Consider the following 56974-nt stretch of genomic DNA (forward strand, 5'->3'; position numbering starts at 1 on the left):
CTGACATCGAAAGTGCGGATCGTCACCAAGGCGGCGGAGTGAGCCTGCGACGCAAGGGCACGCTGCCAAAATATCGAAAACAACCCCATGCAAAGTAGCCGGCCACCGCCGGCGTTCGACTTGACACGTCGGGCAACTCGGCAATATTATTCTAGTATTCCGAAATCCCTCGCTACCTACCCACGCGCCGCACGCTTGCCGGTCAGGACGTTCGCCATGATACGGACCGCGGCGCCGATCTCGCTTTCGCGCCAGGCGGCAAAGCCGAGCAACAGGCCATGGTCGCGCGGCCGCTCCAGCGCCAAGCTCGACAGCGCGCGCACCTCGACGCCGGCCGCGACCAAGCGCGTCGCGGCATCGCTATCCATCGCACCGTTCGTGAAGCGGGCAATCAATTGCATGCCACCCGGTGGGATCTCGGCCACAAGGACATCGCCGAGGTGTCGCACGAGCGCCGCCGCAAGGTGATCGCGGCGTGAGCGGTAGACGCGCCGCATGCGCCTGATATGCGCCAGGAAATGCCCGTCGGTCATGAAATCGGACAGCGCCTCCTGGACATGCACGGACGCGATCAGCCCGAGATGCCGCTGCGCGATCTCCATCGTCCTCGCGAGCGCAGGCGGCACGACAAGATAGCCGAGGCGGATATCCGCGGTCATCGCCTTGGCGAAGGTGCCGACATAGAGCACACGCCCTTCCCGATCGAGCCCCTGCAGCGCCGGCATCGGTCGGCTGTCATAGTGAAACTCGCCGTCGTAGTCGTCCTCGACGATCCAGCTCTTGCCTGGTGCGGCAGCCGCAAGAAGCTCGGTGCGTCGCGCGATCGGCATCACCCGCCCCGTCGGGTGCTGATGAGACGGCGTCGCGAAGATCAGCTTGGGCGCCCTTGCCTCGCGCCCGCGCGTCATGCCCCATTCGTCCAGCTTCACGCCCACGACCTCGGCGCCGGCCGCGCGGAACGCCGCCGCGGCGCCGGGATATCCGGGGTCCTCGGTCCAGACCACCTCCCCCGGCACGATTGCGGCTGCCGCGATCAGCGTTAGCGCCGCCTGCGCCGTCGGCAGGATCAGGATCTGATCCGCCTCGGCATGCACGCCTCTGTTGACCTCGAGATAGTCGCGCAATGCCTCGCGCAGGCTGGGCCGGTTGATCACCGTCTGCTCGTTGAAGCGGCGGCGCAGGGCGACGCGCCGCAAGCAGCGCGCCCAGATCTCGTGCGGAAACTCGCGTGCATCCGCAAGCCCCGGCCGAAGCGGCCGGAAGCCCGCCTGGTATGACAGCGGCCAATCGACATCCTTGAGCCGTAACGCCCAGGGCGACAGCAATGGATTGCGGGCTGCCTCCCGCTTCGGCGCCGGCGCGGCCTTGGCAGACCGCTGCTCGATATCACCGGTTACGACCGGACGCCGCCGCTCGGCAGCGCGCAGATATCCCTCGGCCGCGAGCTGCTCGTAGGCATGGGTCACGGTGTTGCGCGAGACGTCGAGCTCGGCCGCGAGTTGGCGGCTCGACGGCAGCACCGCGCCGCTCCTGATGCGGCCGCTCGAAATCAGCACGCGAAGCTGATGCGTCAACTGTGCCACCAGCCCGGCGGCGTCCTGTCGGCTCAGCGTGACCAGTTCGGCGAGGATCAATCTGGCTGGCTCCTATAATCTTCGATATCTGGCTCTTTTAAAGGAGCCAGATCGATCTTATTCGCGACGGGTCTCGCCCACAAGGATACGGCCGTGAACCAAGCGCTCTCGCCCGCCAAAGCCGCCGTGCTGTTCGTCGTCGTGGTGCTGGGCTGGGGGATCAACTGGTCGGTCACCAAGTCGCTGGTGCTGGAGGTGCCGCCGCTGTGGACCGCCGCGATCCGGAGCTGGATCGCCCTGATCGCCCTGCTTGCGATCCTGCGCGCCACCGGAAACCTGATCATTCCCAAAATGGCCGATGTTCCGGTCGTGCTGAGCGTGTCGCTCCTGCACATGACGCTGTTCTCGACCCTGGTCGCCGCGGGTCTGCGGTATCTCCCGGCGAGCAAGGGAGTCGTGCTTGGCTACACCACGCCGCTGTGGGTCGCGCTTGCGGCCAGCGTCGCCGGGACGGAGCGGCTCGGCGTGCTCAAGCTGGTCGGCGTCGCGGCGGGCCTGCTCGGTCTCTGCGTGATCCTCAATCCCGCCTCGCTCGACTGGGGCAATCTGCACGTCATTGCCGGCGCCGGCATGATCATCCTCGCCGCGATCTGCTGGGCTGCGAACATCATCTACATCCGCTCGCATCGTTGGATCGCGACGCCGCTGCAGCTTCTGCTGTGGCAGGTGCTGGTGGCCACCGTCGTGCTGACCGCGATGGCGCTGGCATCGGATGGCGTTCCCCGCGTGACGTGGTCGCCGCACCTTGCGCTGCTGTTCCTCTATTCCGGTTTCATCGGCACGGCGCTGGCCTACTGGGCGATGTCGATGGTCAACAAGAGCCTGCCGGCGCTGACGACCTCGCTCGGCACGACCGCGACGCCGATCATCGGCATCGTCAGCGCGGCGCTTCTGCTCGGCGAGCCGGTCGACCTGTCGCTGGCATTTGCGGCGGCCCTGATCGTTGGCGGCATCGCCCTGAGCACGCTTGCGGACGCGCCGTCGCGCGCCTGATGTCAGGCTGGCGCCAGCGGCCTCACCCGCAGCGCGCCGCGCAGGCCAGCACCGGTGCCGAGCAGGATGCCGGCGATCGCAATGAGGGACGACAGCGACAACGTCGACAGGCCCGTCAGTCCCTGTCCGACCGAGCAGCCGAATGCCATCACGCCGCCCGTTCCCATCAATGCGGCGCCGCAAGCCGAACGCAGCATGTGCTGCGGCGACTGATAGCCCTCGAATTGGAACCGGCCCGTGACGAGCGCCGTAAGCAAGCTGCCGGCGAACACGCCGAACACGGTGACGATGCCGAAATTGAGCGTCGAGCCGGTCGACAGCATGACATATTGCAGGGCGTCCGCGATCGGCGCGATGAAGGTGAGCGAGGTCACCGGTGCCGGGTTGAAGTCGTCGGCGCCGAGATGACCGGTGGCGTACCAGCCGGCGGCGACGAGCCCGCCGACGATCAAGCCGGCAATGATCTGGCCGAAAGACCTCCGGAACGCCGCATGCGCGAACGCGAAGATGATCAATGCAGCGGCAAGCACCGAGGCCGCAATCATTCGCGCTTGCGGGGCCGCGAGGCCGAAGTCCGTCAGGACCGCGGGCACCGAGTTGATTGCGACCGTCATCTGTGACGCCTGCACCATCGCGATCCGTGCCGGCGCGATCAGGCCCTTCAAGGTGATTTCTGCGAAGATGCCGAGCACGACCACGACCAGGAAGGAGCGCAGATTGCCGCGGCCGAGCAGCACCAGTGCGCGCGAACCGCAGCCGTTCGACAGCACCATGCCGTAGCCGAACAGGAGGCCGCCGAAGAACATCACCGGTGCCGAGAACGACGGCTGCAAATAGATCGACTTGCCGAGATCGACGAGGCCTGCGGCGACGAGGAGCTGCGAGGCCGCAATCGCGACGCCCATGGCCAGCGCGTAAGTGCGGACCAGCCGCCCATCGCCTTGCGCCCACCAGCCACGCAGGCTGCTCATCATGCAGAAGCCGCTGACGAGCCCGACCGAACCGTAGATCAGGCCGATGATCAGGGCGGAGAGGATGACAACCGTTGTGGGATCCATGTGAAGTCCTCGAGAATTCCCGTCATTGCGAGCGAAGCGACTTGTCCGCCGAAGCCTTGGCGAAGGCGGAAGCAATCCGTATCACCGCAGCGGGAGAGAATGGATTGCTTCGTCGCTTTGCTCCTCGCAATGACGGCGGAAACTACGGCCGCAAGATCACGCGGTTGCGCGACGAGCCGGCGACCGCGGCGAACGCCGCCTTCGCCTGTTCCAGCGGATAGACAGCGCGCGGCTCGATCGGGAACGGCTTCAGATGCCCGCTCGCGAAACCCGGTGAGAGCTCGCGCAGCACCGCCCCTGTCGCAACCGACGACAGCGCGAGCGTATCGATGCCGACATAGGTATGCTGACCGCGATAGAATTCGAGGATGTTGAACTGAACGATGCGATCGACCGCCGCGATCAGGATCTGGCGACCGCGTAGTGCCAGCGATTTGTGCGCCGCCTGGAAATAGGGATCGCCGACCGTGTTGTAGACGATGTCGGCGCCCTTCCCGCCCGTCAGGTCACGCACCAGGGCAGCGACATCGGTTGTGGAGGCGTCGATCACCTCGACCGGCGAATTGGTGTGCCCCGCATAGGGCTCGCTCTTGCGCACGACGCCGATCACGCGCGCGCCGTACCAGCTCGCGATTTGCACCGCCGCCTGGCCGACCTTGCCGTTGACGCCCGTGACGAGCACAGTGTCGCCCTTCTGCGGCAACCCGGCGCGGCGCAGGCCTTCCATCGCGGTCACAAACGGCACGCCGATCCCGGCCGCCTGTTCCCAGGAAATGTCGGCCGGCTTCTCCACGACCGCATCGGCCTCGACCACGAGATGCGTGGCGTGGGTGCCGTCACGGCGGATGCCGAGGTCGCCGGACGAGCCGAACACCTCGCGCCCGATCCAGCCCGCCGGACCGTCGACCACGATGCCCGCATAATCGCGCCCCGTCGTACGCGGGAACACGGCATAAGGCATCAGCCCGGTCGCCGCCTTGACGTCGGATGGATTGACTGCGGCCGCCTTCACCTCGATCAGGAGGTCGGCGGCACCGCGCGACAGCACATGCGTTTCGACCACCGGCGCAACCGCCGCCGCGCTTTCCGCCTTGGCCAGAACCCGGACGCAGCGTGCGTCGACCGAGAAGGCGTCTAGCTGAGAGGAAACCGGCATTGAGGGCAGTCCTGCTTAATTTCAGAGCAGGAGTTACCCTTTCGGCCGCTTGTCGTAAACACGTTTTGCCTTGCCGAGCGACCGTTCCAGGGTCTCGGGGGCGACGGCGCGGACGCGGGCGGTGATGCCGATCGTGTTCTTGATGAAGGCCGCGACCTTGTCGGCATGGACGACAAGACCGGCGCCGTCCCAGCTATCAGGACGAGCCTCGGCGAGCACCGTCATCTCGTCCATCCGGCCCTCGCGGGTCAGCTCGATGACGAAGTGGCCGCCGCACCAGTCGGTCGCCAGCAGAGCCTCCTCGATCTGGGTCGGGAACACGTTGACGCCGCGCAAGATGATCATGTCGTCGGAACGGCCGGTGACCTTCTCCATCCGCCGCATGCCGGGCCGGGCCGTACCCGGCAACAGCCGCGTCAAGTCGCGGGTGCGGTAGCGGATGATCGGAAAGCCCTCCTTGGTCAGCGAGGTGAACACCAGCTCGCCCTTCTCGCCGTCGGGGAGCACCTTGCCGGTCTGGGGGTCGATCACCTCGGGATAGAAGTGATCCTCCCAGATGTGCAGGCCGTCCTTGGTCTCCACGCATTCCTGCGCGACGCCGGGGCCGATCACCTCGGAGAGCCCGTAGATGTCGGTGGCGTCCATATCGAAGGCCTGCTCGATCTCCGCACGCATCGCGTTGGTCCACGGCTCGGCGCCGAAGATACCGAACTTCAGCGACGATTTGCGCGGGTCGAGTCCCTGCCTCTTGAACTCGTCAAGGATCGCCAGCATGTAGCTCGGCGTCACTGTGATGATGTCGGGCCGGAAATCGTTGATGAGCTGCACCTGCCGTTCGGTCATGCCGCCGGAGATCGGCACCACCGTGCACCCGAGCCGCTCGGCGCCGTAATGCGCGCCGAGGCCGCCGGTGAACAGGCCGTAGCCATAAGCGTTGTGCATCAGCATGCCGGTGCGGCCGCCGGCAGCGCGGATCGAGCGCGCCATCACCTCCGACCAGATGTCGATGTCGCCCCGGGTATAGCCGACCACGATCGGCTTGCCGGTCGTGCCCGAGGAGGCGTGGACCCGCACCAGCTTCTCGCGCGGCACGGCGAACATATTGAATGGATAGTTGTCGCGCAGGTCGGTCTTCACCGTGAACGGAAACTTCGCAAGGTCGGAGAGCTGCCTGAAATCGGCCGGATGAACGCCGGCCGCATCGAACGCCTTCCTGTAATGCGCGACATTGTCATAGGCGTGCTTGAGCGACCAGGCGAGCCGCTTGGTCTGCAGGCCCATGATTTCGTCCCGCGAGGCGCGCTCGGCCTCATCGAGCTCCGGGCGGTAGCCGCTCTCCCTCACCTTCAGCTTTGCCGTCACCATCGCATTCCCCCCGAGATCGATCGTCATGTCGTGCTGTCCGTCTCCGGCAGCCACGTGCCTGATATCACGCGCGAGTGGCCGCGAAATTCGGCGATCACGGCATCGCCGGCGGTGACGTGCACGTCGTAGATTCCGGAACGACCGCTGCGCGAGATCTCGCGCGCGGTGGCGACCAGGCGGTCGCCGAGCTTGCCGGGCCGGATGAAGGTGATGTTGCCCTGCGCTGCCACAACGCGCTCATTGTGGCTGTTGCAGGCAAAGGCGAAGGCAGAATCGGCCAGCGTGAAGATGTAGCCGCCGTGGCAGATGCGCTGGCCGTTGACCATGTTCGGCTGCACCGTCATCGCCATCACAGCGAGACCCGGCTTGATCTCGACGAGCTCCATGCCGAGCCCCTTGCTGGCGTCGTCCTCCTTCCACATCGCATCCGCGCAGGCGCGGGCGATGTCTTCGGGCGATAGCCTGGCCTTGACGTTCACATCGAACTCCCTGTCAGTGGGCCCGTTGCAGCGGGCTCTTGGTGTCAAACATCAATTTCGAGCGCAACGCATACCGCGTCAACGCTACTTCCGTCATTCCGGGGCGATGCGCGGCATCGAACGCAAGTGCGCATCTCTGGTCTGGTCCTTCGCACCATCCCGGAATGACGATCAAGGTCAGACGTGATCGTAATCGACCACGACCTTCTCAGAGCACGGCTTAGCCTGACAGGTGAGGATGAACCCCGCCTTCAGCTCCCACGGCTCCAGCGAATAGTTCAGATCCATCGCGGCATCGCCCTCGACCAGCTTGGCGCGGCAGGTCGAGCACATGCCGCCCTTGCAGGCGAATGGCAGATCCATACCGGCGCGCAAGGCGGCATCAAGGATCGACTCGCCATCGGCCACCGGGACCTCGCGGCGCTTGCCGTCGATGATCAGGTTCGCCATCGCCTTCGGCGGCGCGCCGGCGGGGACAACGGCCTTCGGCCGCGGCTTGCCGCCGAACTCCGAGACGAAGCGCTCGACATGGATGCGCTCGTCGGCGATCCCGATCTCGCGGCAAGCCGCCTCGATCGCTTCGCTCATCCCGGTCGGACCACAGATGAAGACGTGGTCGATGCTCTCCGCCGGCACCAGCGAGCGCAACAGCACCCGCACCTTCTCGCCGTCGAGCCGTCCGTGCAGGATCGGGATGTCCTGCTCCTCGCCGGAGATGACGTGGAACAGCGACAGCCGCTGCATGAAGCGGTCCTTCAATTCCTCCAGCGCCTCGCGAAACAGCATGCCCTCGGTCGAGCGGTTGCCGTAGAACAGGAAGAACCGGCTGTCCGGCTCGCGCGCCAGCACGCCCTTGATGATTGAGAGGATCGGCGTGATGCCGCTGCCGGCGGCAAAGCCGGCGTAGGTCCGCGTCTGCTCCGGCGCGTGCGCGATGCCGAAGCGCCCGGTCGGCGTCATCACATCGAGCTCGTCGCCGGCTTTCAAATCGTCAGCCGCCCAGTTCGAGAATGCACCGCCATCGACCTTCTTCACGGCGATGCGCAGCTCGCCGTCGTCGGGACCCGAGCAGATCGAATAGGAACGCCGGACTTCCTCGCCGTCCATCGTGGTTCGCAGCGTCAGGTACTGGCCCGGAGTAAAGTCGTAGTCGCCGCGGAGTTCATCGGGAATCGCAAACGTCATGGAGACCGCGTCCGACGCCTCGCGGCGCAGATCGTTGACGGCCAGACGGTGGAAGCGCGGGGTCGACATGGTCAATGACACTTGAAGTAATCGAAGGGTTCACGGCAGCTCTTGCAGCGCCACAGCGCCTTGCAGGAGGTCGAGCCGAACTCGGACAGCAGCTCGGTCTCGGCGGAGCCGCATTGCGGGCATGCGACCACCTGCTCGCCGAACAGAGCCCGGCGCGACGAGCCCGGCAGCGGCGGCGCGATGCCGTATTCCCTGAGCTTGCGGCGGCCGTCCTCGCTCATCCAGTCGGTGGTCCAGGCCGGCGATAGCACGGTCCGCACCAAGGGCCGGCGAATGCCTTCGCGCTCCAGTGCAAGCTCGATCTCCAGCGCAATCATGTTCATGGCGGGACAGCCGGAATAGGTCGGCGTGATTGCGACCTCGACCTGGCCGTCGTGGACCGCGACGTCCCGCAGCACGCCGAGATCGGCGATCGTCAGCACCGGAATCTCCGGATCGACCACCTGCGCCGCCACAGTCCAGGCGCGCTGGCGCAGGTCGGCGTCGCTGATCGTTGATGTCACCATGTCGCACCCGGGAAGGTTCGCTGCAGAGATTGCAGTTCGCTCAGGAGATGACCGAGATGCTCGCTGTGCCGGCCACTGCGGCCGCCCTGCTGCATCCAGTTGTTCGCAGGCAGCGTCAGCGTCGCCTCGTTGACAACGCCGGTGACCGTCTTCAACCAGCGCGGCTGCAGCGTCGCGGGATCGATCGCGATGCCGGCGTCGATCAGGGCACGCTCGCTGTCGTCGACCGCAAACATCTCGCCGGTATAGGCCCAGAGGTGATCGACCGCCTCCTGCGCGCGGCGGTGGCTCTCTTCGGTGCCGTCGCCGAGACGGACGATCCATTCCGAGGAATGTCGCAGATGATAGGCGCTTTCCTTCTCCGACTTCGCCGCGATCGCGGCGAGCGTGGGGTCGGAAGACTTCATCGTCGCGCGCCAGTAGAGATCGGCGAACGCCGCATAGAAGAACTGCCGCACCATGGTGCGGGCGAAGTCCCCGTTCGGCTGCTCGACCAGCAGGAGATTACGGTACTGCCGGACGTCGCGCAGATAGGCGAACTTGTCTTCGTCATTGTCCCGGCCTTCGACCTTGGCGGCATAGCTGTAGAGCTCGCGGGCCTGGCCAAGCAGGTCGAGGCCCATATTGGCGAGCGCCATGTCCTCTTCCAACGCCGGCGCGTGGCCGCACCATTCGGACAGCCGATGGCCGAGGATCAGCGCGTCGTCGGCGCGGCGCAGTGCGTAGAGTACCAGCGGCGTTTCGGAGACCTCGATGTTGGCGACTGCCATTCTACTGTTCCCACCTGCATCCACTTGCTCAGACCTCACCCTGAGGAGCGCGGAAACGCGCGTCTCGAAGGATGGGCCGCGGACCTCATGGTTCGAGACGCGCTCCGCGCTCCCCACCATGAGGGGAGAGAGAAGTCTGAGTTACATATGCCCGACTTCGTCGGGTACGTCGTAGAACGTCGGATGGCGATAAATCTTGGATTCCGCCGGCTCGAACATCATGCCTTTCTCGGACGGATCGGACGCGGTGATCGCACTCGACGGCACCACCCAGATCGAGAGCCCTTCGCCACGACGGGTATAGACGTCGCGCGCGGCCTGCAGCGCAAGCGTGGGGTCCGCCGCATGCAGCGAGCCAACATGCTTGTGCGCGAGCCCGTTGCGACTGCGGATGAAGACTTCCCAGAGCGGAGTATTCGGCGTGGCCATGTCGGCGCTTCCTTATTCGGCGGCTTGCGCGAGTTGGCGGTTCCTGCGCTTCTCGGCATAGGCCATCGCGGCCTCGCGCACCCAGGCGCCCTCCTCATGCGCCTTGCGGCGCGCGGCGAGCCGATCGCGGTTGCAGGGGCCGTTGCCTGATAGCACCTGCTTGAACTCCTCCCAGTCGATCGGGCTGTATTCCCAATTGCCGTTCGCGTTCTGCTTCATGCCGGGATCGGGAATCGTCAGTCCCAGGAACTGGGCCTGCGGCACGGTGGCGTCGACGAATTTCTGGCGTAGCTCGTCGTTGGAGAAGCGCTTGATCTTCCACTTGGTGGAAGTGTCGCTGTGCTGGCTCACCTGGTCGGGCGGGCCGAACATCATCAGCACCGGCCACCACCAGCGATCGAGCGCGTTCTGCGCCATTGCCTTCTGCTCCGCGGTGCCACGGCACAGCGTGAGCATGATCTCAAAACCCTGGCGCTGGTGGAACGACTCCTCCTTGCAGACGCGGATCATCGCGCGCGCATAGGGACCATAGGAGCAGCGGCACAGCGGGATCTGGTTCATGATCGCCGCGCCGTCGACCAGCCAGCCGATGGTGCCGATATCGGCCCAGGTCAGCGTCGGATAGTTGAAGATCGAGGAATATTTGGCCTTGCCGGCCAGCATCGCGTCGACGAGTTCTTCGCGCGAGGTGCCGAGCGTTTCGGCAGCGGCGTAGAGATAGAGCCCGTGACCGCACTCGTCCTGCACCTTGGCGAGCAGCGCGGCCTTGCGGCGCAGCGAGGGTGCGCGGGTGATCCAATTGCCCTCCGGCAGCATGCCGACGATCTCGGAGTGGGCGTGTTGGGAAATCTGCCGGGTCAGCGTCTTGCGGTAGGCGGCAGGCATCCAGTCGTTCGGCTCGATGCGCTCGTCGGCATCGATGCGCGCCTGAAACTGCGCGGCACGGGCAGCATCCTCGATGGCGCGGTCATCGCCATCGGATGCGTTGAGCGCCTGCGTATACATGGCCGACCTCCCGGAATGTTATTAAGGCCAATATATAACACAATTTTAACAATGCAATATATTTTTGTAATATATTTACACCCCCTCGAAGCGGCGCGCCACGGCTCCATTGGGCTTCGGCAGCGGGCCGTCTTCATTGGTGGCATGGTCATCAAGCCATTGTTCCGACGGCGAAAGCAGCCCTCGATAGATCTCGCCGCAGAGCTTTCGCGCTGCCCTGCCGGGCCAGTCGCCAGGCAAGAGCTGAGCCGGCAGCAGCGGATCACGCAGCACAACGCGGCGGTAGTAGTGGATCAGCAGGATTCGCGCGGTGAAGGCATCGGCGTCATCAAGCGTTTCGCCGCGGGCGATCCAGCCGTGCAGCGGCTCGAAGGTCTTGATGAACTTCAGATAGGCATCCGCGGTGCGATCGAGCGGCCAGCTCTCGCTGAGCAGCCGACGCCCACTGTCGTCTTCGGCGGAGACTTCAAGACGGATCGCGCGCGATGCTTCGGCGGGGATCGGAGCGCCCGACGGCGCGATCCAAACACCCGGCAGCGGACTGCCGAAGCCGGCATTCTTCAGCGCCTCGCGCGCGGCATCGCGATCCTCACCGTTGCCGATCAACAACAGCTCGAAACGGCCGGTCCAGTCCGACGGCGGCGGATCGTAGATGTGCTTGGTCGCGGTATCGAAGGTCTGCCGTCCCTTGGCGTTGAGCCGATAGAAGCTGTTGCGGCCGACCTTGTTGCGTTCGAGCCAGCCGTCGGCGGCGAGCCTCGACATCGCGGTGCGCACCACGTTCCCGTCGATATCCAGCGACTGGAAGAATTCGAGCAGCGTGCCAAGCCACACCGACCCGCCGCGCGGCACAATGGCATCGCCGAACACGGTGATGACGATCGAACCCGTGCGCGACGGCTCACGCTTCAACTGGTCGACGATGCGGGCAAGCGGCTGCGGCATGCGTCAACGCATAGCGCGTTTTGTCGATTCACGACAAATGCGGGGTGCGGTGCCTTTGCTCCCTCGCCCCGCTCTTGCGGGGAGAGGGTTGGGGTGAGGGGCTGATTCCGCCAACTGGACAGATGAGAGTACGTGGAGAGTCCCCTCACCCGGATTGCTTCGCAATCCGACCTCTCCCCGCAAGAGCGGGGCGAGGTAAGGAAGTCAGCGGTTCGGATCCGGATAGACGATGCCGCGCCAGCCGCCGCGGTCGAAGGGGGCCCATTCGCCCTCCTGCTGCGCGAGGCGATCGGCGACCGCGTAAACCGCGGCCGGATGATGGCCCATGCCGCAATGGCTGCTTTCGACCTCGATGCTCTCGGACATCGGCGAGGTCTGCTCTCGGCAGCCCTGCCAGGCGCAGACGCCGTCGGTTCGGCTGAAGATCGCGGTGGTCGGCACCGGAGGCGCGCCGGCAAGTGAGCTGCCGAAGCGGGCATCTTCGTCCTCGGCACGGCGGCCACTGGCCATCTCATAGACGCGCCATGCGTTGGTCGATTTCGGTCCCGAGGCAAACGGGCTGCCGAGCGTGATCACCTGGCGCACGCGCTCCGGCATCATCTTGGCAAGCTGTCGTGCATAGAGGCCGCCGAGGCTCCAGCCGACCAGCGATACCTTGCGGCCACTCGTGTCGTTCATCTCCTGCAGCAGGTCGATCATCGCATCCTGCACGCCGGCGCGGAGCCCGAGATTGCGGCCCTGCCGCCAGCCGCTAACGGCGTAGCCCTTACTCCTGAGGAAGTGGCGCAGCGGCCGGGTTGAGATGTCTGATGCGATCAAACCGGGCAACACCAGCACCGGATGGCCATCACCGCGCGGGGCGAGGCTCAATAACGGCAATGCACCAAGGAAGGCGCCAAGCTCATGAAAGGCGCGGCCTTCCAGCAACATCAGCGCCCTGGACGGCGGGCTCAGCGTCTGCGCAGCAAACGACATTTCAGCTCCTCTTCCCGGCTCGGCTTCTCGCATCACCGCGGCCGGCGATATCGACAGGATGGGTCAGCAGACCTGACACTTGCCAACGGAATCATTTCACGACGCAAATCCGTTCTGAAAGCTAGGGAACCGGCCAGTTCCGCGCAAGCCGCGCGGATCACACTTGCCACAACTAACTTGCCACAACCAAAAGGGCCGCAGCCCAATCGGTCACAGCAGGCGCAACGCATATTCCAGCGTGTAGAGCGCGAGCCCGGCCAGCCCGCCGATCAGCGAGCCGTTGAAGCGGATGTACTGCAGGTCCTTGCCGACATTGACCTCGATCAGGGAGATCAATTGCTCCATGTCCCAGGTTTTCATCTGGTCGGCGATGAAGGTCGAGACCCCGCTCTTCTGCTCGGCAATCACGGTGCGCAGGATGGCGACAAGGCCCTGGTTGATCTCGCCGCGCAGCTCGACATCGCCGGCCAGCGCATCGCCGGCCTCGACGAACATTCTCGCAAGCTGATGCTGCAACACCTGCGACTCGCCCGAGGCGCTGCGCTGGATGAAATCCTTGACATTGGCCCAGACAGTGCGCCCGAGATTGGCGAGCTCCGGCCGCGCCATCAGGTCGCGCTTGAGGCCATCGACGCGATCCGCAAATGCCTTGTCGCTGCCGAGCCGGTCGACGAAGGATAGCAGCATCCGGTCGAACTCGCCGCGGAACGGATGCTTCGGATCGTTGCGCACCTCCTCGAAGAACTTCGTCGCCGATGCGATGATCCGGTTCACGACGAACTTGTCGGCACGATAGAGCCTGAGCAACGTGGGCATCTCCGCACGCACCTTGTCGCGGATCACGGCCATGGTTTCCTTCTGCGTCAGCGTCTGGTGCATCACGCGCAGAATATCGTCGAGCAGGCCCTCATGCTTGCCCTCCTGCACGAAGCCGCGCAGCGCGCCCGCGGCAAGCGGCGCGAGATCGATCGAGAGCAACTGCGTCGTGACGCGGCGACTGATGAACTGCATCAGGCCCGACGTCTCGGTCGCCGCAAACGCCTCAGGCAGCATCCGCAGCACGAAGCGCGCAAGGTCCTCGCTGCGCTTGCGGTCGCGCAGCCAGTCGGCGATGAACGCTCCGAAATCGATCTCGCGCAGCTTGGCCTCGACCGGCCCTACCTCCAAAAAATTGTTCTCGATGAATTCGCCGAGCTTCTCGGCGATGCGCGCCTGATTGCTTTGGATGATCGCGGTATGCGGGATCGGCAATCCCAGCGGACGCTTGAACAGGGCAACGACGGCATACCAGTCGGCGAGCCCGCCGATGGTCGCGGCCTCCGCGAACGCGGCGATGAAGCCGAAGGCCGGGTGCATCGGCAACAGCGCCTTCGAGGTGATGAAGATGATGAAGGTCGTCGCCAGCACTCCCGTCGCCAGCCACTTCACGCGCCGCAGCTCCGCGGCGCGTTCGACGTCGATGGGAGTGGCGACGAGGGTGGCGGGAAGGGTCATGGAGACTTTCGATCGAACGACACGACGACCCTCATCCGAGGAGCGCGAAGCGCGTCTCGAAGGATGAGGCCCGTATGGTGGCCTCATGGTTCGAGACGGCGCAAGAGCGCCTCCTCACCATGAGGGGATGTATTGGAGCCCGCCCAAAAAAAGAAGGCCCGCAGAATGGCGGGCCTTCGAATTGGGCAGTTGGTCAGCGCGATCAGGCGGTCTTGCCGTAGACCTTGGCGAAGTTGTCCTGAGCAGTCTTGGCGCTGTCGGCGACAAGCTTGCCGAGATATTCGGTGGTGGCCTTCGCCCGCGAGACGAATACCTCGCCGTTGGCACGGACCAGATCCGACTGGATCTGGGCGGCTTCGCTCAGCGACTTCGCGGACGCGAGCTTGTCGATGCCGGTGAAGAACGCCTCGGCGTCCTGGTAGATCACCTGCTGAATGGTGCGGCTGATCTTGGCGGCCTCGGTCACCGAACCGGCAACAGCGGACTCGATCACGGCGGTCACCTTCTCCGACCCAGCATAGGCATCGGCGGCGCGGGTCTTGGCGGCCTCGGCCTGCTTCTTGACGAACTCACGGGCGGCTTCCGGAACTTCCAGGTTCTGGAGCTTGGTGAATGCCTCGGTCACGGGTGCGAAGGCTTCCTTGACGCTGTTCAGCACGGAATTGGTTTCGGTGGTCATTGCGGTCTCTCCATCCTCAGGTTTGAGCTATGGGCTCACCCCGTCCGCTATGGCCCAGGGCGAGGATGTTGTGCCATAGTTAATGCTGCGACGCAACATCGATATTGCATCGCAATATCACGAACCCGTGATCTGCTCAGATATGCAACGGGTTGCTCGCGGAACCGGCAGATAAAGGTGCCTAATTACTACTGAACGGCATCCGGTAGTCCATAAGCCTCCATCTGCGCCCGGACCAGCGCCACATTATGCCCGAGCACCACAATGTCGTGGGTCTTGCCCTCGGCATCGCGAACGTGGTCACGGAGCAGCGCCTCCGCCTTGAAGCCGAGGCCCTCGAACAACGCGATCGCCGCCCGCTGGTCGACCGTCATTTGCACCGAGAACTTCTCCAGCCCGGCGCCGAGCGCGATAGCGAAGGTCTCCTGCGACAGCGCCCGGCCGACGCCCTGCCCGCGCACGTCGAGCGACACCACCATCCTGATTTCGCCGACATGCGGCGACCAGGAGTGCGGGTCGCGCACCAGCGTGCCGCAGCCGACCACCTTGCCGTCCTTGATCGCGAGCAGGCTCGTGATGTCGCCACGCTCGATCTCGTTGATCCAAGCCGACAGCACCTTCGGCTGACTGATGTTGCGCGGCAGGAACAGGAGATCATGCGTCGGCAGCTTTTGCGCGAAGGCCAGCACCGCAGCCTCGTCGGCGCGCGTCATCAGGCGAAACTCGATGTCGCCGGCATCCAGCTTGACGTGGCGCGGATAGGAACGTTGTTCGGTCATATCGATCTCTTGCCCAACCAGGAGTCCAGTTTCGGCCATAGCCGCTTGATTGCATTGGCGCCGGCGACGAGCGAGACGTGACCGCCTTTCAGCATCACCTCCTCCTTGTCCTCGGAGCCGATCTTGGTGATCAGGTGTTTGGCCGCATCATACGGCACGATGTGATCGTGCTCTGCGACCGCGTGCAGGATCGGCACCTTGATGTCGGCAAGCTTCGCATCGCGGCCGCCGACCGTCATGGTGTCATTGTAGAGCTTGTTGTCCCACATCAGGTCCTTGGTGATGGCGCGGAAATATTCACCCGCGAGCGGCAGCGTGTCGGTCGCCCAGCGGTCGAACATCCGGTACGACTTCACGAACTCGTCGTTCCAGATGTTCTCCCAGAGCTGCACCTGGCTCGCCACGCGCGAGGCCGGCCGCAGCATCTCGAACGATTGCAGGATCAGTTCGGGCGGCATATTGCCGGCGCTCTCGAGCAGGCGATCGACGTCGAAATAGCGGCGGTCGGCGAAGTTGGAGAACAGCTTCATCTCGCGGAAGTCGATCGGCGTCGTGAAGCAGATCAGATTCTTCATCGGCCCATCCTTGAAGATCGAGCCGTAGAGCAGCGACAGCACGCCGCCGAAGCAATAGCCGATGACAGAGACATCCTTCTCGCCGGAATCCTGCTGGATACGGCGGATGGAATCCGGAATGAAGTCGAGGACATAGTCCTCCATGCGGAGCGATTTCTCCTCCGGCTTCGGTGCGGTCCAATCCAGCATGTAGACGTCGTAGCCGTGCTTGAGCAGGAATTCGATGAAGCTCTGCCCCGGCACCAGATCGAGGATATAGCCGCGATTGGTGGTCGCCATCACGATCAGCACCGGCACCCGATACACTTCATCTGCCAGGGGGCGGTAGTGATAGAGGTTCATGGTGCCGCGCGAATGCAGCACGTCCTTTGGCGTCGAGCCGAGCGACGGACCCGCGGTCGAGAAATATTCGACACCCTTGATGCTGCGCTGGATCGCGCGTTGCACCTCGGATTGAACGCGCTCGGAGATCGAGGCGAAATCAAAGCCGGTGGGAGCGTTCATTACGGCTCCCCCTCCGACGGCGGACGTTTGGTACGCGGCGGCCGCGGCGCAGCACCGTAGTCGCCCTCGGGCGTCAGCGAGTGATGGTGTACCTGCTGCAGCAGCGACTTGATTTCGTTGAGCTGCCCCTCGATCGATTGCAGCCGCTCGGCCATGCCGACGAGCTGGGCACGGCTCGGCAGGTTCATCGCCAGCAGATATTTCTCCATCAGCTCGGAAAGCTGCTTCTGTGCGCCCGCCGCGACGCCGCCGGCCTGATTCATCATTTTGGAGAACTCAGGCGACGACATCGCCTGGTTGGCGAAAGAGTTGAAGCCCTTCTCCATCTCGCCCATCATCGTCTGCCAGATCACGGCAGGGTCGTTGCCCTTGTCGGCCATTCGGCGCTCCTCCACACCAACTCCGAGCGCTTGGCGCGCTTTCGCTTGTTTCGAGCATACGACACCGTTGTCGCAGGCCGGTCAACTCCACGCCGTCGTCAACCACATCGAAAGCCTTCTGCGCTGCGTCAAATCGTGGCATAGAGTTTCCTGATCGCGATAACAGCAGGGGGATGCCCGTGACTTCGCTCGCCCATCAGCCGCCGCAGCTCGTCCGCGCCAATGGCATCGACATCTGCTACGAGATCTTCGGCCATGCGGACGCTGAACCGTTGCTCTTGATCATGGGTCTCGGCGCCCAGATGATCCACTGGGACGACGAATTCTGCCGGCAGCTCGCCGCGCGCGGCTTCCGAGTCATCCGCTTCGACAACCGGGATATCGGAAAGTCCTCGCATCTGAGCGGCGGCAAGCGCCTGACGGCGCTCGAGCTGCTCAAGCTGCGCTTCCTCAAGATTCCGGTCGCGGCGTCGTACAGGCTGATCGACATGGCACGAGACACGATCGGGCTGATGGACGCGCTCGGCATCAGGAAGGCGCATCTGGTCGGGGCCTCGATGGGCGGCATGATCGCACAGGAAGTCGCGATCACGTTTCCGGAGCGCGTGCTCTCGTTGACCTCGATCATGTCGACCACTGGCAATCCCAGGGTGCCGGGGCCGAGCCGCGAGGCGGCCGCGGTGTTGATGGCGCCGCCACCCGCCACCAAGGATGAGTATTTCGCGCGCTATGCGCAGACCTGGAAGGTGCTGCGCAACGGCTCGTTTCCGGAGGATGAAGCACTGGACCGCTCGCGCGCGGAACGCACTTATGCACGCGGGCTCAATCCGGCCGGCGTCAGCCGCCAGCTTCGCGCGGTGCTGGCCTCCGGCAGCCGCAAGGAGCGCTTGCGCAGCGTCAAGGCGCCGACATTGGTGATCCATGGCACGGTCGATCCGCTGGTCCACCCCGAAGGCGGCAAGGACACCGCCGCCTCGATCCCCGGCGCAAAGCTCGTGATGATCGACGGCATGGGTCACGCGCTGCCGATCCCGATGTGGCCACAGATCATCGACGCCATCGACCAGCATGCTCGCGGCGCAGCCGCCAAGGCGGCCTGAACAAGGTTTCTCCCGGTAACCATGTGAGCCCGGGGTGCGCTCTTTCGGGCGCAGGCGCAGAGCCTATAGACTGCCTGCCGCGGCGCATTGGCCGCTTGCAATCCGTCACCGGGAGCCTCCAGATGAACAGCCTGTTCCGGCCGCGAGCAGCGATCGCCGCTGCCGTCCTCGTTGCGCTCGCCTCCCCCGCCGCGATGGCGGCGACCAGCGAGGCCCAGCAGGAAGCCAACCGCAAGGCCGTGCTGGCCTTTTACGAGAAGGGACTGAACCAGAAGGATGCCGACGCAGCACTCGCCTATGTCGGCGACCGCTATGTGCAGCACAATCCGAACGCCGCCGACGGGCCGGAAGGCTTCCGCAAATTCATCGCTTTCCTGCGCGACAAATTTCCGAGCTCGCACAGCGAGATCAAGCGCTCCTTCGTCGATGGCGATTATGTGATCCTCCACGTCCACGCGGTGCGCGAGCCCAGCACCCGCGGCAACGCCATCATCGACATCTTCAAGCTGGAAAATGGCAAGATCGTCGAGCACTGGGACGCGGTGCAGCCGATCCCGGAGAACTCGGCCAACGACAACACGATGTTCTAGCGAGTAGCCCGGATGGAGCGCAGCGAAATCCGGGAAGGCTTCGCCCGCGGAGCGACGCGACCCGGATTTCGCTTCGCTCCATCCAGGCTACGCATCTATCTCTACCCGCCCGCCCAGACGTCCAGTACGTAGCGGTTGTTCGCGCCCATCTCCTCGATCCAGCGCGACGCCATGTCGGCATCTGCACTGGCCCGCTCGCGATAAATCGACATCAGCGTCGTCTTGACGTCGGGCTCCATCTTGCCGCCATCGCCGCAGACATAGATGATCGCATCCTGCTGGATCAGGGAGTAGCCCGGATGGAGCGCAGCGAAATCCGGGAAGGGTTCGCCCGCGGAGCGACGTGACCCGGATTTCGCTTCGCTCCATCCAGGCTACGCATCTATCTCTACCCGCCCGCCCAGACGTCCAGCACGTAGCGGTTGTTCGCGCCCATCTCCTCGATCCAGCGCGACGCCATGTCGGCATCTGCACTGGCACGCTCGCGATAAATCGACATCAGTGTCGCCTTGACGTCGGGCTCCATCTTGCCGCCGTCGCCGCAGACATAGATGATCGCACCCTGCTGGATCAGGTCCCAGACCCGATCCTTCTGCGCTGCGATGAGATGCTGCACGTAGGTCTTCGGCCCGTCAGCGCGCGAGAACGCGGTATGCAGCTCCGAGACGCCATCGGCCGCGAAGGCCTTCAGCTCGTCCGCATAGATGAAATCCTGCTCCGGATGACGGCAGCCGAAGAACAGCATCGCTGGCCCCAGCGTTGCGCCCCGTGCTTTGCAGGCCGCGCGCTCCTGCAGGAAGCCGCGAAACGGCGCCAGACCGGTGCCCGGTCCGATCATGATGATCGGCACCGCGTTGTCGTCGGGCAGTCGGAAGCCCGCCTTGGTTTCCTTCACGATGGCGTGGACTGTGTCGCCGGCGCGGCGGCGTGCCAGATAGTTCGAGCATGCGCCCCGGTAGATGCCGCGGCCAGAGCTCGCCGGCGCCGCGACCACGCCGACCGTGACGCTGCAGCGCTGCGCCTCGCCTGCCGGTGACGAGGAGATCGAGTAGTAGCGCGGCGCGAGCAGCGAAAGCATCTCGAGATAAAGGTGGAAAGGCAGCTCGCAGGCCGGATATTCCTCGAGCAGGTCGAACACCGACTTGCGCCTTGCCAGCACCTCGGTGCGGTAGCGTTCGGCGGAGGCGTCGTCATCGCCGGCATAGGCCATCAGCCTCGGCTTGGTCACCGGGCAGCGGGTGTGCTCGGCCATGATCTGGATCTGCTTGCGGGTCGCGACCTGCTGCAGCTCGACAAATTCGGTGAGCAGGCGTCCGACCGACACCGCGTTGCCGACGGGCAGTTGCGCACGGCGGCCGTCGGCGACCTGCAGCTTGATCTGGTCGGCCGGCAGGAAGCCGAAGCGGCGGGCGACGGAATCGACCAGCGTCGGATCATTGCGCGGCACGATGCTGAGGTGGTCGCCGACGCGGTACTTGAGGTTCGCCGGCAACTCGATTTCGATATGGCGCGTCGAGCGCTCGGAGGGATTGGCACCATCCTTGTTCTGCAGCTCGTTGTTGACCAACACCTTCATCGGCACCGCGCCGCCTTGCGTGAGGATGGTGTTCACAGCCGCTTGCGCCACTGGCTCGATCGCATAGAGCGGCTCGTCCTCGGCAGTGCGGGTGAAATTCCAGTCGATGCCGAACTCTTTGGTCGCGACCTTCGCGGCCTCCGGAAACCATTTCTGGAACTGGCCGTCGAGATCGCCGCGCGCATCGCCCTCCCCGCGCGGATAGACGGCGCGCGCGCCGTGCGCGGCGAGCTGCTCGTCGATGAAGCGCGGCACCGATTGATAGGTCGCGGCCCAATCACTGTTGCCGCAGCCGAACACCGCATAGCGCACCTTGGCGAAGGCATCCTTCGGCAGCTCGCCGCCGAGCCATTTGACAAACTGCGTGGCGTTGTCCGGTGGCGCGCCATTGTAGGAGGCACAGATGATCAGCACACCGCCCTCCTCCGGCAACTTGCCGACATAGTCGTCGAGCGGACCAAGCCGGGTGGCAAAGCCGTTGATCTCGGCGAGATCGGCCATGCGTGTGGCGAGCTCCTCGGCCGAGCCGAGATTGGAGCCGTAGAGCACCAGCATCGGCGTGTTGTGGCCCGGACGCGTGGTCGGCGCACGTGCCGCCTTCGGCGCGGCAGCAACCGCGCTCGCGCTGCCGGCGAACGCGCCGCGCTCCCTGTCGTCGCGCGGCCGTACCTTGATCTTGAAGCCTTCTGGCTTGATCGTCAGCGTCTCCTTCAGATGCATCTGGTAGCGGTGCACGTCGATCAACTTGAAGCGCTGCAAGATCATGCCGATCGCGAGCGCCGCTTCATGCATCGCGAAGCCGCGGCCGATGCAGGCTCGCTGGCCGTTGCCGAACGGCTTCCAGGCATTGATCGGGCGCTTGGCCTCGGCCTCGTGGCTGAAATTCTCGGGGTTGAATACGTCGGGGTTCGGCCCCCAGACGCTGGGATCGCGATGCAGCGCCATCACCAGCACGGTGATGAAGGTGTTCTTCTTCAGCTTGTACTTGCCGCCGATGGTCTCGTCGTTGAGCGGCGCGATGCCGTAGGCGGGCGCCGGCGGCCACATCCTCAACGCCTCCTTCAGGCATTGCGTGATGTAGGTGAGCTGCGTCACCTGCTGATAGGTCGGCCTTGCATTGATGTCGGGGCCGAGGACTCGGTCGACTTCCTCATAGGCCTTCTTCAAGACCTCGGGATGCTTGAGCAGCGCGTAGATTGCGCATGACAACAGGCCGCTCGTGGTCTCGTGGCCAGCAATCAGAAAGGTATTGATCTGGTAGCGGATGTTGACGTCGTCGAGCTGTTCGCCGGTGCCGCGATCGACGCCGGTCATCATCGCCGCCAGCATGTCCTTCTTGTCGTCGGTGGCGGCCGTGCTGGCACGCCGCTCGGCGATGATCTCGTCGACCATCCTGTTCATGAAGGCAACGTCTTCAGCGAGCGTCCTGCGCCGCTTCTGCATCCATAGCCCTTCGAGCGGCAGGCCGCGGGTCATCATGATGGTCTCGAGCGAGCGCACCAGCGATTCCACGAAGGGATGGTAGTCGCGGCGGTAGAACGAGTTGAAGCGATAGTCGAAACCGCAGAGGCCGATGGTGTCGAGAGTGAGCGCCGTCATGTCGTGGACGACGTCGATCTCCTCGTCGGCGTTGAGCCGCTCCCATTTCTTGACGAGCTGCTCGGCGATGTCGACCATGCTCGGATGGTACGACTGCATGGCGCGGTTGCCGAACGGCTGCATCAAGATATTGTGCGCCTTGCTCCAGTTCGGCTCCTTGGTATCTGCCGTAAACAGGCCGTCGCCGCCGACCGCGCGCACCCGACGCAACGAGCCGCGCACTGCTTTGTCGAAGCGCTTCTCGTCGGAGAGCTCATCGACGAGGTCGTGGCCGGAGACGATCACGATCGGCGCGCCCATCATGTCGAGCCAGAAGATCGGGCCGAGCTCTCTGGAGAGCCGCACCAGATGCTGCACCGGCGCGGTGGAATCCAGCGACAGCATGTTGCCGACCACCGGCTTCGTCGGCGGATGCGGGATCGGACTCAGCCTGTTGCCGGACGCCATCTTTGAAACTGCCCCCTCGCTACGCGCCGTCATCCCTGCATAACGGCTTCGCCGTTATTGCCTGAGGAGCGCGCAACGCGCGCGTCTCGAAGGATGGCTGCTTGCTCCAGTCCCTCTCATCCTTCGAGGCGCGCCGAAGACGGCGCGCACCTCAGGATGACGTCTAGCCGAATTTCTTTCTACGCCACTCGATCAGCTTGGCGCTGACTTCTTCGGGCTTTTCCTGCTGCGTCCAATGGCCGCTGTCGTGGACCAGGTATTTCTCGAGGTCCGGCACCAGCCTCTCCATGCCGTCAGTGGCTGACGGCGGCAGCACCGCGTCGTTCTCGGCCATGATCATCAATGCCGGCACCCGCACGTGATGGTCGAGACCAGCCGAACGTTCCCAGTTGCGGGTAAAGTTGCGGTACCAGTTGATGCCGCCGGTGAAGCCGGTCTTGGTGAAGGTGTCGACGAACACCTTCTTCTCCTCCGCCGACAGGATCGGCGTGCGCGGATCATGCTTGGCATCGTAGTTCGCGATCATCTGCGGAAACGCAAGGTTGAGCCGGGCTGACGCGCCGACGCCGGCGATCGGCTGCTCCTCCGGCGTGCCGGGAGGACGCGCCACCGGCTTACGCATGAAAGCATCGAAAGTCTGCTCGACGCGGCTAGCGAAGATGCGGTCCGGCTCGCGGGCCGGATCCTGGAACTGGACGATATACATCTGATCGCCGAAGCGCTGGCGGAACAGCGCGATCGGATCCATCGGCGCGCGGTCCCAATGCGGCGTGTTGACGCCGACGACGCCGGCGACCCGCGACGGATGCCGGAGCGGCATCTGCCAGACGACGAACCCGCCCCAGTCGTGGCCGACGAAGATCGCCTTGTCGATCTTGAGATGATCCAGCAGCCCGACGAGGTCGGCGGTCAGATGCTCCATGTCATAGGCCTCGACCGGCTCCGGCCGGTCGGTCGCGCCATAGCCGCGCTGGTCCGGCGCGATGACGCGGATCCCGGCCTCGCCGAGCGCCTTGATCTGGTGACGCCAGGAAAAGGCCAGCTCCGGCCAGCCGTGGCACAACACCACCGGCGGCACGTCGGTCTTGGAGCCTGCTTCGTAAAACCCCATGCGGATGCCGTTGGTCTCGGCGAACTGCAGCGTCGGCATTTCAATCATTGGGAGACCTCCTATTCGGCCGCGCCCTTGATGTCCGCAGGCGGAGGCGCGAACGCTGCCTCGAGTGCATCGAACTCGAGCGGCAGCATGTCGCACAAAACCTGCACATGGGGAATGATATTGGCGCCCACGATGAAGCCGAAATCAAGCTGATCGCGGTAGCTCTGCACGGTGATGTTGAGCGCAACACCGTGGGTCGAGATCGAGACCGGGAAGATGTGCAACAGCTCGGCGCCGGCGGCGTACAGCGTCTGCCGCGGCCCAGGCACGTTCGAGACGGTGATGTTGACCGCCGGCGGCAGCACGTTGGAAAGATCAGAGCGGCTATAGAGCAGCGACATGACCTGGACCAGGATTGGCGCGCCCAACAACGAGATGTTGGAGACCTGCGGCATCAGGGCGCGCAGCGGATGCGACATCTCCTTGGACTTGGTGGATTGCGCGATGATGGTCTCGAGCCGCTTCCGGGGCTCCTCGATATCGGTCGCGATCGAGCAGATCATGCCGAACACCTGGTTGTTGGAGTCGGCATTGCCCTCCTCGCGCAGCGAGATCGGCACACCCGCGGTCAGCGACTTGTTCGGCAGCGCGCCCTGGCTGATCAAATAGCGCCGTACCACGCCGGAGGCGAGCGCAAGCACGACGTCGTTGAGCTTGCCGCCGGACGCCTTTGCCACCGCCTTGGCTCGCGACAGTGAGATCGATGTCCCGGCAAAGCTGCGTTCCGACGAGATCGCCTTGTTCAGGATGGTCGGCGGCGAGGACATCGCCTGCAGGCTGTCGCGCGACCTCGGATCGGCGACCTTGGCTACCACGTCCGACAGGCTCTTCAGCACGGTCGGCATGCTGCCGGCAAACTTCACCGCGTTCTCGATCTGGAACATGGCATTGTCGAACAGGATCGAGCCGAGGTCGCTCTTGCCCGAGCGCGGCAGCGCGAGGTTCTTCTGCGCCGCGGCCGCTGCCTCGAAGGGCTGGGTCCAGAGCTGCTGATATGCGTCGAGCAGATTGGCGGCGATGTCGCGCGGCTCTTGCGCGACCTTTTTCGCGCTCGGCGGATCGACCTGGCGCGGCACCGGCGTCACGTCATAGATCATGCTGGTCAGCGCAGCCCCTGCGCCGCCGTCGATGCAGGCGTGATGCATCTTGGAATAAAGCCCGATCTCGTTGTCCTTCATGCCCTCGAACACGTAAAACTCCCAAAGCGGGCGAGCGCGGTTCAACAGCTTGGCATGCATCCAGCCGACGATGCGCTCGAGCGTCGCGCGGTCGCGCGGCTCGGGCAGGCTGGCGCGGAAGATGTGGCGGTCGATATCGAACTGATCGTCCTCGACCCAGGACGGATGATCGATGTCGAGCGGCGCCTTCTGCAGGCGTGCCTTCAGGATCGGCGCGATGTGCAGACGCGAGACGAGCATCGCCTTGAACGCCTCGAAGAAATCGCCCTTGTAGTCCTCCGGCAGGCGAAAGATCGCCATGCTGCCGACATGCATCGGCATCTCCGGCGTTTCCAGATAGAGAAACGATGCGTCCAGCGAGGACAGCTTCTTGGCGTCGCCCATGGTTTCCTCCCGAGAGTAAGAACTCGTGCGGGCGCCCTGGCGGCGCTTCTTGTTGTCAGCTCAGGATAGTGCCTGTTCCGCGGGCCCATAAGCAATGGCAAAGGGACCGGACCGGTTAAAATGACGAAATTCGCCCTCCGGCTGCGCGAGGCGGTCGGCGAGCGCCCACAGCGCGGCCGGATTGACACCGAGCCCGATGTGGCTCGCAAAATGCACCTCGATGTTCTCCGCCGTCGGCGACGGCTGCACCCGGCTGGTCCGCCAGTTCACGATGCCGTCGGTGCGGGAATAGATCGAGGTCGTGGGCACCGGCATGTCGCCGGCGATCGCCGCGCGGATCTCGGGGATGTCATCCACCGCCTCGCCGGACAAGAACTCATAGAGCCGCGTCGCGTTGGTCGCACGGATGTCACCGGCAAACGGACTGCCCAGCGTGATGACGGAGCGCACCAGTTCCGGCATCTGCACTGCAAGATCGCGCGCAAAGACGCCGCCCAGACTCCAGCCGACGATCGAGACCTTGCGCCCGGACGCCTCGTGAATTCGCCTCAGAAGATCGCGCAGTGCCGCGCGCCGGCTGGCAACGCCGCCGAAATTGCGGCCCATGTTCCAGGCATGGGCTTCGTAGCCGAGCTCCTTCAGATAGCGCCGCATCGGCGCCATCGAAAGGTCGCTGGCGAGGAAGCCCGGCAGCGTGAGGACCGGATGGCCGTCGCCTTTCGGCGCCTGCATCAGGAGCGGCGACAGCAGCAGGCTGGAGTTGAACTCAAACACACCGCGCGCCTCGGCCAGCATCAGAAACAAGCTTGGCGGGCGCAACCGGCGCTCGGCCCCATCGGCGCTCCTGTCCATGGCAGCCCCTATTTCTTGTCTTTCTTGCCCATGCCGCCGAGACCGGCCATCGCCACGAACATGTCCTGGAAGCGCTCGGCGAGCTTGGGATCGAAGGTGAACCAGCTCTGCATCAACGATTCCGGCGAGATCTTCTCGATGTTCGACAGCATCTGCTGCTGCAACTTGTCCATGACAGCGGTCTGCATCGGCGCCACGTCGGGCAGTCCGAAGAACTGCCGCGCTTCGAGGGGCGTGCAATCTATCTCGACATTGACCTTCATATCCGCCTCCTCACATGCGCCTCATCAGCATCAGTATCACCGCGACAGGGTGAGTCATGCAAGCGACCCGCTCTGCACCGAGCCTCAGTCGGCCTCAATCATCCGTTATGGTCAACCAAACCGTTCCGCGGCAAATGGACCGGTATCCGCGAACGGTGTTTCGCCGGTCATCATCTCCGCGAGCAGCCGGCCGGTGACCGGCCCAAGCGTCAGGCCATGATGCTGATGGCCGAAATCGAACCAGAGGCCGGGATGCCGCGGCGCCCGGCCGATCACCGGCAGCATGTCCGGCAGGCACGGCCGCGCGCCCTTCCAGGGCTTTGCGTCGATGACCTCGCCGAGCGGAAACAGCTTCCGCGCGCGCGGCACCGCCAGATCGAGTTGGGCGGACGAAGCGGGCGCATCGCGCCTTGCGAATTCGACGCCGGTGGTGACGCGGATGCCGCGGTTCATCGGGGCGAGGCAGTAGCCAAGATCGGCATCCAGCACCGGCGCATTCATCACGGCATTGTCACGCGGCGCGACATGGACGTGATAGCCGCGCTTGACCTGCAACGGGATCGCGTAGCCGAGCGGTGCGAGCACTTGATCGGACCACGGTCCCATCGCGAGCACGACCTCGCGCGCGGTGATCGAACCCTGCAGCGTCGCGATCCGCCAGTTTCTGCCGTGCTGCTCCAGCGTACGGCCGTCACCGACGAAGAAGCGGCCGCCACGGCGGCCGAACAGGGCGGCATAGGCCTTGGCGAGCCCGCCGGGATCCGGAACGAAGCCCGGCGTCGGCAGATACACCCCGCCTGCAAACTTGCCGGTCAGATGCGGCTCGCGCGCCGCGATCGCCTTGGCGTCGAGCACCTGATTGTCGAGGCCGTATGCTTTGGCGCGCGTAACCTCGTGCACCGCCTTGGCCAGCGAGGCCTCGGAGCGATACAGCTTCAGCCATCCGGTCTTGCGCAGCAGACCCGGCACGCCCGCCTCAGCGACCAGCGCCTCGTGCTCGATGAGGCTCTGCCTGATCAACGGCAACTCGGCACGGGCGCTGGCAAGCGCTCGCGCCGGCGACGAAGCGAGGTAGTAACGAAACAGCCAAGGCAGGAACTCCGGCAGGTCGAGGACGCGATAGCGCATCTGCGGCGTGCGATTCAGCGCGTAGTTGAGGATCTCGCCGACGTCGCGCGGAAACATGTAAGGGAAGATCGACGCGCATTCGATGATGCCGGCATTGCCGAAGCTCGTTTCTTCACCCGCAACGTTGTGACGATCGATCAGGGCCACGTCCCGGCCCCGCTTTTGCAAGTGCAAGGCAGCACTGACGCCGACCATTCCTGCCCCCAGGACCACGGTGTCGGCCTTCAATTCCGCCATCCGGCACTCCGAAAGTTGAATGTCGCGCGCTCGCGGCTACCCCTTATCTTGAAATCCTAGTCATTGCGGCGCACCCGCGCAAACCGGCTAACCCTTTGGGAAATCGTGCTTGCGTGGGCAGCAAACTCTGGCAACATGGGCCGCAACAGCAGCCGGATGTCAGCAACCGGCGGACAATAACGGGGGATATTGAATCACATGTCGGTATGTTGGCGTTTGTTTGCGGCGACCACCGTCGCTTTGCTCGTTTGTGCCCTACCGGCATCAGCTCAGACCTTGCGCTACGCCAACCAGGGCGAGCTCAAGTCGCTGGATCCCTACACGCTGAAGGAAACCACGACGATCGCGCATCACGCCCAGGTCTACGAGGGCCTGACCGCGCGCGACAAGGACCTCAAGATCATCCCCGCCCTGGCAGAAAGCTGGGAGACTCTGAGCCCGACCAAATGGCGCTTCCATCTGCGCAAGGGCGTCAAATTCCACAATGGCGATCCCTTCACCGCCGACGACGTCCTGTTCTCCGCCGACCGTGTCCGCGCCAAGGGCTCCAACTTCCTCAGCAACGTCCCGGCCGACGCAAAGTTCACCAAGGTCGACGATTACACCGTCGACGTGACGCTCGATTCGCCCAATCCCATCCTGATCTCGCAATGGGATAGCTGGTACATTATGGACAAGAAGTGGTGCGAGGAGAACAACTCCGTCGCACCGACGCCGGCCTCCGCAACCACGCCGAGCTACGCTGCGTTGCACGAGAACGGCACCGGCCCCTTCACGATCGAGAGCCACCAGCCCGGCGTGAAGACCGTGTTCAAGGCGTTTCCGGGTTACTGGAAGAAGCCGGAGCATAATCTCAAGGAGATCATCTTCACCTCGATCGGCTCCGACGCCACCCGCGTTGCCGCGTTGCTCTCGGGCGAGGTCGACGTGATCGAGCCGGTTCCGCTCCAGGACATCCAGCGTGTCAATGCGAGCGGCGTCGCCACCGTGATGACCGCACCGGAGATCCGCACCATCTTCATCGGCATGGATATGGCCCGCGACGAGCTCTTGTACTCGAACGTCAAGGGCAAGAATCCGTTCAAGGACATCCGCGTCCGCGAGGCCTTCTACAAGGCGATCGACGTCGATCTGATCAAGACCCGCGTCATGCGCGGCATGTCGACGCCCTCGGCGCTGATGATCGCGCCCGAGCTTTATCCGCTGTCGAAGGACTTCACCCGGCCGAAGGCCGATCCGGATGCCGCCAAAAAGCTCCTCACCGAGGCCGGCTACCCGAACGGTTTCGAAGTCACCATGGACTGCCCGAACGACCGCTACGTCAATGACGCCGCGATCTGCCAGGCGGTGGTCGGCATGCTGGCCCGCATCGGCGTCAAGGTGGACCTCTTGGCGCAGCCGAAGGCGCAGTATTTCGCCAAGGTGCTGAAGCCCGGCGGCTACCAGACCTCGTTCTTCTTGCTGGGCTGGACGCCTGCGACCTCAGACTCCCACAACGTGCTGCATGACATCCTCGGCTGCCGGGACGATCCGAAGGATTCGACCCGTGGCGAGGCCAATCTCGGCGGCTATTGCAACAAGGAAGTCGACGCGCTGACCGACAAGATCCTGGTCGAGAGCGACACGGCCAAGCGCGACCAGTTGATCAAGCAGGCCTACGACATCGTTATCAAGGATTACGGCTACATTCCGCTGCATCAGCAACCGCTGGTGTGGGGCGTGTCGAAAAAGGTCAAATTGGTCCAGCGTGCGGACAACCAGGTCCTACTCTACTGGGCGACCAAACAGGGTGAATAGTGGTTTTGGCGAATTGGGTCCCGGAAGCGCCTGCTTCCGGGACCTCTCGTTTTCCGGCCGCGCAACGCCGCGCGCCGGATGTCAAAAGCAGTGAAAGGTAGAGATGCTCGCTTTCACTCTTCGTCGCATCCTGCAGGCCATCGGCGTCATGCTCGCCGTCGGCGTCATCGCGTTCGCGATGTTCCGCTTCGCCGGCGATCCGGTGAACCAGATGGTCTCGATCGACACCTCCGCCGCGCAGCGGGCCGAAATCCGGCACTCGCTCGGCCTCGACGATCCCGTGCTGGTGCAATTTGGCCGCTACTTCATCAATGCGCTGCAGTTCAAATTCGGCGTGTCCTACCAGTTCCGCCTGCCGGTCTCCTCGCTGCTCGCGGAGCGCATGCCGGCGACGCTGGAGCTCGCGATCTGCGCGACGCTGCTGGCGATGGTGGCCGGCATTCTGATGGGTGTCTATTCGGCGCTGCGCCGTGACACCATCCTGGCCAAATTATTCCAGGCGGTCTCGCTGATCGGCATTTCTCTGCCGACCTTCCTGATCGGCATCCTGCTGATCTATCTGTTCGCGGTGACCTTGGGCTGGCTGCCCTCGTTCGGCCGCGGCGAGGTGGTGAAGCTCGGCTGGTGGAGCACGGGACTTCTCACCGTGTCCGGCTGGAAAGCGATCATCATGCCGGCGATCACGCTCGGACTGTTTCAGATGACCCTGATCATGCGGCTGGTGCGTGCGGAGATGCTGGAGGTGCTGCGCACCGACTACATCCGCTTCGCCCGCGCCCGCGGACTGACCACGCGCGCCATCCATTTCGGCCACGCGCTAAAGAACACGCTGGTTCCGGTGATCACGGTCGCCGGCCTGCAGTTTGGCTCGGTTATTGCATTCTCGATCATCACCGAAACCGTATTCCAGTGGCCGGGCATGGGGCTCCTGTTCGTGCAGGCCGTGCAAAACGTCGATATCCCGATCATGGCCGCGTATCTTCTGATGGTCTCGCTGATCTTCGTCACCATCAACCTGGTGGTCGACATCCTCTATACCGTCGTCGATCCGAGGCTGCGCACGACCGTCAGCCGCTCGACCTGAGGCGAGAGACCGATCCATGTCCGACGCCGTCGTTCCCCATCGCAGTGAAGACAACGCGCAAGGCCCGCGCGCCGGCTGGTTCACGCGCGCGCTCGACAGCGACGTCCTCTACTCGTTCCGCCGCTCGAAGCTGACCATGGCGGCGGCCGCGATCACCGCGCTGCTGTTCCTGCTCGCGATCTTCGCATCCTGGTTTGCGGTCCAGAACCCGTTCGATCCGGCGCAGCTCCAGCTCATCAATTCTCGGATTCCACCGCTATGGATGGCCGACGGCCAGAGTCCGTTCCTGCTCGGCACCGACGAGCAGGGCCGCGACGTCTTCTCCGCGATCCTCTACGGCATGCGCATCTCGCTCGCGGTCGGCGTGTCGGGCGTGATCTTCGCCGGCGCACTCGGCATCGCGCTTGGACTGGTCGCGGGCTATTTCGGCGGCGTGGCCGACAGCGTCATCATGCGGATTGCCGACGTGCAGCTCACCTTTCCGGCGATCCTGATCGCACTGCTGGTCAACGGCGTCGCCAAGTCGCTGCTCGGCAACCGGCTCGACGAGACGGCCACGCTCGGCGTGCTCGTGATCGCGATCGGCCTCAGTTTCTGGGTGCAATATGCCCGCACCGTGCGCGGCTCCGTGATGGTCGAGAAGAACAAGGATTATGTGGCGGCCGCGCAGCTCATCGGCCTGCCGGCACCGAAGATCATGCTGCGGCACGTGCTGCCGAACACGATGGGCCCGATCCTCGTGATCGCCACCATCAACCTCGCGCTCGCAATCATCACCGAGGCGACGCTGTCGTTCCTCGGCTCCGGCATGCCCGACACCATGCCCTCGCTCGGCACATTGATCAGAATCGGCAACAACTATCTGTTCGCGGGCGAGTGGTGGATCGTCGCCTTCCCGGGCGTTGCGCTTGCCGGCCTGATCCTCTCCATCAACCTGCTCGGCGACTGGCTGCGCGACGCACTGAATCCGAAGCTCCGATGAACAAGCCCGTTCTCTCCGTGCGCAACCTCGAGGTGGAGTTCGTCACCCGCCGCACCACACTGCGCGCCATCAACGGCGTCTCGTTCGACATCGCCAAGGGCGAGGTGCTCGGCGTCGTCGGCGAATCCGGCGCCGGCAAATCGGTGACGGGGCTCGCCGTGATCGGGTTGATCGACCCGCCCGGCCGCATCTCCGGCGGCCAGATCGAGCTGTCGGGCACGCGGATCGATCACCTTCCGCCGGAAGAGCTCCGCCGTATCAGGGGCAAGCGGATCGGCATGATCTTCCAGGATCCGCTGACCAGCCTCAATCCGCTCTACCGGATCGGCGATCAGATCGTCGAGACCATCCGCACGCACACCGACCTCAGCGAGAGCGCCGCGCGCCGGCGCGCCATCGACCTGCTCGCCGAGGTCGGCATTCCCGCTCCGGAAAAGCGCATCGACGGCTACCCTCACGAATTCTCCGGCGGTATGCGCCAGCGTGTGGTCATTGCACTCGCGATCTGCGCAGAGCCCGAGTTGATCATCGCCGACGAGCCGACCACCGCGCTCGACGTCTCGGTGCAGGCCCAGATCATCGCGCTGATCAAGCGGCTCGGCCGCGACCACGGCACCGCGGTGATGCTGGTGACCCACGACATGGGCGTGATCGCGGAGACCTGCGACCGTGTCGCGGTAATGTATTCCGGCCGGATTGCGGAAATCGGTCCGGTGCAGGACGTGGTGCGCAATCCGCTGCATCCCTACGCCAAGGGCCTGATGGGCGCGATCCCGACGCTTGCGGGCGAGGACAAGCGGCTGGTGCAGATTCCCGGTTCGATGCCGCGGCTGTCGGCGATCCCGCCGGGCTGTCCGTTCAATCCACGCTGCGCGTTCGCCTTCGACCGTTGCCGGATCGAACGGCCCGAGCCTGTCAGGCAAGGCGCGCAATCCGTCGCCTGCCATCTGTTCGAGCCGGCGAAGGACACGGCGGCATGAGCGCGACATTGATCGAGGTCAGGAATCTGCGCCGCGTCTTCGACGTCTCGAAGCCGTGGCTCAACCGCGTGCTGGAAGGCGGCCATCTCGAATTCCTCAAAGCGGTCGACGGCGTCAGCTTCGATATCAAGCGCGGCGAGACGCTGGCACTGGTCGGCGAATCCGGCTCCGGCAAAACCACGGTCGCGCGCATGGTCGTCGGCCTGCTGCCGCCGACCTCGGGCGAAGTCGTCATCGACGGCGTCTCGATGACCGATCCGCGGCAGGCCCAGGCACGCCGCCGCCTGCGCCGGCGCATCCAGATGATCTTCCAGGATCCCTATGCGAGCCTCAATCCGCGGTTCAGGGTCGATGCCATCGTCGCCGAGCCGATCCGAGCCTTCGAGCTGATCCAGGGCGAGCGCGACATCAAGGCGCGCGTCGGCGAGCTGCTGTCGCTCGTCGGGCTGCACCCCGACGACGGCCTGAAATTCCCGCATGAATTTTCCGGCGGCCAGCGTCAGCGCATTGCGATCGCCCGCGCGCTGGCCTCGGAGGCCGAATTCATCGTCTGCGACGAGCCGACCTCGGCGCTCGATGTCTCCGTGCAGGCGCAGATCCTCAATCTGATGCGCGACCTGCAGGACAAATTCGGCCTGACCTATCTCTTCATCAGTCACAACCTCGCGGTCGTCCGGCACATGGCGAGCCGGATCGGCGTGATGTATCTCGGCCGGATCGTCGAGATCAGCGAGGGCCGCACGCTGTTCGACAATCCGCGGATGCCCTACACCAAGATGCTGCTCGGCGCGGTGCCTGATCTGGCGATGTCCGGCCGCCAGCGCATCCCCGTGAAGGGTGAGATCCCCAACCCGATCGATCCGCCGCCGGGCTGCGCCTTCAACCCGCGCTGCCCCCTCGCCTTCGATCTCTGCCGGCAGAAGACGCCGGAACTGATCGACGGGGTCGCCTGCCACGCCGTCAACAATTCGGCCGCCGCTGTTCCGGCATAGTCACGCGGATGGGAGCCGCCATGTCAACCAATCGGTTGGCATCCCAGCCCGCCTGTGATCAAGTGCGCGCCACACGACGCACCCGAAAGTGAAGCCCCATGAGCAATATCAACCCCGATCCGTTCACGACGAGGCCCGAGATCGAAGGCACCTTCGGCGTCGTCACCTCGACGCACTGGATCGCCACCGCGGTCGGCATGGCCACGCTGGAGAAGGGCGGCAATGCCTTCGATGCCGGGGTCGCAACGGCGTTCACGCTGCAGGTGGTCGAGCCGCATCTGAACGGTCCTGGCGGCGATGTGCCAATCATCGTGCACGATATCAGGCGCGGCAAGACCGAGGTGATCTGCGGCCAGGGTCCGGCGCCGGCCAAGGCGACGATCGCGCATTATCGCAGCGAGGGCCTGGAGATGGTGCCCGGCACCGGCCTGCTCGCAGCCTGCGTACCCGGCACGTTCGAATCCTGGATGCTGCTGCTGCGCGACTACGGCACGTTGAAGCTGCGCGACGTGCTCGAGCCCGCAATCTCATACGCCCGCGACGGCTATCCGCTGGTCGAGCGCGCATCGGCCACCATCAAGACCGTCGAACAGTTGTTCCGGAAGCACTGGACCACGTCCGCCGACGTGTACTTGCCCGATGGCGCGGTGCCGAAGCCCGGCACCCTCTTCACCAACAAGCGGCTCGCGGAAACCTATGCGCGCATCCTCAAGGAAGCCGAAAGCGTCGGCGGCGACCGCATCGCCCAGATCGAGCGCGCCCGCCAGGCCTGGTCCAAGGGCTTCGTCGCCGAGGCGATCGACAAATTCTGCCGCACCCAGGACGTCATGGACGTCTCCGGCTCGCCGCATCGCGGCGTGCTGACTGCCGACGATATGGCGCGCTGGCAGCCGACCATCGAAGCCCCGCTGACCTATGACTACGGCCGTTACACGGTGCAGAAGGCCGGCGTCTGGAGCCAGGGCCCGGTGATGCTGCAGCAACTCGCGCTGCTGAAGGGCTTTGACCTCGACGGGCTCGATCCCGCCGGCCCCGACTTCATCCATCTGCAGATCGAATGCGCCAAGCTCGCTTATGCCGATCGCGAGACCTTCTATGGCGATCCAAAGTTCACGGACATCCCGATCGAGACGCTGTTGTCGGATTCCTACAATGACGAGCGGCGCAAGCTCATCTCGAAGGATCACGCGTCGCTCGAGTTCCGTCCCGGCTCGGTCGAGGGTTTCGGCGGCGTCGTCAAGCTGCGCCATGCCGAAGGCCATCGCGAGGCGGTCGGCGCCATGGGCGCCGGCGAGCCGACGGTCGGCCGGTTCGGCGAAGTGCGCGGCGACACCGTGCATTTCGACATCATCGACAAGGCCGGCAACATGATTTCGGCGACGCCGTCCGGCGGCTGGCTGCAGTCCTCGCCGGTGATTCCCGAACTCGGCTTCTGCCTCGGCAGCCGCGCCCAGATGTTCTGGCTGGAGGAAAACCATCCCGCCGCGCTCGCGCCGGGCAAGCGGCCGCGCACCACACTGTCGCCCAGCATGGCTCTGCGCGATGGCGAGCCGTATCTCGCCTGGGGCTCACCGGGCGGCGATCAGCAGGATCAGTGGATCACGCAGTTCTTCCTGCGCCATGTCCACGCCAGGCTCAATCTGCAGGAGGCGATCGACGCGCCGGCTTGGCACTCCGAGCACTTTCCGATCTCGTTCTGGCCGCGCACCGCGCGTCCCGGCGTGCTGGTGCTGGAGAACAGGGTTCCGAAGTCGACCATCGACGAATTGAAGCGCCGCGGCCATGTGGTGGAGATTGGTCCCGACTGGTCGGAAGGCCGGCTGACGGCGGCCTCGAAAGTCGGGGCTCGTCGCCGCGCCGCGGCCAACCCGCGCGGCATGCAGGGCTACGCCGCCGGCCGCTAAACGAGACGACCGCCACAGCATGACGATGTCGCGTCGGATTGCAGAGTCAGCTCCCAACTTCACCTCGCCCCGCTTGCGGGGAGAGGTCGGAATTCAAGCAGAGCTCGGATTCCGGGTGAGGGGGAATCTCCGCATATTCGACCTACACCGTTGTCGACGGAACGAGCCCCTCACCCCAACCCTCTCGCCGCGAGAGCGGGGAGAGGGAGATAGGGATATGAGATGACCTGGTCGATCATCGCCCGCGACAGCGCCACCGGGCAGTTCGGCATCGCCGTTGCGACGCGGTTCTTCGCATCCGGCGCGCGGGTGCCCTATGTCGCTGCCGGAATCGGCGCGATCGCGACCCAGGCGATGGTCAATCCCTACTACGGCATCGACGGCCTTACGCTGCTGCGCGAGGGGAAAAGTCCGCACGACGTCATCGCCGCGCTGGTCGCCGCCGACGCCGGCCGCAACAGCCGGCAGGTGCATATCATTGACGCCAAGGGCCGCATCGCAGCGCATTCCGGCAAGGAGTGCATCGACTGGTTCGGCAACATCGCGGGCGACGGCTTTTCGATCGCCGGCAACATGCTGACCGGGCCGGCGGTGCTGGACGAGACGGCGCGGACCTATGCCGCGCATGAGACGCTGCCGTTGCCGCAACGGCTGATCAAGGCCATGCTTGCCGGTGAAGCGGCGGGCGGCGACAAGCGCGGCAAGCAATCGGCAGCGCTGCTGATTCATGGCGCCGAGGAATGGTCCGATCTCGATTTGCGGGTCGACGATCATGCCGAGCCCCTGCGCGAGCTGGAGCGGCTGGAGGCCGTCAGCCGCGAGCGCTGGGTGCATTTCCGCCGCTTCATGCCGACGCGGGACAACCCGGCCGGCGTCACCGATCGCGCCGTGATCGAGGCCGGGATCGAAGCTGCGACAGCGAGCCGGCAATGACGGCGCGTCCGCTGATCGAGATCGACGGCCTGCGCGTCATCTTCCAGGGCGACGACGGCCGCACCACGCATGCGGTCGACCGGGTCGATCTTTCCGTCGCCAACGGCGCAACGCTCGGCCTGGTCGGTGAATCCGGCTGCGGCAAGAGTGTGACATCGCTTGCGATCATGGGGCTGCTGCCGAAGCAATCCGCGACCGTGTCGGGAGCGATCCGCTTCGACGGCTCCGACCTGCTCGACGTCCCCGATGAGACGCTGCGCCACCTGCGCGGCAATCGCCTGGCGATGATCTTCCAGGAGCCGATGACCTCACTCAATCCGAGCTTCACGATCGGCGACCAGATCATCGAGACCATCCTGCGCCACCGCGGCGGCTCGCGGCGGAAGGCGCGCGAGCGCGCCATCGAGCTGCTGCGGCGGGTCCATATCCCCTCACCCGAGAAACGCATCGACGAGTTTCCGCACAAGCTGTCCGGCGGTATGCGCCAGCGCGTGATGATCGCGATGGCGCTGGCCTGCGACCCGCAGCTCCTGATCGCCGACGAGCCGACCACCGCGCTCGACGTCACCTTGCAGGCCCAAATTCTCGACTTGATGCGCGAGCTGAAGGCCGCAAGCGGTGCTGCGATCATCCTGATCACCCACGACCTCGGCGTGGTCGCCGAGGTCTGCGACGAGGTCGCGGTGATGTATGCCGGCGAGATCGTCGAGCGCGCACCGGTGGACGAACTGTTCGCCAATCCGCAGCATCCTTACACGGTCGGCCTGCTCGGCTCGATCCCGCGGCTCGATCGCCGTACCACCCATCTCGCCACCATCGAGGGCATGGTGCCGAACATGGCGAATCCGCCCGCGGGCTGCCGCTTCGCCGCGCGGTGCCCGTTCGCCGAGGACGCCTGCACGAAATCCCCGCCGCCGCTCGCGATGCTGAACGCAACACACGCCTCGCGCTGCATCAGGGCGCCGCTGGAACGGCTGGTGTCATGAGCGCGCTGCTCGAGGTCGAGGGGCTAAAGAAGCATTTCGTCGCCGAACGCTCGGTGTTCGGCCGGCCGACCGCACATGTGAAGGCTGTCGACGGCGTCAGCTTCACGGTCGAGGCCGGCAGGACGCTGGCGCTGGTCGGCGAATCCGGTTGCGGCAAATCCACCGTCAGCCGGCTGGTGCTGCGGCTGATCGAGTCGGACGCGGGCACCGTGCGCTTCGAGGGGCGCGATCTCGGCGCGCTCAACGCCGAGCAGTTGCGCACATTCCGCCGCGACGCGCAGCTCATCTTCCAGGACCCTTACGCCTCGCTCAATCCGCGGATGACGGTGGCCCAGATCCTGACCGAGCCGCTGGCGTTGCACAATCTGGTGCCGCCGGCGCGCCGCCGCGAGCGGGTGGACGAGCTGTTGCGCCTGGTCGGCCTCGAACCGCGCTTCGCCCGCCGCTATCCGCACGAATTCTCCGGCGGCCAGCGCCAGCGCATCGCGATCGCGCGGGCCCTTGCGGTCGAGCCAAAGCTGATCATCTGCGACGAGCCGGTGTCGGCGCTCGACGTCTCGATCCGCTCGCAGATCTTGAATCTTTTGCGCGATTTGCAGGATCGCCTGAAGCTCGCCTACATCTTCGTCTCGCACGATCTGGCGGTCGTGAAGCACATTGCCGACCGCGTCGCGGTGATGAATCTCGGCACCATCGTCGAGACGGCGGACGCGCAAGCACTGTTCGCCGCGCCGCGCCATCCCTATAGCCGGGCGCTGTTGTCGGCGATCCCGGTGCCGAAACCGCGCGCCAAGCGCAGCCGCATCGTGCTGGAGGGCGAGCTGCCGAGCGCGCTCCATCCACCGCAAGGCTGCCGCTTCCACACCCGCTGTCCTTACGTGATCGCACGCTGCCGCAGCGAGGTGCCACAATTGCTGGCGGATAGCACAGGCCATGCCACGGCCTGTCACCGCACAGCGGAGCTGCCGCCGCCGGAGAGCATCGTACCCTCCGACGGTGCGTTCTCGCCGGTGCTGGAGAAATTGGTCGCCGCCTTCGGCGCCACGACGGAAGGGACCGGACGCGCCGGGGTTGGTCAGGTCAGGACGGCGCCACAGGCATAACGATGGGAGCTGGATGATGAGGACGCTTCGTTTGGCGGCAACTGCCGCGACCCTGCTGCTGTCGCTGGTGGCCGGCGCCCAGGCGCAGACCACGCTGCGAATCGGGCTTGCCGAGGATCCCGACGTCCTCGATCCGACCATGGCGCGTACCTATGTCGGACGCATCGTGTTTGCCGCGCTGTGCGACAAGCTGTTCGATATCGACGAGAAGCTGAACATCGTGCCGCAGCTTGCGCTGTCGCACGAGACCTCCACCGACGGCAAGGAGGTCACGATCAAGCTGCGGCCCGGCGTCAAATTCCAGGACGGCGAGCCGCTCGACGCGGAGGCCGCCAAATTCTCGCTGGAGCGGCACCTGACGTTCCCCGGCTCGTTCCGCAAGCCCGAGCTCGCCAGCGTCGACCATATCGACGTCGTCGATCCTCTCACCATCAAGCTGGTGCTGAAAGCGCCGTTCTCGCCGCTGATCGCACAGCTCACCGACCGCGCCGGCATGATGGTGTCGCCCAAGGCCGCCAAGGCCGAAGGCGACAAGTTCGGCCTGCACCCGGTCTGCGCCGGCCCCTACAAGTTCGTCGAACGCGTGCAGCAGGACCGCATCGTGCTGGAGAAGTTCGCCGACTATTGGAACAAGGACAACGTCTTCATCGACCGCATCGTCTATCTGCCGATCGTTGATCCCACCGTACGGCTCGCCAACCTGAAATCCGGCGGGCTCGACCTGATCGAGCGCGTGCTCGCGACCGACCTGAAGGACGTGCGTGCGGACTCCCGCCTGAAAGTGTCGAGCGCGATCGAGCTCGGCTATCAGGGCATCACGCTCAACATCGGCAAGGACAAGGCCAAGGGCCCCTTGAGCCAGTCCGCCAAGGTGCGGCAGGCGCTCGACCTCTCGATCGATCGCGACGCCATCAACCAGGTGGTGTTCAATGGCGAGTTCAAGCCCGGAAACCAGTGGGTCAGCCCGGAGCATCCCTACTACCAGAAGGACTTTCCGATCCGCGCGCGCGACGTCGAGAAGGCGAAGGCGCTGCTCAAGGAGGCCGGCGTCACACCGCCCGTGACGGTCGACTTCATGGTGCCGAAGGGGCCGGAAACCGAAGGCAGCGCGCAGGTCATTCAGTCGATGGCGGCGGAAGCCGGCTTCGACATGAAGATCAGGGTGACCGAGTTTGCAACCTCGCTGAAGCAGGCGGAGGCCGGCGAATACCAGGCCTATATGCTGGCCTGGAGCGGCCGGATCGATCCGGACGGCAACTCCTATGTCTTCCTGCACTCCAACGCGCCGCAGAACTACAGCGCCTGGAGCAATCCCGAGGCCGACAAGGCGCTCGACGATGCCCGTCTCACCACCGACATGGCGCAGCGCAAGGCGACCTACGCCAAGCTGACCAAGCTCGAACTCGACGATGAGCCCCTTCTCTACATCTATCACCGTCGCATCATCATCGCGCACACCACAAAACTCGAAGGCTACAAGCAGATGCCCGACGGACTGGTGCGCGTGGTCGGGCTGAAACTGAAATGAGAACCGCTGCGACCGGCACTCTCTCCACTGCCTCCCCCCTTGTGGGGAAGGGCTGGGGTGGGGGGTGCCACGAAATCCCGTTGGGTTATTCCCCTCCCTATCCCTCACCCACAAGGCAGGGCTATCGCATATGCCGCCTTGGGCGGCACGTACTCGGCCTCGTGGTTCGAGACGCGCCGCAAGCGGCGCTCCTCACCATGAGGATCTATTATTGTGCCGCAAAACAAGACCTCATCCTGAGGAACCCGCCAAAGGCGGGCGTCTCGAAGGATGGCCGCAGGGCGCTTTTCTCCCAAATGCGATTGCCCTCCCCCACAAGGGTGGAGGGGACGGAAATAGCTGAGCGTGTCGTCACGTCCGACGTTTCTTCGTGCAGGAATGGACGATCGCCATGCTGAACTTTCTCGCCAGGCGGCTGCTCCAGATCGTCCCGACGCTGTTCTTCGTCTCGGTCCTGATCTTCTCGCTGCAACATTTGCTGCCGGGCGATCCGGCTCTGGTGATGGCAGGCGAGGAGCGCGATCCGGCCGTGATCGCGCAGATCCGCGCGCAGTATCACCTCGATCAGCCGATCCCGGTGCAATACGCGTACTGGGTCAAGGGCGTGCTGTCGGGCGATTTCGGCGAATCGCTGCGCAACAAGATGCCGGTGTTGAGCCTGATCGCGCAGAAGCTGCCGGTGACGCTGCAGCTCGCCGGGATGGCGATCGTGATCGCCTTCCTGATTGGGATTCCCGCCGGCATCATCTCGGCGGTGAAGAAGGGCAGTGCCTGGGATTATGGCGCCAATCTGTTCGCGCTGTGGGGCATCTCGACGCCGAATTTCTGGCTCGGCATCATGTTGATCTTCCTGTTCTCGATCGAACTGGGCTGGCTGCCGGCCTCCGGCTACGTGCCGCTGACCGAGGACTGGCGCGCGAGCATCGCCGCGACCATCATGCCGGCCTTCGTGCTCGGCAACGCAATCGCGGCGATCCTGATGCGCCACACCAGAAGCGCCATGCTGCAGGTGCTGGAGAGCGACTACGTCCGCACCGCGCGCGCCAAGGGACTTTCCGAGCGCTCGGTGATCCTCAAGCACGCGATGCGCAACGCGCTGACGCCGATCATCACGCTCGGCGCGCTCGAGCTCGGCACGCTGTTGTCTGGCGCCGTCCTCACCGAGGAGATCTTCTCGATCCCCGGATTCGGCAAGCTGATCGTCGATGCCGTGTTCAACCGCGATTATGCCGTGGTGCAGGGCGTGGTGCTGACCACGGCGACGATCTACATCACGCTCAATTTGATTGCCGACATCGCCTACATCCTCGTCAACCCGCGGCTGAGGAGCTGATCCGATGGCCGATGCCACGCTCGGGACATCAGCCGCACTCGCCGCCTCCGAGACGCTGGAGAGCCCGGCGCGGCGCGCCTGGCGGCGGCTCGTCAGGCGCAAGGGCGCGGTGCTCGGACTTGCGGTGATCGCCCTCTTCGTTCTGCTCGCGATCTTCGCGCCGCTGATCGTGCCCTACGATCCGATCGCCACGAGCTGGTCGCTGGTGCGCAAAGCACCCTCGGCGCAGCACTGGTTCGGCACCGACGAGCTCGGCCGCGATGTGCTGGCCCGCGTCGTGTTTGGCGCCCGCGCCTCGCTGCTTGCGGGCGTGATCTCGGTCGGCATTGCGCTGGTGATCGGCGTTCCGCTCGGGCTCCTCGCCGGCTACCGTGGTGGCTTCATCGACGCGCTGATCAGCCGCATCACCGATGCGATGCTGGCTTGCCCGTTCCTGATCCTGGCGATCGCACTTGCGGCCTTCTTGGGGCCGAGCCTCGGCAATGCGATGATCGCGATCGGCGTCTCGGCGACGCCGATCTTCATCCGCCTGACCCGCGGCCAGGTGATGAGCGTCAAGGTCGAGGATTACGTCGAGGCAGCGCGCGCGATGGGCAATCCGCGCTGGCGCATCGCGCTGGTCCACATCCTGCCGAACATCCTGCCGGCTCTGCTGGTGCAGGCGACGCTGTCGATCGCGGCCGCGATCATCGCCGAGGCCGCGCTGTCCTTCCTCGGCCTCGGCCAGCAGCCGCCGGCACCGTCCTGGGGCAGCATGCTCAACGCCGCGCAGCGGTTCCTCACCAGCGCGCCGTGGATGGCGATCTGGCCCGGGCTTGCGATCTTCCTCGTGGTGCTGTCGTTCAACCTGGTCGGCGACGGCCTGCGCGACGCGCTGGATCCGAAGGCGCGGTAAGCTGACCGTCATGCTGAGGAGGCCGCGAAGCGGCCGTCTCGAAGCACGACGGCCCGGCTGTGGCCGAGCATCCTTCGAGACGCGCTACGCGCTCCTCAGGATGACGGATCTGGCAGGACTCTCGACCTAAATCACCACCTCGCGCAGCACTCTGCGGCAATCCATCTCGTATTCGAGATCGACCACCGGCGGGCGGCAGAAGTGCCAGGTCAGGCCCGAGCGCGTGGCACCGCGGCGAACCAGTTCGTCGACGATCACGGGATGCACGTCGTGCACGGTGTAGGCCTGCACGGCTGTCGTATCCGCCCAGGTGAAACCGAACTCGGCAAGCCGCCGCTCCATCTCGCCGGTGGTGAAGCGGACCTTCTCCCGCCACGCCTCCGGGCTGAGGTCGCGATAGCGCACGGTGCGCTCCGGATAGCTGCCGGGACCGTCACGCGCCTCGGCTCCGCCCGCGATCACGAAGGACTGGGACGCGCTTGCGCCCGGCCGGGTGAAGGAGAACGCATAGAACGACGGCTCCGCCGGAGGATCGATCTCGGGGCAGACGTTGCTGCGCGCCACCGGGTTGGTGCTGCCGCCGTCGTACAAGCCCCAGTCCGCGAGTGTCTTGACGTAATGCTGGTTGAAGGCGCGGAAGCCGTCTTCGGTGAAGGCCGCCGGCGAGCGCAATTCACACGCGCAGAACGACGTCAGCGGCCGGCCGGCCGCCTGGATGTAGGCCGCGATCCGCGCAAACCCCTCCGCAAGCGGCACCAGGCGGTCGAAGCGCACCCGCTCGATCTCATAGCCGGGACTTGCCTGCGCACCGCTCGAATATTGGAAGACGGCGGGGATGAACCGGTAATTCCCGGCCGCGAAGTCGCTCACCATGTCTGTTTCCTCCAGATCTTGTCCGGCGAGCTTACAGCATTCGCGCGAGCCGGCTACCGGCGCGAGATGCCGCGGGACAAAGAAAAGGCGGCAGTGGCTTTCGCCAGTGCCGCCTTTCCTGCGAGCATGAGCTTGGAGGGCTCAGGTCGGTTTCAGTGCGCCGCGGCCCTCGAGATCGAAATCGGCGATCTGCTTGGCGCGTTCGGAGTTCGCCTTGGACTGGTGGTCGGTCGCGATCGTCATGTAGACGGCCGGCAGCACGAACAGCGTGAACAGCGTGCCGATCGTCATGCCGGCGACCACCACGAGCCCGATCGAGAAGCGGCTGGCGGCGCCGGCGCCCGAGGCGGTGAGCAGCGGCAGCAGGCCGGTGACCATGGCCGCCGTCGTCATCAGGATCGGACGCAGGCGGATGCGGGCCGCCATCTCGATCGCCGAGCGGCGATCCAGTCCCTCGTTGAGCTGCAGCTCGTTGGCGAACTCCACCATCAGGATGCCGTGCTTGGTGATCAGCCCGACCAGCGTCAGCAGGCCCACCTGGGTATAGATGTTCATGGTCGCGACACCGAAGAACAGCGGGATCAGGGCGCCGACGATCGCCATCGGCACGCTGATCATGATCACGAACGGGTCGCGCAGGCTCTCGAACTGCGCCGCCAACACCAGGAAGATGATGATGATCGCGAACGCAAATGTCACCAAGAGCTGATTGCCTTCGTGGACGTACTGCCGGGAGTCGGCCAGGAAGTCATAACTGAAGCCGGACGGCAGCTTCTTGGCTTCGCCCTGCAGGAACTCCACCGCCTGCCCCATCGAGACGCCGGGCATCGGCACGGCCTGGAAGGTCGCCGAGTTGAGCTGGTTGTAGTGGGTAAGCGCATTCGGATCGACGCCGGTCTCGACCGAGACGACGGTCGACAGCCGCACCAGAGTCCCGGTCGCAGTCGGGACGTAGTAATCGTCGAACGCCCCCGGCGCCAGGCGGCTGACGCGCGGCACCTGCGGAATCACCTGGTAGGAACGCCCTTCCAGGTTGAAGCGGTTGACGTAGTTGCCACCGAGCAACGTCGCCAATGCATTGCCGATCGACTGCATGGTGATGCCAAGGTCGCTCGCCTTGGTGCGGTCGACCTTTACGCGGACCACCGGCTGGTTGAAGTCGAGGTCGCTGTCGGTGACGATGAACAGGCCGCTCTTGCGCGCGGCTTCCTTCAGCTTGTTCATCTGCTCGAACACCTGCTGGAAGCCGGACGTCGAGCTGATCACCATCTGGACCGGCAGGCCGCCCGGACCGCCGGGCAACGGCGGCAGGCTGAACGCGAATGCGCTGACGCCCTCGATCTTCGACAGCTCGTTCTGCACCAGCGGCTGAAGCGTCTGCGCGGAGCGCTTGCGCTCATCCCACGGCTTCAGCAGCATGCCGGCGAAGCCGCCCTGCGGACCGGTGATGCCGTTCAGCACGAACCGCAGGTCGGTCTCGGGAAACTTCTTGAACTCCTTGTCGATCTTGTCGCCGTAGTAATCGATGTAGTCGATGTTGGCGTATTTCGGTGCCTTGGTCACCGCGAACACGATGCCCTGGTCTTCCTGCGGTGCCAGCTCCTTCTGCGTATGCATATAGAGGAAGCCGACCAGGCCGAGGATGGTCACCGCGAACAAGCCGGTGATCGGGCGATAGTCGAGCGAGCGGTCGAGCTGGCGGCCGTACCAGCGCGTCACCGCGCCGAACACGCGGTTGACGAGCCTGGCGAAGCGCCCTTCGTCGGCACTCTTGAGAAACACCGAGCACATCATCGGCGACAGCGTCAGGGCGATCACGCCCGACACGATGACCGAGCCGGCCAGCGTGAAGGCGAATTCGCGGAACAGCGCACCGGTGACGCCGCCGAGGAAGCCGATCGGCGCGTACACCGCCGCCAGCGTGATCGTCATGGAGATGACGGGGCCCACGATCTCGCGCGCGCCCTTCAGCGACGCCTGGACCGGTGGCAGGCCTTCCTCGAGATGGCGATGGATGTTCTCCACCACCACGATGGCGTCGTCGACCACGAGGCCGATTGCCAGCACCATCGCCAGCAGCGTCAGCAGGTTGAAGCTGAAGCCCGCCGCCAGCATCAGGATGCAGACGCCGACCAGCGACAGCGGAATCGTCACGACCGGGATGATCACCGAGCGGATCGACGCCAGGAACAGGAAGATGACGACGACGACGATCATAACCGCTTCGCCGAGCGTCTTCTGCACCTCGTCGATCGACGACTGGATGAACTTGGTGGAGTCATAGGCCACCTTCATCTTCATCGACGGCGGCAGGTTGCGCTCGAGCTCGGGGAACAGCGCGCGCACGCCCTTGACCAGGGTCAGCGGGTTGCCCTGCGGCGTCGCCTTGATGCCGATGAAGATCGCATGCTCGCCGTTGAAGGCGACGCTGGCATCCGTGCTCTGGGCCGCGAGCTCCACCGTCGCGATGTCCTCGATGCGCACGAAGCCGCCGTCCTTCGACTTCACGATCATCCGCTTGAACTGATCGATGCTCTGAAGGTCGGTATTGGCCGAGACGTTGGAGACGATGAAGAAGCCCTTGGTCTGGCCGGCGGCCGCCTGGAAGTTGTTGGCGGCGATCGCGGCAGCGACGTCGTTCGGCGACACGCCGCGGCCGGCCATCCGGATCGGATCAAGCCAGACGCGCATTGCGAAGGTCTGGCCGCCGAGAATGTCAGCGGATGCGACGCCGTCGACCGTCGACAGCACGGGCTGCACGACGCGCGTCAGATAGTCCGAGATCGCCGATCCCGTCAGCTCCTCGCTGGAGAAGCCGAGATACATCACCGCGATGGTATCACCGGTCGCCTTGGTCACGACCGGGTCGAACGCTTCCTTCGGGATCAGGTATTTGACCGAGTTGACCTTGGCGAGCACCTCGGTCAGCGCCTGGTTCGGATCGTGATTGAGCTTGATGTAGACCTGGATCGTCGAGGTGCCGAGCACCGAGTTCGACGTCATGTAGTCGACGCCCTCGGCCGAGGCGACCGCCTGCTCGATCGGCGTGGTGATGAAGCCGTTGATCAGCTCCGGCGAGGCGCCAGGATAGGAGGTGGTGATCGTCACCACGGTGTTCGACAGGTTCGGATATTGCCGGATCGGCAGCACCATTGCAGCGCGCAGGCCGATCAGCAGGATCAGCATGCTGACGACGATCGACAGCACCGGCCGCTTGATGAAAATGTCAGTGAAGGCCATTGCCAACCCTATTCGTGTTCTCTGCCGATTGCGGCGACATGTGGCGGAGGGCCCGATGGCCCTCCGTATTCAGGTGATCCGACCAAAACGCGATGAGCTCAGATTTGAATCGTCATCGCGCTTTAGCTTCTTGTTTGAGCATGATCTTTTCGGAAAACCGCTTCGCACTTTTCCGGATCATGCTTTAGTAGCGCGGCGGCTGGGCCGGAATCGGCGGCGGCGGATCTGTCGAAATCGCGACCGGCATCCCCGACTGCAGCTTGATCTGGCCGACGGCGACGACACGGTCGCCGGGCTTCAGGCCCTTGAGGATTTCGACACGGCCCTCGACGCGGTTGCCCGTCTTCACGAAGGTGCGATCCGCTGTCAACGTGGTCTTGCCGTCATCGCCCTTCTTCTCGTTGATCAGGAACACCGAGTCTCCGTACAGCGTGTAATCGACCGCCGTTTCGGGAACGGTGACGACCGCCGGCTTCTCGGGCAGCACGATCGTCGTGGTCGCGAACATGCCGGGCTTGAGGATGCGGTCCGGATTCTGGATCGTCGCCTGAACGCGGATGTTGCGGGTGTCGGTTGCGATCTGCGGCTCGATCGTTGTGATCTTGCCGTCGAAGGTCCGGCCCGGATAGGCGTCGACCGAAACCCGCACGATCTGGCCGACCTTGATCTGCGAGCTCTGCTTCTCTGTGACGGTCAGGTTCGCGTAGAGCACTGACAGATCGGTCAGCGACACGATCTGCGTCCCCGCCGTCAGGTACTGGCCGACTTCGACCTGGCGAACACCGAGGTCACCCTCGAACGGAGCACGCACCAGCTTCTGCGAGATGATCGCCTCGGTCCTGGCAATGCCCGCCTTGGCCTGGTCGAATGTCGCCTGCGCCTGATCGACGGTGGACTGCGGCCCGAATTGGCGTGCCGCAAGCTGCTTGGCGCGGTCGAGCTGAAGCTCCGCCACGGTCGCCTGCGCCTTGTAGTTGGCGAGGTCACCCTGTTCAGGTCCATCGAACAACTGCACGAGCGGCGTACCCGCCTTCACATGGCTGCCGGCCGTGAACAGGATGTCGGTAATGCGGCCCGACACATCGCTGGTGACGTTGACCTGATGCACCGCGACGAGATCGCCGACCGCGGTCAGAAGGTTCGGAATCACCTCGGACTTGGCCTCGACCGCCGAGACGTTCGATGGCGGCGGCTTGTTGTTGGCGAAGAACTGCGCGATCATGTGGCTGCGGAAGGCATTGAAGCCGACCAGGGCGCCGACCAGCACGGCCAGCAGCACGCCCACAATGATGAACCAGCGCACCATGCGGACAGGGCGCTTGGCGGTCTTTTCCTTGATCGGTTGCCCCGAGATATGGCTTTCGGTCTGAATATTCATGTCATGCACTTTCTGCAGTTACCGACTGTCCCGCACTCGGTGACGGCTGGCGGCCCAAATGTGTAGCAATTGCGGCTTCGGTAAGTCCGATACCGCGAAGGATGAACTGGCAAAGCTGCCGCTCGGCGGCGGCCGCGTCGCCATGGGAGAGACATGGTGTCGCAGGGAGCTGCGTCAGCGCTCCCATCAGCACGGTATGATGGGCGAACCAGAACAGGTTGAGCGGCTCGTCGCCGAGCCGCGTCGCCTCGCCCGCGGCAATCGCGCGCTCGATCGAAGCGGCAAAGGTCGGTCCGATCAGCTTGCCGACTTTGTCATAAAGCAGGCGCGCGAACTCGCCATCGTCGAGATGGCTCGTCACCATCAGCCGCAGGCGCTGCGCCTCTTCCTGGTCCGGCGCTTTGCGAAGCTGCATGAAGTGGCCGACCATGCCCTCGACCAGCTCGACCAGCGTCGCGGTCGACGGCTCCTGCCCCAGCAGATGCGCAAGGTCCGGGTCTGCCTCGCACTCCTCGGTCAGGATTTCGGCGTACAGCGCCGCCTTCGAGGGAAAGTGCTTGAATAATAGCCCTTCCGAAATGGCAGCGGCGGCCGCCACGCTCTTTGTCGTGGTGCCGGCAAAGCCGTTGCGGGCAAAACACCGCTTCGCGGCGCTCAGTATCAACTGACGCCGCAGATCACTTGTCATGCGTAAGGTAGACATTTGGGGTCGTGAGTAATCACTCACCTTACCAGATGTCAAGGTTCTATTGCACCGCGAAGGTCGTTTTATATCGGACTGTGTCCGAGAGAGCTCCGGATGCGGTTGACGATGTAGGTGCCGTCGCGGCTGGACAGCACGCGCTCCAGATTGGCACCGTCGATCTTCACGCTGGCAAACCGCGGCCCGGCCGTAACATCTTGTAAGGACGAGGCAAACGCCTCGACCTCGGCCAGGGTCGTGATGTTGCTCGTATCCTTGATTCCGCAGGCTTTGGCAACGCCGACCAGATCGGCGGTCGCCCCGGTATGGCTCGCCTGGCCGCCGGTCTCGCCATAGGCCTCGTTGTCGAGCACGACGATCGAGAGGTTCTTGGGCTGTTGGAGACCCACGGTGGCGAGGCTGCCCATGCCCATCAGCATCTCGCCGTCGCCGGTGATCACGACCACGGGCAGCGTCGGCTGCGCCAGCGCGAGCCCGAGCCCGATCATGACAGCGCCGCCCATGCCGCCCCACAGATAGAAGTTGCGGTCATGGTCGCCGGCGGCGGCGATGTCGTAGGTGGAGGCGCCGAGGCCGCCGACGGCGATGGCGCCCTTGCGATCCTTGAGCAGTTGCGAAACGACGGCGCGACGGTCGAGGAGATTGGCTTTGCTCATTTGGTGAAGACCTTTGCCCCGATCAGGCGCTGCGACAGCAGGACGGCGGTTGGCGTGCAGGCGTTATAAGCTTGGGCGGCGCCGGCCTCGACGACCTCCCGCACCTCCTCGGGGTGCGAGGCGCGCAGCACCTTGATGCCGGACAGTTCGAGCACGGCCTGGGTGCTCGACCCCATCGGCACCTGCCACGGATTGAACTCGCCCCATTCGCCGCGCATCGTCACCAGGGCGAAGAACGGCAAGCGGAAGATCTGCACCAGCGACAGCATGTTGATGCAGTTGCCGACCCCGCTCGACTGCATCAGCAGCACGCCGCGCTGGCCGCCGGCCCAGGCGCCCGCAAGCAGCGCGACGCCCTCCTCTTCCGTCGTCAGCGCGACGCCGCGCATCGCGGGCGAGCCGAGCACGCGCTCGATCAACTGCGAATGGCCGGCATCCGGCACATAGGGCACCTGGCGCACCTCGAAGCGCTGCAATATCGAAAAGATCTCCTCGGGCCAGGCGGCCGCGGTCTCGGCACGGGCATGCATCGGCGTTTCCGGTTTCAGAACTGTTTGGCCTGGGACTGTAGTGGGGCCCGCGCGCTTCATCAAAGCGCAAAACCGCATATGGCTCTGCGATTTACTCGCAGCGCACCAGGGCCGTTCGATTCTGGTGGCAGCAAACCGAAGCGTCCCGGACGCACATCAAATTGTGTTGCGCGGCGGCGGCACGCGCCCTACGATAGTTGCAATTGAAACTAATCAGATTGGGCATTCGGCATGGATGTACAGGCGCGAGAGCTGTCCGATCGTTTCGATCTCGAAAGACTGACGCCGGACTTCTACGCGAACCCCTACCCGACCTATCGTGCGCTGCGGGAGAACGCGCCGGTGAAGCGGCTGCCGAACGGCTGCTACTTCCTAACCCGCTACGACGACCTCGTCACCGCCTACAAGAACACCAAGACGTTCTCGTCCGACAAGAAGAAGGAGTTTCTGCCGAAATACGGCGATTCCCTGCTCTACGAGCACCACACCACAAGCCTCGTCTTCAACGATCCGCCGGCGCACACCCGCGTGCGGCGGCTGATCATGGGCGCGCTGTCGCCACGAGCGATCGCCGGCATGGAACCGGACTTGATTGCGCTGGTCGAGAGCCTGCTCGACCGCATCGCCGCGAAGCAGCGCTTTGAGCTGATCGGTGATTTCGCCTCCGCTATCCCAGTCGAGGTGATCGGCAATCTGCTCGACGTGCCGCACGACGAGCGCGAACCGTTGCGCGACTGGTCGCTGGCGATCTTGGGCGCGCTGGAGCCCGTGATCGGCAAGGAAGCGTTCGACCGCGGCAACGCCGCGGTGAAGGATTTCCTCGCCTATCTCGAAACCCTCGTCGAACGTCGCCGCTTAAGGCCGGGCAATCCCGACCGCGACGTGCTGACCCGGCTGATCCAGGGCGAAGATAATGGCGAGCGACTGACCGCAAAGGAGCTGCTGCACAACTGCATCTTCCTGCTCAACGCCGGCCACGAGACGACGACCAACCTGATCGGCAACGGGCTCGTCGCGCTCCACGAACATCCCGACCAGAAGACGCGTCTGATCGCACAGCCCGACCTGATCAAAACCGCGGTCGAGGAGATGCTGCGCTACGAGAGCTCGAACCAGCTCGGCAACCGCATGATCGTCGAAGAGACCGAGATCGGCGGCATCCAGATGCCGGCCGGCACGCTTGTCACGCTGTGCATCGGCGCCGCCAACCGTGACCCCGCGCAATTCCCCGACCCTGAACGTTTCGACATCGCGCGGACGCCAAACCGTCATCTCGCCTTCGGCACCGGCGCGCATCAATGCGCCGGGATGGCGCTGGCGCGGCTCGAAGGCGCGATCGCGATATCGCGCTTCCTTAAGCGCTTTCCGAACTACGCGCTCGACGGCGCGCCGGTGCGCGGCGGCCGGGTCCGCTTCCGCGGCTTTCTCAGCGTGCCCTGCAGCATCAACGGCTAGGCATTTTCGCCAAAGGCACTTCCTCGTGGGCGGACGGATGCCCACATCATGCCAAAGAGCGCTCGGGCGTTCTGTCCGGCGCGCCGCAGCGGGAGTGACGCAGGATGAGCGCATCGGTCACCGATTTCCTCGCAACCGAAGCACGCTTTGGCACCTACAATTACGAGCCGATCGGGGTCGTGCTGTCCCGCGGCGAAGGCGTCTGGGTCTGGGACACCGATGGCAACCGCTATCTCGACTGCCTCTCCGCCTATTCGGCGGTAAGCCAGGGCCACTGCCATCCGAAGATCCTTGCCGCGATGGTCGAGCAGGCACGCCGGCTGACGCTGACTTCGCGCGCCTTCCACAACGACCAGCTCGCGCCCTTCTACCGCGAGCTCGCGGAGCTGACCGGCTCGCACAAGGTGCTGCCGATGAACAGCGGCGCCGAGGCGGTCGAGAGCGCAATCAAGTCGGTGCGCAAATGGGCCTATGAGGTGAAGGGCGTGCCGGACGGACAGGCCGAGATCATCGTCTGCGCCAATAACTTCCACGGACGCACGCTCGGCATCGTCGGCTTCTCGACCGATCCGGCGACCCGCGACCATTTCGGCCCGTTCGCACTGGGCTTCAAGATCATCCCGTTCGGCGATGCCACGGCGCTCGAGCAGGCGATCACGCCGAACACCGCAGCCTTCCTGGTCGAGCCGATCCAGGGCGAGGCCGGCGTCATCATTCCCTCGCCGGGCTACTTCACGCGCGTGCGCGAACTGTGCACTGCGCACAACGTGATGCTGGTGCTCGACGAGATCCAGACCGGGCTCGGCCGCACCGGCAAGCTGCTCGCCGAGCAGCACGAAGGCATCGAGGCCGACGTGACCTTGCTGGGCAAGGCGCTGTCGGGCGGCTTCTATCCGGTGTCCGCCGTGCTTTCCAATAACGCCGTGCTCGGTACGTTGCGGCCCGGCCAACACGGCTCCACGTTCGGCGGCAACCCCTTGGCCTGCGCGGTGGCGCGCGCCGCGCTGCGCGTGCTGGTCGAGGAAGGAATGATCGAGAACGCGGCGCAACAGGGCGCGCGCTTTCTCGCAGGACTGCAGGACATTCGCGCCAACGTGATCCGCGAGGTACGCGGGCGCGGGCTGATGCTGGCGGTCGAGCTTCATCCGGAGGCCGGCGGCGCCCGCCGCTACTGCCTGGCGCTGCAGGCGCGCGGCATTCTCGCCAAGGACACCCACGAGCACACCATTCGCATCGCCCCGCCGCTGGTGATCACGGGCGATCAGGTCGATTGGGCAGTGGAGCGGATCGCGGCTGCCCTGACGCAGGATGTCTCCTGACGGTTCCGCGACGCCGGCTACGATGACAACGAACGATTTCGACGTCTGTGCGTTGAAGCGTTACGGGCGACTGGTGAACGGAGAGCTGCGCCCATGCTTTCCCGTCGCGTTAGCTTTGTTGCATTTTTGATTGGTGTTTCGATGCTTGCGGCAAGCGGCGGCGCGTCCGCCCAGCCGCAAAGAGTTGGCCCGCCGGGACTGGCGGCAAGGCCCGCCGCACCGCCCGCGATGGCACGGCCCGCTGCACCGCCCGCCATGGCGCGCCCGGCCGCGCCGATGGTGCATGCCGCCCCTCCCGCAATGGCGAGGCCGCCTGCAATGGCTCGGCCGGCGGCACCCGCGTTCCAGGCGCCGCAGCGACCGGCAATGATGCCGCGCCAGGCGCCGCATTTCGCCGCACCGTCCCCACGCCAGGCTCCCCATATCGCCGCACCACGCGTCGCAACGCCGCGGCCCGAAATCCGTCGCGAGGCAATCCCGCAGCGCCAGGCTCCGCACATCGCCGCGCCATCGCGCCCGAGCCCGCCATCGCGCTTAAGCGAGCGGCCGTCGCCGACGGAGCGGGTTCAACAGCAGGCGCAGCAGCGCCAGCAATTGATCCAGCAGCGTCAGCAGATGGCGCAGCAGCGGCAGCGCGAGACGCTCTCGCGCCAGACCGCGGAGCGGCAGACCCGGATCGATCGGCTGCAGCAACGCGTGCAGCAGTTGCAAGCGCAAAGGGTTGAAGGCGCGCGCGCGCAACGCGCCCATGACCGGACGCTGCAGGCGCAGAACCGCCTGCTGCAGCGCGAGCAGCAGGCCCAGCAAGCCGATCTTGCTCGCCAGCAGCGATTGGGGCTGGCAGCGACGACGGTCGGAGCGGCCACCGCGGCCACCGCCGCAACGCAGGCGGCCCAGCGCGAGCGATTTGCCGCACGGTTCCGCGAGCAGGCAGGAGCGCAAGCCCAGGCCGCGCTTGTCGCGCGCCAGGGCGGCTGGTCGCCCCGGCATGCCTGGCGGCGCGGCCACCGCGCGGTGTTCATCGCGTGGGTTGGGCCGGTGTTCTGGCCTTATGCCTATTCGGACATTTTTGACTACACGTTCTGGTCTTATGGCTACGAGCCCGGCTATTGGGCCTACGCCTATGACGGCTTGGTCGACACGGTGTTCTGGGACACCAACAGTCCCTACTCCGCCTATGCCAGCATCAACCCTGGCGATTATCCGGCAACGGCAGGCCGCACGCGGTCCCGTCAACGCGCGGAGACGGGCGCGTCGCAGGCGATTAAGCAGCTATGCGCGGAGCCGGACAAGGGCGTCACAGCCTGGCCGCTGGACGATATCACACGGGCGGTCCGGCCGAACCAGGAGCAGCAGGCCCTGCTCGACGACTTGAAGACGGCCGCAGCGAAGGCCGCCGATGTCTTCAAGGATTCCTGCACGGACAGCTATGCCTTGACGCCAACCGGCCGCTTGCGGTCGATGCTGAGCCGCATTAGCGCGACGCTCGAAGCAATCAAGATCGTGCGGCCCGCACTGGAGAATTTCTACAATTCGCTCAGCGACGAGCAGCAAGCCCGCTTCAACGCGCTCGGCCCCCATGTCGGCGAGCGTTCGCAGCAACAACAGGAAGCGACTGCACAATCCGGAAACTGCGGCGATTCGAAATCCGACCTGGCTCAACTGCCGATCAACAGGATCGAATCTTCGCTTCATCCGGCGGGCAAGCAGAAGGACGCGCTCGACCGCTTGAGCGATGCAACCAGCAAAGCCATCGCGGACCTGCAGGCGGCCTGCCCGAACGATGTGCCGCTGACCCCGGTCGGCCGGCTGGAAGCGATGCAGAACCGGCTCGAGGCGATGCAGAAGGCCGCCAAGCTGATCGAGCCTGCGCTGGACGAGTTCTACGCCTCGCTGAGCAGCGAGCAGAAAGCGCGCTTCAACACGCTGCAGCAGGTCGCGAATCCCTGAGGCATCGGCCTGCTATCCGGACAGCCGGACGCGCCCGCGCGATGCCGATCCCCCGTCTTGCCTTTGCCACCGCCGCGCAGCAATGTTTGACATCGGCATCCTGATGCCATGTCGAATGACGGGACGGGAATGAAGCGTGGTCGGATGAACATCGGTGAGCTGCGCGAGCGCTGGGGCGATTCGTTGCTGACGGTGCTCACTGTCCTGATCGTCATCATGATGTTCGTGGTGGCGCCGTTGCAGGCGCTCGGACTGTTCGAATTCCAGGTCTTCGAGCTGCTGCTGGCGCTGTTCCTGGTTGCAGGCGTATTCCTGATGTCGGGCAGCGCATTCGCAATGGTCGCGATGCTCACCGCGCTCGCGATGATCGTGGCCGGCGCGATCCTGCGCCTGCACGCACCTTCGATCCTCGACCTCAATCTGTTCGCAGGGGCCTGGCTGCTCGTCGGCGTCACCATGGCGGTGACGGTGGCGCGCGCGACCTTTGCGCCCGGACGCGTGACCTATCACCGCGTGATCGGCGCGATCCTGCTCTACTTCACGGTCGCGGTGATCTTCGCCGCACTCTATACGTTTATCGGCACGCTGGTACCGACCGCATTCTCCGGCATGAAGATCGCGGACAGTCCGACACTGGCAAGCCAACTGATCTATTTCTCATTCGCCACGCTCACGACCACAGGCTATGGCGACGTCGCGCCGCTGCACCCCATCGCGCGCAGCCTATGCAATGTGGAGGCCATCTTCGGCCAGCTCTATCCTGCAACGCTGCTGGCGCGCCTGGTCACGCTGGAGCTCGCGCACCGGGATCGGGATTCTTGACGCACGGCTCCATCGACGTCATTGCGAGCGAAGCGACGCAATCCATCGTGCCACAAAATGGAGAGATGGATTGCTTCGTCGCTTCAGCGCAAAATTGCCTTGCAATTTTGTCGCGAGCTCCTCGCAATGACGGCGCCTATACCGCCGTCCGGTGCCGTTCGATGCAGGTCTGCAACACCTCATCGATCGGCTTGCCCCACCAGTTGTCGGAGAAGATCTCGATCTCCGAATAGCCTGCAAAGCCCTGCGCCTCGACCGCGGCACGGACCGATTTGATGTCGATCACGCCGTCGCCCATCATGCCGCGGTCGTTGAGAATGTCCCTGGTCGGCACCAGCCAGTCGCAGACGTGAAATGCCAGCAGCCGGTCCTTGCCGGCGCGCACGATCTGGGCGTTCAGCTCCGGGTCCCACCAGATGTGATAGACGTCGAGCGCGACGCCGATCGCGCCGGTGCGGCCGGGATCGAGCGCATCGCAGAGGTCAAGCGCCTGCTTCGTGGTGTTCACGCAGGCGCGGTCCGCGGCATAGGCCGGATGCAGCGGCTCGATCGCGAGCGGCAGCTTCGCCTGCCTGGCATAGTCCAGCATCTCGGCGATGCCGTCATGCACCTGCGCCCGCGCCGCGGTGATGTCCTTCGACGCCGTGCTGCCCGGCCGTGAATATTGCGGCAGGCCGCCGACCACGAGCACGATGCAGGAGGCGCCGAGGGCCTTGGCCTCGTCGACTGCGCGGCGGTTGTCGTCGCGCACCGCGCTCCGGTGGGCTTTGTCGGCCGTGAACATGCCGCCGCGGCAATAGCCCGACAGATCGAGCCCGGCGTCCCTCACCGCGCGCACCGCGCGCGCGAGCCCGATGCTGGCGACCTGGTCGCGCCAGGGATCGATGGCGCGGATGCCGTGACGCGCGCAGGCCTCGATGATGGCGAGGAGATCGCCCTGCTTGCGGACGGTCGCCGTATTCAGCGATAGCCAGCGATGATCGTTGGAAAAGTCGCGCATCAGGCGTCGATGCCGCGCGTCGCGAGAACCGTCGTCATCCGGCGCGTCGCCACTTCCGGATTGGCTAGCAGCCCGGCCTTGTCGGCGAGGCGGAACAACTCGGCGAGATGCAAGGTCGAGCGTGCGCTCTCCTGACCACCGACCATCGTGAAGTGATCCTGATGCCCGTTGAGATAGGCCATGAACACGATGCCGGTCTTGTAGAACCGCGTCGGCGCCTTGAAGATGTGCCGCGACAGCGGCACCGTCGGCCCCAGCACGTCGTGGAAGCCGGCCTCGTCGCCCGCCGCGAGCCGCGACAGCGCATAGGACGCGACCGGCGCAATCGCATCGAAGATACCGAGCAGCGCGTGCGAGAAGCCCTTGTCGTCGCCGGCGATCAGTTCGGCATAGTTGAAGTCGTCACCGGTATACATCCTGACGCGCGGATCGAGCCGCCGCCGCATGTCGATCTCGCGCTGCTTGTCGAGCAGCGACACCTTGACGCCGTCGACCTTCGCCGCGTTGGCGTTGATGATCGCGACCGCCGTGTCCATCGCTTTGTCGAGATCGGCGGTGCCCCAGTAACCCGATAGCGCCGGATCGAACATGTCGCCGAGCCAGTGGATGATCACGGGCTCGCGCACCTGCGCCAGCACCCGGTCGTAGACCCTGGCGTAATCCTCCGCGCTCTTGCCGAGCTTGGCCAGTGCGCGCGAGGCCATCAGGATGATGCGGCCGCCGGCCTTCTCAATGGCCGCAATCTGCTCCTCATAGGCGCGGATCACATCGTCGATCGTCTTCGCATCCTCGACCGCGAGATGATCGGTGCCCGCGCCGGAGAACACCAGCGCGTTGCCCTTCGCCTTCGCGGCCTTCACCGAACGCTGGATCAGCTCCAGCGAGGTCGCCCAGTCGAGCCCCATGCCGCGCTGCGCGGTATCCATCGCCTCTGCCACGCCGAGCCCGAGATCCCAGACGTGCTCGCGGAACGCGATGGTGCGGTCCCAGTCGATCGCCGCGGTCAGCCATGGATCGACGTCGGCGCGCGGGTCGGCC

At 64.9% G+C, this 56974-nt stretch carries 52 protein-coding genes (2 of these 52 cut by a window edge); 20 read left to right on the forward strand and 32 right to left on the reverse strand.

The genetic code is table 11. The annotated features are described in order from the left end of the window. Window positions 1-42, forward strand: partial view of an alpha/beta fold hydrolase gene (locus tag P6U25_RS25500; RefSeq protein WP_407147522.1) — the 3' portion only. The gene continues 1182 nt to the left of window position 1, outside the view; 42 of the gene's 1224 nt are visible here — the last part of the coding sequence; its start codon lies off the left edge, out of view; its stop codon occupies window positions 40-42. Between the two features lie 134 nt (window positions 43-176). Here P6U25_RS25500 and P6U25_RS25505 read toward each other — a convergent pair whose 3' ends face one another. Further along, the gene (locus P6U25_RS25505; RefSeq protein ID WP_407147523.1) at window positions 177-1634 is read right to left on the reverse strand and encodes a PLP-dependent aminotransferase family protein; all 1458 of its coding nucleotides are present in this window, start codon (window positions 1632-1634) and stop codon (window positions 177-179) included. Window positions 1635-1727: 93 nt separating this feature from the next. Here P6U25_RS25505 and P6U25_RS25510 point away from each other — a divergent pair, with 93 nt between their 5' ends. Beyond that, window positions 1728-2627, forward strand: coding sequence for a DMT family transporter (locus P6U25_RS25510; protein WP_407147524.1), 900 nt, complete (start codon window positions 1728-1730; stop codon window positions 2625-2627). 2 nt (window positions 2628-2629) lie between these two features. Here the strand turns inward: P6U25_RS25510 and P6U25_RS25515 are convergent, their stop codons facing one another. The 16 genes from P6U25_RS25515 to P6U25_RS25590 all read right to left on the reverse strand — a co-directional run bounded on the left by P6U25_RS25515 (window position 2630) and on the right by P6U25_RS25590 (window position 16980). Next, a complete protein-coding gene (locus P6U25_RS25515; RefSeq protein WP_407147525.1) occupies window positions 2630-3685 on the reverse strand; it encodes a YeeE/YedE family protein in 1056 nt (351 codons plus the stop codon). A gap of 142 nt (window positions 3686-3827) precedes the next feature. Next, entirely contained in the window at window positions 3828-4841 is a 1014-nt protein-coding gene (locus P6U25_RS25520) for a zinc-binding alcohol dehydrogenase family protein (protein ID WP_407147526.1), read from the reverse strand. 33 nt (window positions 4842-4874) lie between these two features. Beyond that, window positions 4875-6206, reverse strand: a complete 1332-nt coding sequence (paaK, locus tag P6U25_RS25525; RefSeq protein WP_407152609.1) for a phenylacetate--CoA ligase PaaK — start codon at window positions 6204-6206, stop codon at window positions 4875-4877. A 23-nt stretch (window positions 6207-6229) separates the two neighbouring features. Then, window positions 6230-6685, reverse strand: a complete 456-nt coding sequence (gene paaI / locus P6U25_RS25530; protein WP_407147527.1) for a hydroxyphenylacetyl-CoA thioesterase PaaI — start codon at window positions 6683-6685, stop codon at window positions 6230-6232. A gap of 177 nt (window positions 6686-6862) precedes the next feature. Beyond that, window positions 6863-7939 carry a 1,2-phenylacetyl-CoA epoxidase subunit PaaE gene (paaE, locus tag P6U25_RS25535; protein ID WP_407147528.1) on the reverse strand — a complete coding sequence of 359 codons (1077 nt, stop codon included), beginning with the start codon at window positions 7937-7939 and terminating at the stop codon, window positions 6863-6865. A gap of 2 nt (window positions 7940-7941) precedes the next feature. After that, window positions 7942-8445: a 1,2-phenylacetyl-CoA epoxidase subunit PaaD gene (paaD, locus tag P6U25_RS25540; RefSeq protein ID WP_407147529.1), complete on the reverse strand. Its 504-nt coding sequence runs from the start codon at window positions 8443-8445 to the stop codon at window positions 7942-7944. Beyond that, on the reverse strand, window positions 8439-9215 hold the full coding sequence (paaC, locus tag P6U25_RS25545) for a 1,2-phenylacetyl-CoA epoxidase subunit PaaC (RefSeq protein WP_407147530.1): 777 nt from the start codon (window positions 9213-9215) through the stop codon (window positions 8439-8441). Before paaC ends, paaD begins: the two co-directional genes overlap by 7 nt. 141 nt (window positions 9216-9356) lie before the next feature. After that, on the reverse strand, window positions 9357-9644 hold the full coding sequence (gene paaB, locus P6U25_RS25550) for a 1,2-phenylacetyl-CoA epoxidase subunit PaaB (RefSeq protein ID WP_407147531.1): 288 nt from the start codon (window positions 9642-9644) through the stop codon (window positions 9357-9359). A gap of 12 nt (window positions 9645-9656) precedes the next feature. After that, window positions 9657-10649, reverse strand: a complete 993-nt coding sequence (gene paaA / locus P6U25_RS25555; protein ID WP_407147532.1) for a 1,2-phenylacetyl-CoA epoxidase subunit PaaA — start codon at window positions 10647-10649, stop codon at window positions 9657-9659. Window positions 10650-10724: 75 nt separating this feature from the next. Further along, window positions 10725-11594: a phenylacetic acid degradation operon negative regulatory protein PaaX gene (gene paaX / locus P6U25_RS25560; RefSeq protein WP_407147533.1), complete on the reverse strand. Its 870-nt coding sequence runs from the start codon at window positions 11592-11594 to the stop codon at window positions 10725-10727. 204 nt (window positions 11595-11798) lie between these two features. Continuing rightward, a complete protein-coding gene (locus P6U25_RS25565) occupies window positions 11799-12569 on the reverse strand; it encodes an esterase/lipase family protein (RefSeq protein ID WP_407147534.1) in 771 nt (256 codons plus the stop codon). Window positions 12570-12779: 210 nt separating this feature from the next. Beyond that, window positions 12780-14063 carry a DUF445 domain-containing protein gene (locus P6U25_RS25570; RefSeq protein WP_407147535.1) on the reverse strand — a complete coding sequence of 428 codons (1284 nt, stop codon included), beginning with the start codon at window positions 14061-14063 and terminating at the stop codon, window positions 12780-12782. Window positions 14064-14265: 202 nt separating this feature from the next. Further along, window positions 14266-14742, reverse strand: a complete 477-nt coding sequence (locus tag P6U25_RS25575; RefSeq protein ID WP_407147536.1) for a phasin family protein — start codon at window positions 14740-14742, stop codon at window positions 14266-14268. A gap of 188 nt (window positions 14743-14930) precedes the next feature. Then, entirely contained in the window at window positions 14931-15521 is a 591-nt protein-coding gene (locus P6U25_RS25580; RefSeq protein ID WP_407147537.1) for a GNAT family N-acetyltransferase, read from the reverse strand. Beyond that, window positions 15518-16600, reverse strand: coding sequence for a PHA/PHB synthase family protein (locus tag P6U25_RS25585; protein WP_407147538.1), 1083 nt, complete (start codon window positions 16598-16600; stop codon window positions 15518-15520). Before P6U25_RS25585 ends, P6U25_RS25580 begins: the two co-directional genes overlap by 4 nt. After that, on the reverse strand, window positions 16600-16980 hold the full coding sequence (locus tag P6U25_RS25590) for a hypothetical protein (protein ID WP_407147539.1): 381 nt from the start codon (window positions 16978-16980) through the stop codon (window positions 16600-16602). Before P6U25_RS25590 ends, P6U25_RS25585 begins: the two co-directional genes overlap by 1 nt. Window positions 16981-17153: 173 nt before the next feature. Here P6U25_RS25590 and P6U25_RS25595 point away from each other — a divergent pair, with 173 nt between their 5' ends. Both P6U25_RS25595 and P6U25_RS25600 read left to right on the forward strand, forming a co-directional pair. Further along, on the forward strand, window positions 17154-18080 hold the full coding sequence (locus P6U25_RS25595; RefSeq protein ID WP_407147540.1) for an alpha/beta fold hydrolase: 927 nt from the start codon (window positions 17154-17156) through the stop codon (window positions 18078-18080). Between the two features lie 122 nt (window positions 18081-18202). Further along, window positions 18203-18670: a nuclear transport factor 2 family protein gene (locus P6U25_RS25600; protein ID WP_407147541.1), complete on the forward strand. Its 468-nt coding sequence runs from the start codon at window positions 18203-18205 to the stop codon at window positions 18668-18670. 101 nt (window positions 18671-18771) lie between these two features. Here P6U25_RS25600 and P6U25_RS25605 read toward each other — a convergent pair whose 3' ends face one another. The 7 genes from P6U25_RS25605 to P6U25_RS25635 all read right to left on the reverse strand — a co-directional run bounded on the left by P6U25_RS25605 (window position 18772) and on the right by P6U25_RS25635 (window position 27493). Continuing rightward, window positions 18772-18909 carry a hypothetical protein gene (locus P6U25_RS25605; RefSeq protein WP_407147542.1) on the reverse strand — a complete coding sequence of 46 codons (138 nt, stop codon included), beginning with the start codon at window positions 18907-18909 and terminating at the stop codon, window positions 18772-18774. 149 nt (window positions 18910-19058) lie between these two features. After that, window positions 19059-22292 carry a bifunctional cytochrome P450/NADPH--P450 reductase gene (locus P6U25_RS25610; protein WP_407147543.1) on the reverse strand — a complete coding sequence of 1078 codons (3234 nt, stop codon included), beginning with the start codon at window positions 22290-22292 and terminating at the stop codon, window positions 19059-19061. A gap of 163 nt (window positions 22293-22455) precedes the next feature. Further along, window positions 22456-23451 carry an alpha/beta fold hydrolase gene (locus P6U25_RS25615; protein ID WP_407147544.1) on the reverse strand — a complete coding sequence of 332 codons (996 nt, stop codon included), beginning with the start codon at window positions 23449-23451 and terminating at the stop codon, window positions 22456-22458. An 11-nt stretch (window positions 23452-23462) separates the two neighbouring features. Further along, a complete protein-coding gene (locus P6U25_RS25620) occupies window positions 23463-25013 on the reverse strand; it encodes a WS/DGAT/MGAT family O-acyltransferase (RefSeq protein WP_407147545.1) in 1551 nt (516 codons plus the stop codon). 60 nt (window positions 25014-25073) lie between these two features. After that, complete coding sequence (locus P6U25_RS25625) at window positions 25074-25865, reverse strand: esterase/lipase family protein (RefSeq protein ID WP_407147546.1); 792 nt, start codon at window positions 25863-25865, stop codon at window positions 25074-25076. 8 nt (window positions 25866-25873) lie between these two features. Then, window positions 25874-26128: a DUF6489 family protein gene (locus P6U25_RS25630; RefSeq protein WP_407147547.1), complete on the reverse strand. Its 255-nt coding sequence runs from the start codon at window positions 26126-26128 to the stop codon at window positions 25874-25876. A gap of 111 nt (window positions 26129-26239) precedes the next feature. Further along, on the reverse strand, window positions 26240-27493 hold the full coding sequence (locus P6U25_RS25635) for an NAD(P)/FAD-dependent oxidoreductase (RefSeq protein WP_407147548.1): 1254 nt from the start codon (window positions 27491-27493) through the stop codon (window positions 26240-26242). A gap of 198 nt (window positions 27494-27691) precedes the next feature. On the opposite strand from P6U25_RS25635, the gene P6U25_RS25640 reads away from it, so the two are divergent. From P6U25_RS25640 to P6U25_RS25695, 12 genes are all read left to right on the forward strand, one after another. Beyond that, window positions 27692-29290 (forward strand): ABC transporter substrate-binding protein, encoded by a 1599-nt coding sequence (locus tag P6U25_RS25640; RefSeq protein ID WP_407147549.1) that lies wholly within the window; start codon window positions 27692-27694, stop codon window positions 29288-29290. Window positions 29291-29393: 103 nt separating this feature from the next. Further along, window positions 29394-30374, forward strand: coding sequence for an ABC transporter permease (locus tag P6U25_RS25645; protein WP_407147550.1), 981 nt, complete (start codon window positions 29394-29396; stop codon window positions 30372-30374). Window positions 30375-30390: 16 nt separating this feature from the next. Then, window positions 30391-31356, forward strand: a complete 966-nt coding sequence (locus tag P6U25_RS25650) for an ABC transporter permease (RefSeq protein ID WP_407147551.1) — start codon at window positions 30391-30393, stop codon at window positions 31354-31356. Further along, window positions 31353-32336: an ABC transporter ATP-binding protein gene (locus P6U25_RS25655; RefSeq protein WP_407147552.1), complete on the forward strand. Its 984-nt coding sequence runs from the start codon at window positions 31353-31355 to the stop codon at window positions 32334-32336. Before P6U25_RS25650 ends, P6U25_RS25655 begins: the two co-directional genes overlap by 4 nt. Then, window positions 32333-33328, forward strand: coding sequence for an ABC transporter ATP-binding protein (locus tag P6U25_RS25660; RefSeq protein WP_407147553.1), 996 nt, complete (start codon window positions 32333-32335; stop codon window positions 33326-33328). The genes P6U25_RS25655 and P6U25_RS25660 overlap by 4 nt, the downstream gene beginning before the upstream one ends. A 98-nt stretch (window positions 33329-33426) precedes the next feature. After that, window positions 33427-35232, forward strand: a complete 1806-nt coding sequence (locus P6U25_RS25665; RefSeq protein WP_407147554.1) for a gamma-glutamyltransferase family protein — start codon at window positions 33427-33429, stop codon at window positions 35230-35232. Between the two features lie 222 nt (window positions 35233-35454). Beyond that, window positions 35455-36165 (forward strand): DUF1028 domain-containing protein, encoded by a 711-nt coding sequence (locus tag P6U25_RS25670; RefSeq protein WP_407147555.1) that lies wholly within the window; start codon window positions 35455-35457, stop codon window positions 36163-36165. Beyond that, window positions 36162-37151 (forward strand): ABC transporter ATP-binding protein, encoded by a 990-nt coding sequence (locus P6U25_RS25675; RefSeq protein WP_407147556.1) that lies wholly within the window; start codon window positions 36162-36164, stop codon window positions 37149-37151. Before P6U25_RS25670 ends, P6U25_RS25675 begins: the two co-directional genes overlap by 4 nt. Beyond that, the gene (locus P6U25_RS25680) at window positions 37148-38254 is read left to right on the forward strand and encodes an ABC transporter ATP-binding protein (protein WP_407147557.1); all 1107 of its coding nucleotides are present in this window, start codon (window positions 37148-37150) and stop codon (window positions 38252-38254) included. Before P6U25_RS25675 ends, P6U25_RS25680 begins: the two co-directional genes overlap by 4 nt. A 16-nt stretch (window positions 38255-38270) precedes the next feature. Beyond that, entirely contained in the window at window positions 38271-39782 is a 1512-nt protein-coding gene (locus tag P6U25_RS25685) for an ABC transporter substrate-binding protein (protein ID WP_407147558.1), read from the forward strand. 391 nt (window positions 39783-40173) lie between these two features. Then, entirely contained in the window at window positions 40174-41115 is a 942-nt protein-coding gene (locus P6U25_RS25690) for an ABC transporter permease (RefSeq protein ID WP_407147559.1), read from the forward strand. A 4-nt stretch (window positions 41116-41119) separates the two neighbouring features. Continuing rightward, on the forward strand, window positions 41120-42010 hold the full coding sequence (locus tag P6U25_RS25695; protein ID WP_407147560.1) for an ABC transporter permease: 891 nt from the start codon (window positions 41120-41122) through the stop codon (window positions 42008-42010). Window positions 42011-42136: 126 nt separating this feature from the next. Here the strand turns inward: P6U25_RS25695 and P6U25_RS25700 are convergent, their stop codons facing one another. The 6 genes from P6U25_RS25700 to P6U25_RS25725 all read right to left on the reverse strand — a co-directional run bounded on the left by P6U25_RS25700 (window position 42137) and on the right by P6U25_RS25725 (window position 49390). Beyond that, window positions 42137-42883 carry a hypothetical protein gene (locus tag P6U25_RS25700; protein ID WP_407147561.1) on the reverse strand — a complete coding sequence of 249 codons (747 nt, stop codon included), beginning with the start codon at window positions 42881-42883 and terminating at the stop codon, window positions 42137-42139. Window positions 42884-43024: 141 nt separating this feature from the next. Further along, entirely contained in the window at window positions 43025-46123 is a 3099-nt protein-coding gene (locus tag P6U25_RS25705; protein WP_407147562.1) for a multidrug efflux RND transporter permease subunit, read from the reverse strand. 184 nt (window positions 46124-46307) lie between these two features. Next, complete coding sequence (locus tag P6U25_RS25710) at window positions 46308-47501, reverse strand: efflux RND transporter periplasmic adaptor subunit (protein WP_407147563.1); 1194 nt, start codon at window positions 47499-47501, stop codon at window positions 46308-46310. 1 nt (window position 47502) lies between these two features. Continuing rightward, on the reverse strand, window positions 47503-48204 hold the full coding sequence (locus P6U25_RS25715; protein ID WP_407147564.1) for a TetR/AcrR family transcriptional regulator: 702 nt from the start codon (window positions 48202-48204) through the stop codon (window positions 47503-47505). A 65-nt stretch (window positions 48205-48269) separates the two neighbouring features. Further along, window positions 48270-48860, reverse strand: coding sequence for a thiamine pyrophosphate-dependent enzyme (locus tag P6U25_RS25720; protein ID WP_407147565.1), 591 nt, complete (start codon window positions 48858-48860; stop codon window positions 48270-48272). Next, window positions 48857-49390 carry a phosphonopyruvate decarboxylase gene (locus tag P6U25_RS25725; protein ID WP_407147566.1) on the reverse strand — a complete coding sequence of 178 codons (534 nt, stop codon included), beginning with the start codon at window positions 49388-49390 and terminating at the stop codon, window positions 48857-48859. Before P6U25_RS25725 ends, P6U25_RS25720 begins: the two co-directional genes overlap by 4 nt. A gap of 231 nt (window positions 49391-49621) precedes the next feature. Here P6U25_RS25725 and P6U25_RS25730 point away from each other — a divergent pair, with 231 nt between their 5' ends. The 4 genes from P6U25_RS25730 (at window position 49622) to P6U25_RS25745 (ending at window position 54936) form a co-directional block, all read left to right on the forward strand. Further along, window positions 49622-50845 (forward strand): cytochrome P450, encoded by a 1224-nt coding sequence (locus P6U25_RS25730; protein WP_407147567.1) that lies wholly within the window; start codon window positions 49622-49624, stop codon window positions 50843-50845. Between the two features lie 104 nt (window positions 50846-50949). Beyond that, complete coding sequence (gene rocD, locus P6U25_RS25735) at window positions 50950-52164, forward strand: ornithine--oxo-acid transaminase (protein WP_407147568.1); 1215 nt, start codon at window positions 50950-50952, stop codon at window positions 52162-52164. Between the two features lie 318 nt (window positions 52165-52482). Beyond that, window positions 52483-54114, forward strand: a complete 1632-nt coding sequence (locus P6U25_RS25740) for a Spy/CpxP family protein refolding chaperone (RefSeq protein WP_407147569.1) — start codon at window positions 52483-52485, stop codon at window positions 54112-54114. Window positions 54115-54258: 144 nt separating this feature from the next. Then, on the forward strand, window positions 54259-54936 hold the full coding sequence (locus P6U25_RS25745; RefSeq protein WP_407147570.1) for an ion channel: 678 nt from the start codon (window positions 54259-54261) through the stop codon (window positions 54934-54936). 136 nt (window positions 54937-55072) lie between these two features. Here P6U25_RS25745 and P6U25_RS25750 read toward each other — a convergent pair whose 3' ends face one another. Further along, complete coding sequence (locus P6U25_RS25750; protein ID WP_407147571.1) at window positions 55073-55936, reverse strand: sugar phosphate isomerase/epimerase family protein; 864 nt, start codon at window positions 55934-55936, stop codon at window positions 55073-55075. After that, window positions 55936-56974, reverse strand: partial view of a dihydrodipicolinate synthase family protein gene (locus P6U25_RS25755; protein ID WP_407147572.1) — the 3' portion only. The gene runs 155 nt beyond the window's last position; only the last 1039 of its 1194 coding nucleotides appear in the window; its start codon lies beyond the right edge, outside the window; its stop codon occupies window positions 55936-55938. The genes P6U25_RS25750 and P6U25_RS25755 overlap by 1 nt, the downstream gene beginning before the upstream one ends.

This window comes from Bradyrhizobium sp. ORS 86, assembly GCF_045571475.1.
GTDB lineage: Bacteria > Pseudomonadota > Alphaproteobacteria > Rhizobiales > Xanthobacteraceae > Bradyrhizobium.

Bases quoted from the DNA above. Each gene is read 5' to 3' on its own strand.
- P6U25_RS25725 (WP_407147566.1), bottom strand. From the start codon at position 49,390: ATGCATGCCCGTGCCGAGACCGCGGCCGCCTGGCCCGAGGAGATCTTT.
- P6U25_RS25700 (WP_407147561.1), bottom strand. From the start codon at position 42,883: ATGGTGAGCGACTTCGCGGCCGGGAATTACCGGTTCATCCCCGCCGTC.
- paaB (WP_407147531.1), bottom strand. From the start codon at position 9,644: ATGGCCACGCCGAATACTCCGCTCTGGGAAGTCTTCATCCGCAGTCGC.
- P6U25_RS25620 (WP_407147545.1), bottom strand. From the start codon at position 25,013: ATGGGCGACGCCAAGAAGCTGTCCTCGCTGGACGCATCGTTTCTCTAT.
- P6U25_RS25745 (WP_407147570.1), top strand. From the start codon at position 54,259: ATGAACATCGGTGAGCTGCGCGAGCGCTGGGGCGATTCGTTGCTGACG.
- P6U25_RS25695 (WP_407147560.1), top strand. From the start codon at position 41,120: ATGGCCGATGCCACGCTCGGGACATCAGCCGCACTCGCCGCCTCCGAG.
- P6U25_RS25575 (WP_407147536.1), bottom strand. From the start codon at position 14,742: ATGACCACCGAAACCAATTCCGTGCTGAACAGCGTCAAGGAAGCCTTC.
- paaX (WP_407147533.1), bottom strand. From the start codon at position 11,594: ATGCCGCAGCCGCTTGCCCGCATCGTCGACCAGTTGAAGCGTGAGCCG.
- P6U25_RS25520 (WP_407147526.1), bottom strand. From the start codon at position 4,841: ATGCCGGTTTCCTCTCAGCTAGACGCCTTCTCGGTCGACGCACGCTGC.
- paaC (WP_407147530.1), bottom strand. From the start codon at position 9,215: ATGGCAGTCGCCAACATCGAGGTCTCCGAAACGCCGCTGGTACTCTAC.
- P6U25_RS25655 (WP_407147552.1), top strand. From the start codon at position 31,353: ATGAACAAGCCCGTTCTCTCCGTGCGCAACCTCGAGGTGGAGTTCGTC.
- P6U25_RS25635 (WP_407147548.1), bottom strand. From the start codon at position 27,493: ATGGCGGAATTGAAGGCCGACACCGTGGTCCTGGGGGCAGGAATGGTC.
- P6U25_RS25580 (WP_407147537.1), bottom strand. From the start codon at position 15,521: ATGACCGAACAACGTTCCTATCCGCGCCACGTCAAGCTGGATGCCGGC.
- P6U25_RS25685 (WP_407147558.1), top strand. From the start codon at position 38,271: ATGAGGACGCTTCGTTTGGCGGCAACTGCCGCGACCCTGCTGCTGTCG.
- P6U25_RS25595 (WP_407147540.1), top strand. From the start codon at position 17,154: ATGCCCGTGACTTCGCTCGCCCATCAGCCGCCGCAGCTCGTCCGCGCC.
- paaE (WP_407147528.1), bottom strand. From the start codon at position 7,939: ATGTCGACCCCGCGCTTCCACCGTCTGGCCGTCAACGATCTGCGCCGC.
- paaD (WP_407147529.1), bottom strand. From the start codon at position 8,445: ATGGTGACATCAACGATCAGCGACGCCGACCTGCGCCAGCGCGCCTGG.
- P6U25_RS25615 (WP_407147544.1), bottom strand. From the start codon at position 23,451: ATGATTGAAATGCCGACGCTGCAGTTCGCCGAGACCAACGGCATCCGC.
- P6U25_RS25670 (WP_407147555.1), top strand. From the start codon at position 35,455: ATGACCTGGTCGATCATCGCCCGCGACAGCGCCACCGGGCAGTTCGGC.
- P6U25_RS25625 (WP_407147546.1), bottom strand. From the start codon at position 25,865: ATGGACAGGAGCGCCGATGGGGCCGAGCGCCGGTTGCGCCCGCCAAGC.
- P6U25_RS25720 (WP_407147565.1), bottom strand. From the start codon at position 48,860: ATGAGCAAAGCCAATCTCCTCGACCGTCGCGCCGTCGTTTCGCAACTG.
- P6U25_RS25675 (WP_407147556.1), top strand. From the start codon at position 36,162: ATGACGGCGCGTCCGCTGATCGAGATCGACGGCCTGCGCGTCATCTTC.
- P6U25_RS25645 (WP_407147550.1), top strand. From the start codon at position 29,394: ATGCTCGCTTTCACTCTTCGTCGCATCCTGCAGGCCATCGGCGTCATG.
- P6U25_RS25570 (WP_407147535.1), bottom strand. From the start codon at position 14,063: ATGACCCTTCCCGCCACCCTCGTCGCCACTCCCATCGACGTCGAACGC.
- P6U25_RS25705 (WP_407147562.1), bottom strand. From the start codon at position 46,123: ATGGCCTTCACTGACATTTTCATCAAGCGGCCGGTGCTGTCGATCGTC.
- paaA (WP_407147532.1), bottom strand. From the start codon at position 10,649: ATGTATACGCAGGCGCTCAACGCATCCGATGGCGATGACCGCGCCATC.
- P6U25_RS25600 (WP_407147541.1), top strand. From the start codon at position 18,203: ATGAACAGCCTGTTCCGGCCGCGAGCAGCGATCGCCGCTGCCGTCCTC.
- P6U25_RS25650 (WP_407147551.1), top strand. From the start codon at position 30,391: ATGTCCGACGCCGTCGTTCCCCATCGCAGTGAAGACAACGCGCAAGGC.
- P6U25_RS25590 (WP_407147539.1), bottom strand. From the start codon at position 16,980: ATGGCCGACAAGGGCAACGACCCTGCCGTGATCTGGCAGACGATGATG.
- P6U25_RS25565 (WP_407147534.1), bottom strand. From the start codon at position 12,569: ATGTCGTTTGCTGCGCAGACGCTGAGCCCGCCGTCCAGGGCGCTGATG.
- P6U25_RS25665 (WP_407147554.1), top strand. From the start codon at position 33,427: ATGAGCAATATCAACCCCGATCCGTTCACGACGAGGCCCGAGATCGAA.
- P6U25_RS25690 (WP_407147559.1), top strand. From the start codon at position 40,174: ATGCTGAACTTTCTCGCCAGGCGGCTGCTCCAGATCGTCCCGACGCTG.
- P6U25_RS25660 (WP_407147553.1), top strand. From the start codon at position 32,333: ATGAGCGCGACATTGATCGAGGTCAGGAATCTGCGCCGCGTCTTCGAC.
- P6U25_RS25715 (WP_407147564.1), bottom strand. From the start codon at position 48,204: ATGTCTACCTTACGCATGACAAGTGATCTGCGGCGTCAGTTGATACTG.
- P6U25_RS25680 (WP_407147557.1), top strand. From the start codon at position 37,148: ATGAGCGCGCTGCTCGAGGTCGAGGGGCTAAAGAAGCATTTCGTCGCC.
- P6U25_RS25730 (WP_407147567.1), top strand. From the start codon at position 49,622: ATGGATGTACAGGCGCGAGAGCTGTCCGATCGTTTCGATCTCGAAAGA.
- rocD (WP_407147568.1), top strand. From the start codon at position 50,950: ATGAGCGCATCGGTCACCGATTTCCTCGCAACCGAAGCACGCTTTGGC.
- P6U25_RS25710 (WP_407147563.1), bottom strand. From the start codon at position 47,501: ATGAATATTCAGACCGAAAGCCATATCTCGGGGCAACCGATCAAGGAA.
- paaK (WP_407152609.1), bottom strand. From the start codon at position 6,206: ATGGTGACGGCAAAGCTGAAGGTGAGGGAGAGCGGCTACCGCCCGGAG.
- P6U25_RS25585 (WP_407147538.1), bottom strand. From the start codon at position 16,600: ATGAACGCTCCCACCGGCTTTGATTTCGCCTCGATCTCCGAGCGCGTT.
- P6U25_RS25740 (WP_407147569.1), top strand. From the start codon at position 52,483: ATGGCTCGGCCGGCGGCACCCGCGTTCCAGGCGCCGCAGCGACCGGCA.
- P6U25_RS25605 (WP_407147542.1), bottom strand. From the start codon at position 18,909: ATGGAGCCCGACGTCAAGACGACGCTGATGTCGATTTATCGCGAGCGG.
- P6U25_RS25515 (WP_407147525.1), bottom strand. From the start codon at position 3,685: ATGGATCCCACAACGGTTGTCATCCTCTCCGCCCTGATCATCGGCCTG.
- P6U25_RS25640 (WP_407147549.1), top strand. From the start codon at position 27,692: ATGTCGGTATGTTGGCGTTTGTTTGCGGCGACCACCGTCGCTTTGCTC.
- P6U25_RS25750 (WP_407147571.1), bottom strand. From the start codon at position 55,936: ATGCGCGACTTTTCCAACGATCATCGCTGGCTATCGCTGAATACGGCG.
- P6U25_RS25630 (WP_407147547.1), bottom strand. From the start codon at position 26,128: ATGAAGGTCAATGTCGAGATAGATTGCACGCCCCTCGAAGCGCGGCAG.
- P6U25_RS25610 (WP_407147543.1), bottom strand. From the start codon at position 22,292: ATGGCGTCCGGCAACAGGCTGAGTCCGATCCCGCATCCGCCGACGAAG.